At 61.6% G+C, this 54991-nt stretch carries 55 protein-coding genes, 2 tRNA genes and 1 riboswitch (1 of these 58 cut by a window edge); of the genes, 40 read left to right on the forward strand and 17 right to left on the reverse strand.

Features of this window, described 5'->3' with window-relative positions:
• Window positions 1–51: 51 nt before the first annotated feature.
• From B6S08_RS00005 to nadA, 3 genes are all read left to right on the forward strand, one after another.
• Window positions 52–127 (forward strand) — tRNA-Val (locus tag B6S08_RS00005).
• Between the two features lie 16 nt (window positions 128–143).
• Window positions 144–219: transfer RNA gene (locus B6S08_RS00010), tRNA-Lys, on the forward strand.
• A 135-nt stretch (window positions 220–354) separates the two neighbouring features.
• On the forward strand, window positions 355–1416 hold the full coding sequence (gene nadA / locus B6S08_RS00015; protein WP_094200492.1) for a quinolinate synthase NadA: 1062 nt from the start codon (window positions 355–357) through the stop codon (window positions 1414–1416).
• A 63-nt stretch (window positions 1417–1479) separates the two neighbouring features.
• Here the strand turns inward: nadA and gapA are convergent, their stop codons facing one another.
• Together gapA and B6S08_RS00025 are read right to left on the reverse strand one after the other, a co-directional pair.
• Window positions 1480–2475, reverse strand: a complete 996-nt coding sequence (gene gapA, locus B6S08_RS00020; protein WP_094198738.1) for a glyceraldehyde-3-phosphate dehydrogenase — start codon at window positions 2473–2475, stop codon at window positions 1480–1482.
• A gap of 193 nt (window positions 2476–2668) precedes the next feature.
• Entirely contained in the window at window positions 2669–3475 is an 807-nt protein-coding gene (locus tag B6S08_RS00025; RefSeq protein ID WP_094198739.1) for a DUF2989 domain-containing protein, read from the reverse strand.
• A gap of 153 nt (window positions 3476–3628) precedes the next feature.
• On the opposite strand from B6S08_RS00025, the gene B6S08_RS00030 reads away from it, so the two are divergent.
• From B6S08_RS00030 to B6S08_RS00090, 13 genes are all read left to right on the forward strand, one after another.
• A complete protein-coding gene (locus B6S08_RS00030; protein ID WP_094198740.1) occupies window positions 3629–5065 on the forward strand; it encodes a glyceraldehyde-3-phosphate dehydrogenase in 1437 nt (478 codons plus the stop codon).
• A 100-nt stretch (window positions 5066–5165) separates the two neighbouring features.
• Window positions 5166–5444: a YeaC family protein gene (locus tag B6S08_RS00035; RefSeq protein ID WP_094198741.1), complete on the forward strand. Its 279-nt coding sequence runs from the start codon at window positions 5166–5168 to the stop codon at window positions 5442–5444.
• Between the two features lie 258 nt (window positions 5445–5702).
• A complete protein-coding gene (locus B6S08_RS00040; RefSeq protein ID WP_094198742.1) occupies window positions 5703–6656 on the forward strand; it encodes a YbgA family protein in 954 nt (317 codons plus the stop codon).
• Window positions 6646–7485: a MerR family transcriptional regulator gene (locus B6S08_RS00045; RefSeq protein ID WP_094198743.1), complete on the forward strand. Its 840-nt coding sequence runs from the start codon at window positions 6646–6648 to the stop codon at window positions 7483–7485. Before B6S08_RS00040 ends, B6S08_RS00045 begins: the two co-directional genes overlap by 11 nt.
• Entirely contained in the window at window positions 7463–8872 is a 1410-nt protein-coding gene (gene phrB / locus B6S08_RS00050) for a deoxyribodipyrimidine photo-lyase (RefSeq protein WP_094198744.1), read from the forward strand. Before B6S08_RS00045 ends, phrB begins: the two co-directional genes overlap by 23 nt.
• The gene (locus B6S08_RS00055) at window positions 8869–9291 is read left to right on the forward strand and encodes a nuclear transport factor 2 family protein (RefSeq protein WP_094198745.1); all 423 of its coding nucleotides are present in this window, start codon (window positions 8869–8871) and stop codon (window positions 9289–9291) included. The genes phrB and B6S08_RS00055 overlap by 4 nt, the downstream gene beginning before the upstream one ends.
• Window positions 9288–10016 carry an SDR family NAD(P)-dependent oxidoreductase gene (locus B6S08_RS00060; RefSeq protein WP_094198746.1) on the forward strand — a complete coding sequence of 243 codons (729 nt, stop codon included), beginning with the start codon at window positions 9288–9290 and terminating at the stop codon, window positions 10014–10016. The genes B6S08_RS00055 and B6S08_RS00060 overlap by 4 nt, the downstream gene beginning before the upstream one ends.
• Window positions 10013–11260, forward strand: a complete 1248-nt coding sequence (locus B6S08_RS00065; protein ID WP_094198747.1) for an NAD(P)/FAD-dependent oxidoreductase — start codon at window positions 10013–10015, stop codon at window positions 11258–11260. The genes B6S08_RS00060 and B6S08_RS00065 overlap by 4 nt, the downstream gene beginning before the upstream one ends.
• Window positions 11257–11976, forward strand: a complete 720-nt coding sequence (locus B6S08_RS00070) for a DUF1365 domain-containing protein (RefSeq protein WP_094198748.1) — start codon at window positions 11257–11259, stop codon at window positions 11974–11976. The genes B6S08_RS00065 and B6S08_RS00070 overlap by 4 nt, the downstream gene beginning before the upstream one ends.
• Window positions 11977–11986: 10 nt before the next feature.
• Window positions 11987–13219 (forward strand): SAM-dependent methyltransferase, encoded by a 1233-nt coding sequence (locus tag B6S08_RS00075; protein ID WP_094198749.1) that lies wholly within the window; start codon window positions 11987–11989, stop codon window positions 13217–13219.
• An 11-nt stretch (window positions 13220–13230) separates the two neighbouring features.
• Window positions 13231–13713, forward strand: a complete 483-nt coding sequence (locus tag B6S08_RS00080) for a DUF2878 domain-containing protein (RefSeq protein WP_094198750.1) — start codon at window positions 13231–13233, stop codon at window positions 13711–13713.
• 2 nt (window positions 13714–13715) lie between these two features.
• Window positions 13716–14198 carry a chalcone isomerase family protein gene (locus B6S08_RS00085; RefSeq protein ID WP_094198751.1) on the forward strand — a complete coding sequence of 161 codons (483 nt, stop codon included), beginning with the start codon at window positions 13716–13718 and terminating at the stop codon, window positions 14196–14198.
• A gap of 1 nt (window position 14199) precedes the next feature.
• On the forward strand, window positions 14200–14730 hold the full coding sequence (locus B6S08_RS00090; protein ID WP_094198752.1) for a DUF3833 domain-containing protein: 531 nt from the start codon (window positions 14200–14202) through the stop codon (window positions 14728–14730).
• Between the two features lie 193 nt (window positions 14731–14923).
• Here the strand turns inward: B6S08_RS00090 and yfbR are convergent, their stop codons facing one another.
• Window positions 14924–15517: a 5'-deoxynucleotidase gene (yfbR, locus tag B6S08_RS00095; protein ID WP_094198753.1), complete on the reverse strand. Its 594-nt coding sequence runs from the start codon at window positions 15515–15517 to the stop codon at window positions 14924–14926.
• A gap of 69 nt (window positions 15518–15586) precedes the next feature.
• On the opposite strand from yfbR, the gene B6S08_RS00100 reads away from it, so the two are divergent.
• Window positions 15587–15877, forward strand: coding sequence for a DUF1244 domain-containing protein (locus tag B6S08_RS00100; RefSeq protein WP_094198754.1), 291 nt, complete (start codon window positions 15587–15589; stop codon window positions 15875–15877).
• A gap of 91 nt (window positions 15878–15968) precedes the next feature.
• Here B6S08_RS00100 and purU read toward each other — a convergent pair whose 3' ends face one another.
• From purU to B6S08_RS00115, 3 genes are all read right to left on the reverse strand, one after another.
• Window positions 15969–16805, reverse strand: a complete 837-nt coding sequence (gene purU, locus B6S08_RS00105; protein ID WP_094198755.1) for a formyltetrahydrofolate deformylase — start codon at window positions 16803–16805, stop codon at window positions 15969–15971.
• Window positions 16806–16833: 28 nt separating this feature from the next.
• On the reverse strand, window positions 16834–17295 hold the full coding sequence (locus B6S08_RS00110) for a YchJ family protein (protein ID WP_094198756.1): 462 nt from the start codon (window positions 17293–17295) through the stop codon (window positions 16834–16836).
• 108 nt (window positions 17296–17403) lie between these two features.
• Window positions 17404–18357, reverse strand: a complete 954-nt coding sequence (locus B6S08_RS00115; RefSeq protein WP_094198757.1) for an OmpA family protein — start codon at window positions 18355–18357, stop codon at window positions 17404–17406.
• Window positions 18358–18743: 386 nt separating this feature from the next.
• Between B6S08_RS00115 and B6S08_RS00120 the strand changes: the two genes are divergently transcribed.
• From B6S08_RS00120 to B6S08_RS00155, 8 genes are all read left to right on the forward strand, one after another.
• On the forward strand, window positions 18744–18998 hold the full coding sequence (locus tag B6S08_RS00120; protein WP_094198758.1) for a helix-turn-helix domain-containing protein: 255 nt from the start codon (window positions 18744–18746) through the stop codon (window positions 18996–18998).
• Between the two features lie 134 nt (window positions 18999–19132).
• Entirely contained in the window at window positions 19133–19915 is a 783-nt protein-coding gene (locus B6S08_RS00125; RefSeq protein ID WP_094198759.1) for a M48 family metallopeptidase, read from the forward strand.
• Window positions 19915–20841, forward strand: a complete 927-nt coding sequence (locus tag B6S08_RS00130; RefSeq protein ID WP_094198760.1) for an ROK family protein — start codon at window positions 19915–19917, stop codon at window positions 20839–20841. The genes B6S08_RS00125 and B6S08_RS00130 overlap by 1 nt, the downstream gene beginning before the upstream one ends.
• Before the next feature lie 42 nt (window positions 20842–20883).
• A complete protein-coding gene (gene bamJ / locus B6S08_RS00135; RefSeq protein WP_094198761.1) occupies window positions 20884–21495 on the forward strand; it encodes a BamJ family beta-barrel-assembly machinery protein in 612 nt (203 codons plus the stop codon).
• 146 nt (window positions 21496–21641) lie between these two features.
• Window positions 21642–22454, forward strand: coding sequence for a 4-hydroxy-tetrahydrodipicolinate reductase (dapB, locus tag B6S08_RS00140; RefSeq protein ID WP_094198762.1), 813 nt, complete (start codon window positions 21642–21644; stop codon window positions 22452–22454).
• 413 nt (window positions 22455–22867) lie between these two features.
• Window positions 22868–24004 carry a glutamine-hydrolyzing carbamoyl-phosphate synthase small subunit gene (carA, locus tag B6S08_RS00145; protein ID WP_094198763.1) on the forward strand — a complete coding sequence of 379 codons (1137 nt, stop codon included), beginning with the start codon at window positions 22868–22870 and terminating at the stop codon, window positions 24002–24004.
• Window positions 24005–24020: 16 nt separating this feature from the next.
• Window positions 24021–27248 carry a carbamoyl-phosphate synthase large subunit gene (gene carB / locus B6S08_RS00150; RefSeq protein ID WP_094198764.1) on the forward strand — a complete coding sequence of 1076 codons (3228 nt, stop codon included), beginning with the start codon at window positions 24021–24023 and terminating at the stop codon, window positions 27246–27248.
• 258 nt (window positions 27249–27506) lie between these two features.
• Window positions 27507–27713 (forward strand): cold-shock protein, encoded by a 207-nt coding sequence (locus B6S08_RS00155; protein WP_094198765.1) that lies wholly within the window; start codon window positions 27507–27509, stop codon window positions 27711–27713.
• A 61-nt stretch (window positions 27714–27774) separates the two neighbouring features.
• Here B6S08_RS00155 and ansA read toward each other — a convergent pair whose 3' ends face one another.
• Window positions 27775–28794, reverse strand: coding sequence for an asparaginase (gene ansA / locus B6S08_RS00160; protein ID WP_094198766.1), 1020 nt, complete (start codon window positions 28792–28794; stop codon window positions 27775–27777).
• Window positions 28794–30629 (reverse strand): signal peptide peptidase SppA, encoded by a 1836-nt coding sequence (sppA, locus tag B6S08_RS00165; protein WP_094198767.1) that lies wholly within the window; start codon window positions 30627–30629, stop codon window positions 28794–28796. Before sppA ends, ansA begins: the two co-directional genes overlap by 1 nt.
• Window positions 30630–30844: 215 nt before the next feature.
• On the opposite strand from sppA, the gene B6S08_RS00170 reads away from it, so the two are divergent.
• On the forward strand, window positions 30845–31402 hold the full coding sequence (locus tag B6S08_RS00170; RefSeq protein WP_094198768.1) for an NAD(P)H nitroreductase: 558 nt from the start codon (window positions 30845–30847) through the stop codon (window positions 31400–31402).
• 48 nt (window positions 31403–31450) lie between these two features.
• On the opposite strand, the gene mobA is transcribed toward B6S08_RS00170, so the two are convergent.
• A complete protein-coding gene (gene mobA / locus B6S08_RS00175; protein ID WP_094198769.1) occupies window positions 31451–32056 on the reverse strand; it encodes a molybdenum cofactor guanylyltransferase MobA in 606 nt (201 codons plus the stop codon).
• A 166-nt stretch (window positions 32057–32222) separates the two neighbouring features.
• Between mobA and B6S08_RS00180 the strand changes: the two genes are divergently transcribed.
• From B6S08_RS00180 to B6S08_RS00190, 3 genes are all read left to right on the forward strand, one after another.
• Complete coding sequence (locus B6S08_RS00180; protein ID WP_094198770.1) at window positions 32223–33431, forward strand: CynX/NimT family MFS transporter; 1209 nt, start codon at window positions 32223–32225, stop codon at window positions 33429–33431.
• A 52-nt stretch (window positions 33432–33483) separates the two neighbouring features.
• A complete protein-coding gene (locus B6S08_RS00185) occupies window positions 33484–34323 on the forward strand; it encodes a DNA ligase (protein WP_094198771.1) in 840 nt (279 codons plus the stop codon).
• A gap of 66 nt (window positions 34324–34389) precedes the next feature.
• Window positions 34390–35169, forward strand: a complete 780-nt coding sequence (locus B6S08_RS00190) for an NRDE family protein (protein WP_094198772.1) — start codon at window positions 34390–34392, stop codon at window positions 35167–35169.
• A gap of 47 nt (window positions 35170–35216) precedes the next feature.
• Here the strand turns inward: B6S08_RS00190 and B6S08_RS00195 are convergent, their stop codons facing one another.
• Window positions 35217–36158: a LysR family transcriptional regulator gene (locus B6S08_RS00195; RefSeq protein ID WP_094198773.1), complete on the reverse strand. Its 942-nt coding sequence runs from the start codon at window positions 36156–36158 to the stop codon at window positions 35217–35219.
• Window positions 36159–36353: 195 nt separating this feature from the next.
• On the opposite strand from B6S08_RS00195, the gene B6S08_RS00200 reads away from it, so the two are divergent.
• On the forward strand, window positions 36354–37286 hold the full coding sequence (locus B6S08_RS00200) for a sodium-dependent bicarbonate transport family permease (RefSeq protein WP_094198774.1): 933 nt from the start codon (window positions 36354–36356) through the stop codon (window positions 37284–37286).
• A gap of 260 nt (window positions 37287–37546) precedes the next feature.
• On the opposite strand, the gene B6S08_RS18445 is transcribed toward B6S08_RS00200, so the two are convergent.
• Window positions 37547–37678 carry a putative transporter small subunit gene (locus B6S08_RS18445; RefSeq protein WP_211284131.1) on the reverse strand — a complete coding sequence of 44 codons (132 nt, stop codon included), beginning with the start codon at window positions 37676–37678 and terminating at the stop codon, window positions 37547–37549.
• A 1-nt stretch (window position 37679) separates the two neighbouring features.
• The gene (locus B6S08_RS00205) at window positions 37680–39365 is read right to left on the reverse strand and encodes a sodium:solute symporter family protein (RefSeq protein ID WP_094198775.1); all 1686 of its coding nucleotides are present in this window, start codon (window positions 39363–39365) and stop codon (window positions 37680–37682) included.
• 424 nt (window positions 39366–39789) lie between these two features.
• Here B6S08_RS00205 and purE point away from each other — a divergent pair, with 424 nt between their 5' ends.
• The 4 genes from purE (at window position 39790) to B6S08_RS00225 (ending at window position 45651) form a co-directional block, all read left to right on the forward strand.
• A complete protein-coding gene (gene purE, locus B6S08_RS00210; protein ID WP_094198776.1) occupies window positions 39790–40284 on the forward strand; it encodes a 5-(carboxyamino)imidazole ribonucleotide mutase in 495 nt (164 codons plus the stop codon).
• Window positions 40281–41348 carry a 5-(carboxyamino)imidazole ribonucleotide synthase gene (purK, locus tag B6S08_RS00215; RefSeq protein WP_094198777.1) on the forward strand — a complete coding sequence of 356 codons (1068 nt, stop codon included), beginning with the start codon at window positions 40281–40283 and terminating at the stop codon, window positions 41346–41348. Before purE ends, purK begins: the two co-directional genes overlap by 4 nt.
• 155 nt (window positions 41349–41503) lie before the next feature.
• A complete protein-coding gene (locus B6S08_RS00220; RefSeq protein ID WP_094198778.1) occupies window positions 41504–42592 on the forward strand; it encodes an efflux RND transporter periplasmic adaptor subunit in 1089 nt (362 codons plus the stop codon).
• Window positions 42589–45651 (forward strand): efflux RND transporter permease subunit, encoded by a 3063-nt coding sequence (locus B6S08_RS00225; protein WP_094198779.1) that lies wholly within the window; start codon window positions 42589–42591, stop codon window positions 45649–45651. Before B6S08_RS00220 ends, B6S08_RS00225 begins: the two co-directional genes overlap by 4 nt.
• Before the next feature lie 245 nt (window positions 45652–45896).
• Here the strand turns inward: B6S08_RS00225 and B6S08_RS00230 are convergent, their stop codons facing one another.
• On the reverse strand, window positions 45897–46937 hold the full coding sequence (locus B6S08_RS00230) for a PLP-dependent cysteine synthase family protein (protein ID WP_094198780.1): 1041 nt from the start codon (window positions 46935–46937) through the stop codon (window positions 45897–45899).
• Between the two features lie 131 nt (window positions 46938–47068).
• Here B6S08_RS00230 and B6S08_RS00235 point away from each other — a divergent pair, with 131 nt between their 5' ends.
• A complete protein-coding gene (locus tag B6S08_RS00235; RefSeq protein ID WP_094198781.1) occupies window positions 47069–47536 on the forward strand; it encodes an Lrp/AsnC family transcriptional regulator in 468 nt (155 codons plus the stop codon).
• Window positions 47537–47549: 13 nt separating this feature from the next.
• Here B6S08_RS00235 and B6S08_RS00240 read toward each other — a convergent pair whose 3' ends face one another.
• Complete coding sequence (locus tag B6S08_RS00240) at window positions 47550–48170, reverse strand: trimeric intracellular cation channel family protein (RefSeq protein WP_094198782.1); 621 nt, start codon at window positions 48168–48170, stop codon at window positions 47550–47552.
• A 124-nt stretch (window positions 48171–48294) separates the two neighbouring features.
• Window positions 48295–48384, reverse strand: a riboswitch (glycine riboswitch).
• A 60-nt stretch (window positions 48385–48444) separates the two neighbouring features.
• Window positions 48445–49260 (reverse strand): AraC family transcriptional regulator, encoded by an 816-nt coding sequence (locus B6S08_RS00245; RefSeq protein ID WP_094198783.1) that lies wholly within the window; start codon window positions 49258–49260, stop codon window positions 48445–48447.
• A gap of 94 nt (window positions 49261–49354) precedes the next feature.
• On the opposite strand from B6S08_RS00245, the gene B6S08_RS00250 reads away from it, so the two are divergent.
• Window positions 49355–50338: a bile acid:sodium symporter family protein gene (locus tag B6S08_RS00250; protein WP_211284184.1), complete on the forward strand. Its 984-nt coding sequence runs from the start codon at window positions 49355–49357 to the stop codon at window positions 50336–50338.
• Here B6S08_RS00250 and B6S08_RS00255 read toward each other — a convergent pair.
• A complete protein-coding gene (locus tag B6S08_RS00255; RefSeq protein ID WP_094198785.1) occupies window positions 50310–51248 on the reverse strand; it encodes a class I SAM-dependent methyltransferase in 939 nt (312 codons plus the stop codon). The genes B6S08_RS00250 and B6S08_RS00255 overlap by 29 nt on opposite strands.
• A 118-nt stretch (window positions 51249–51366) precedes the next feature.
• Entirely contained in the window at window positions 51367–52530 is a 1164-nt protein-coding gene (locus B6S08_RS00260) for a Na/Pi symporter (protein ID WP_094198786.1), read from the reverse strand.
• 250 nt (window positions 52531–52780) lie between these two features.
• Between B6S08_RS00260 and osmY the strand changes: the two genes are divergently transcribed.
• The 4 genes from osmY to B6S08_RS00280 form a co-directional block, all read left to right on the forward strand.
• On the forward strand, window positions 52781–53449 hold the full coding sequence (gene osmY / locus B6S08_RS00265) for a molecular chaperone OsmY (protein ID WP_094198787.1): 669 nt from the start codon (window positions 52781–52783) through the stop codon (window positions 53447–53449).
• Window positions 53450–53537: 88 nt separating this feature from the next.
• Complete coding sequence (locus tag B6S08_RS00270) at window positions 53538–53699, forward strand: DUF1328 domain-containing protein (protein ID WP_094198788.1); 162 nt, start codon at window positions 53538–53540, stop codon at window positions 53697–53699.
• Window positions 53700–53786: 87 nt separating this feature from the next.
• Complete coding sequence (locus B6S08_RS00275) at window positions 53787–54602, forward strand: CLCA_X family protein (RefSeq protein ID WP_094198789.1); 816 nt, start codon at window positions 53787–53789, stop codon at window positions 54600–54602.
• A protein-coding gene (locus B6S08_RS00280; protein WP_094198790.1) for a macro domain-containing protein crosses the window boundary here: on the forward strand, window positions 54599–54991 show its 5' portion. The gene runs 147 nt beyond the window's last position; 393 of the gene's 540 nt are visible here — the first part of the coding sequence; its start codon is at window positions 54599–54601; its stop codon lies beyond the right edge, outside the window. The genes B6S08_RS00275 and B6S08_RS00280 overlap by 4 nt, the downstream gene beginning before the upstream one ends.

The raw sequence follows: 54991 nt of genomic DNA on the forward strand, positions 1-54991 counted from the left end.
CTTTTAATCAATTGGTCGCAGGTTCGAATCCTGCACGACCCACCAGTTTCCGGACGCTTAGCTCAGCCGGGAGAGCACCTCCCTTACAAGGAGGGGGTCACTGGTTCGATCCCAGTAGCGTCCACCATTCTTGCCGTTTATACGGGTCGTTAGCTCAGTTGGTAGAGCAGTTGACTTTTAATCAATTGGTCGCAGGTTCGAATCCTGCACGACCCACCATTCCCTGCCGATTATTTCTTCCCTTCGTTATATTCTGTTTCGCTTTTTCATATTGTTAACATAGATTTGGGTTGCCTTCCCTTCGGCGGTATAATGACCGCAGATTGTTATTGAATGGAGCACTGGCAAACCGCCATGACTGAAGCTGTTGATATTGTCGAGTTTGACTATCCCTTTCCTCCCAAGCCGGCCCCGCTCAGCGCGGAGCAGCAGAGTGCGCTGAAGGATGAAATCAAAACCCTGCTCAAGGCCCGCAACGCGGTACTGGTAGCCCATTATTACACCGATCCGGAAATTCAGGCCCTGGCCGAAGACACCGGCGGTTGCGTGGCCGACTCGCTGGAAATGGCGCGCTTTGGCAAGGAGCACGATGCCCAAACCCTGATCGTGGCGGGGGTGCGCTTTATGGGGGAGACCTCCAAGATCCTGAGCCCGGAGAAAACCGTGCTGATGCCCACCCTGGAAGCGGAATGTTCCCTGGACCTGGGCTGCCCGGCCGATGAGTTCACCGCCTTCTGTGACGCGCACCCGGATCATACCGTGGTGGTGTATGCCAACACCTCGGCGGCGGTCAAGGCCCGGGCCGACTGGGTGGTCACCTCCAGCATCGCCCTGGAAATTGTCGAGCATCTCGACAGTGAAGGCCACAAGATCATCTGGGCACCAGACCGACACCTGGGTGCCTATATCGAGAAACAGACCGGCTGTGAAATGCTGCGCTGGCAGGGCGCCTGTATCGTGCATGACGAGTTTCGCGCCAAGGCCCTGAAGGAGCTGAAGGCCCAGAACCCGGATGCCGCCGTGCTGGTGCACCCGGAGTCTCCCCAGTCGGTGGTGGAGCTGGCCGATGCGGTAGGCTCGACCAGCCAGCTGATCCAGGCCGCAAAGGATCTGCCCCACAAGCGCCTGATCGTGGCCACCGACAAGGGCATCTTCTACAAGATGCAGCAGGCCTGTCCCGACAAGGAAATGGTGGAAGCGCCCACCGGCGGTAACGGCGCCACCTGCCGCAGCTGTGCCCACTGCCCCTGGATGGCGATGAACGGTCTGGTGGCCATTCGTGATGCCCTGAAGGAAGGCGGCGCAACCCACGAGATTCAGGTGGACGAAGACACTCGAATCAAGGCCATGATCCCCCTGGAGCGCATGCTCAATTTCGCCAAAGAGCTGAAAATGAAGGTCAAGGGCAACGCCTGATCATGACGCAATAAAAAGGCCGGCGCAGTGCGCCGGCCTTTTTTATCTCGAGGGGCGGGAGAATTATCTGGAGATATGAGCGATCAGCTCCAGCACCTTGTGGGAGTAGCCGATCTCGTTGTCATACCAGGACACCAGCTTGACGAAGTTGTCGTTCAGTGCAATGCCGGCACTGGCGTCAAACACGCTGGTGCAGGTCTCGCCCAGAAAGTCGGTGGATACCACGTCGTCTTCGGTGTAACCGATGATGCCCTTGAGCTCACCCTCGGACGCGGCCTTGATCACCGCGCAGATTTCCTCGTAGGAAGCCGCTTTTTCCAGGCGTACGGTCAGGTCTACCACGGATACATCCGGGGTCGGTACGCGAAACGCCATGCCGGTCAACCTGCCGTTGAGTGCGGGAATCACTTTGCCCACGGCCTTGGCGGCACCGGTGGAGGACGGAATGATGTTCTGACCGGCACCCCGGCCGCCACGCCAGTCCTTGGCGGAAGGACCGTCCACGGTTTTTTGGGTCGCGGTGGTGGCATGCACCGTGGTCATCAGGCCTTCAACAATGCCAAAATTGTCGTTGATGACCTTGGCCAGGGGCGCCAGGCAGTTGGTGGTGCAGGACGCGTTGGAGACGATGTCCTGGCCGGCATATTCCAGATGGTTGACGCCCATTACGAACATGGGGGTGTCGTCCTTGGACGGACCCGTCATGACCACCTTTTTGGCGCCGGCCTGAATATGCTTGCGGGCGGTATCGTCGGTGAGGAACAGGCCGGTGCCTTCTGCCACCACGTCCACACCCGCCTCGTCCCATTTCAGGTTGGCCGGATCCCGTTCGGCGGTAACACGAATGGCCTTGCCATTCACGATAAGTTGACCGCCCTCGACCTGCACATCGCCACGAAAGCGGCCGTGAGTGGAGTCGTACTTCAGCATGTAGGCCATGTAGTCCACATCAAGCAGATCGTTGATGGCGACCACCTCAATGTCGTTACGCTCGCAGGCGAGGCGAAACACGAAACGACCGATGCGACCGAAGCCGTTGATACCTACCTTGATAGTCATACGTTCACCTGAAAAAAGTTGTGGGAAAGATAAGGCTAAAATCTCATTGGTTGTAAAATTACAAAAAAATCGCCTATCGTCAATCAGGAAATCCCGTTTACTCTTGCTTTAGATCATTATTTTTGAAATTTTATTTCACAAATGATACCTGGCTTTCAAAGCAGGACCGCCACAGGTGAAGTCTAACCAGGCATCAGTAGGCGGCTCCCCCGTGCTGATAGCGGCCCTGTTGCAGTTGCCGAACAATGGCATCGGCCTGCTGGCGCAGCCTGGCCTGCTGGTCTTCATCGAAACGGACATGGGACGCCATTTGCCCCCAGTCCACCTGCTGGCTGTCCTTCAGTTCTTTCATGATAGTGGTCCATATCCAGGCTTCCTGGTAGCGCTGCTGACTGACATAAAGCTCAACCAGTGTGCCCATCAAATCCGCAGGTGGTTGTTCCCCGGCGGGCAGCAGAACCAGCGCCCGGTGCAGGGCTTGCTCGGTGGCTTCTGGATCCCGGTGGCGCACCAGTCGGGCCAGGGCCAGCTGCAGATCGGCCTGCTGCATGGCCGGGCGCTCGGCCTGAGCGATAAAGGCGTTACGTGCGGCCCGGTCGCCGTGGCGTTGCCAGCGCCACAGTTGCAGGTAGGGGTAGTCCGAGTCGGCGGTCTGCGCTTCCAGTCGCTCCAGTTCCTCGGTGATGTCGACAAGGGTTTCCACCTTGTCGTTCTTCCGCTCATGGCGCTTGGTGTATTCGATATCCAGCAGCGGATCCAGGCACTGGCGGTAGTCTTCCAGGCTGCTCATCAGCCGGTAGCGACCGGCATCGCCGGCGGCACCGGCCCGCTCGTAGCGGGCCTGCACCAGGGCATCTCGTTCTGCGTTGCACCAGCTGTCGCCGTGTAAATCGGCGCAGAACTGGGGAAAGCGAGTGCACAGGCCGCTGGTGCGATCCCGGTCACAGCCTGTCAATAAAAGTGCGCCCGCCAGCAGCAATAACGGGGGATTGATACTCATATGAAGCTTTATGTGGTCGGCCTTGGTCTGGTAATCATACCCCCTATCCACTAAAATGGGCGCGCCTGAAAGTCCAAAAACGGCAACTTAAATGCCTGCCTGTTTTTGCTGTGAATACCAATAACGGTTACGTGAATTAAAAGGATCCGGTCGATGACCCATGAGAGTTACCTGTCCGCCTGGCAACAGAGCCAGGAACTGGCAGAGTCCATGCAGCCCCTGATTGGCAAACTGTATCGCAACCAGGGTGTGGAAACCTGCGTTTATGCCCGCCCCCTGCTGAATGCCTCTACCATCGATATTCTCAAGGCTCACCGTGTGGTGCGTCGTCACGAAGGCCAGCCGTTGCCGGTCAGCCAGAGCTACCCGGTGCTCAAGGCGCTGAGCGAGATGGAACTGGCTCCGGCCAGCATCGACCTGGGCAAGCTGGCGGTTCGCTACTGGAAGGAGCACCAGGACGAGTCCGGCCTGGCCGAGTTCCTCAAGGCCGAACTGGCCCCGGCCCTGAACAGCAATGCCGACGCCAAGCCCACCGATGTGGTGCTGTATGGCTTTGGCCGTATCGGCCGCCTGCTGGCCCGTCTGCTGATCGAGCGTGCCGGCAGCAATAACGGCATGCGCCTGCGTGGCATCGTGGTGCGTGGCAGTGGTGACGATCTGGAAAAGCGCGCCAGCCTGCTGCGTCGTGACTCCGTACACGGTCCTTTTAACGGCTCCATTGAAGTGGACGCCGAAAACAACGCCATTATCGCCAACGGCACCTACATTCAGGTGATCTACGCCAACAGTCCGGAAGAGATCGACTACACCCAGTACGGCATTCACGATGCCCTGGTGGTCGACAACACCGGTAAATGGCGCGACGAAGCCGGCCTGGGCCTGCACCTCAAGGCCAAGGGGGCCGCCAAGGTGCTGCTGACCGCACCGGGCAAGGGCGACATCAAGAACATCGTATTTGGCGTGAACGATCACATGATCGATGCCGAAGACCGCATCATGTCTGCCGCGTCCTGCACCACCAACGCCATCACCCCGGTGCTGAAGGCAGTCAGTGACACCTATGGCGTGAAGAACGGTCATGTGGAAACCGTGCACTCCTACACCAACGATCAGAACCTGATCGACAACTACCACAAGGGCGATCGCCGTGGCCGCAGTGCCGCGCTGAACATGGTACTGACCAGCACCGGCGCCGCTTCTGCCGTGGCCAAGGCACTGCCCGAGCTGAAGGGCAAGCTGACCGGCAACGCCATTCGCGTTCCCACGCCGAACGTGTCCATGGCCGTGCTTAACCTGAACCTGGAAAAGGCCACCACCGCCGAAGAGCTGAACGACTACCTGCTGCAGGTGTCCCTGGACTCCCCGCTGCACAACCAGATCGACTTCAGCACCAGCAGCGAGCTGGTGTCTACCGACATGGTCGGCTCCCGCTTTGCCGGTATCGTTGACTCCCTGGCCACTATCGTCGACGGTGATCGCGCCGTACTGTACGTGTGGTACGACAACGAATTCGGTTACAGCTGCCAGGTGGTACGCGTAATGCAGAAAATGGCCGGCATCGAGCTGATGGATCTGCCCGCACGAGGCTGATCGCATTTTTGCAAACCGGCAGTCAAAAAGGGGAGGCGCAAGCCGCCCCTTTTTTCGTTGGTGATGGTAAATTGGCATCATCTTTACAGGAGGAATTGTCATGTCATCGTTTCAGCAAGCCATTGCCGCCATGCCCAAAGAAGTATATGAGCGGCTGAAAACCGCCGTGGAGCTGGGCAAGTGGCCCGATGGCTCTGTCCTGACCCCGGAGCAGAAGGAAAACAGCATGCAGGCGGTGCTGGCCTGGCAGGCCATGCACAACGACAACCCCGAGCACATGACCATTGGCAAGGGTGGCGAGCTGATCATGAAGTCCAAGTCCGAGCTGCGCCGCCAGTTTCGTGATGAAGAAGAGATCATGCGCAGCAAGCTGAACTGAACCTTGTATGCCCGGGCCCGTCCCGGGCAACCTTTCCCAATCCCCAATCCCCAATCCCCAATCCCCAATCCCCAATCCCCAATCCCCAATCCCCAATCCCCAATCCCCAATCCCCAATCCCCAATCCCCAATCCCCAGTCCCGATATTCAAACGTCTTGCCTTTACGTGTCACCGGCTGAAATTTTTCTTGTACAACCTTGATCAAATTGTACAACCAGCGCTAGAGTGAACTCAGTGGTTGTACAAAAGGGCTAAAAATGTACAAGTTTGATCCCCGCGTGATTAAAGTCGGTATCAGTGGCTGCCTGATGGGGCAGAAGGTCCGTTTCGACGGCGGTCACAAGCGTTCCAACTTCTGCACCGACGAGCTGGCCAAGTTTGTGGAGTTCGTGCCGGTGTGTCCGGAAATGGCCATCGGCCTGGGCACTCCCCGGCCCAGCATTCGCCTGATTGGCGGGGAAGGGGGAGTCATTGCCCAGACCGCCAAGGGGCAGGACGTGACCGAGGCACTGCGGGACTACGGTCGCCATATGGCGGCCCAGTTCGAGGGCCTGAGCGGTTATGTGCTGTGTGCCAAATCGCCCAGCTGCGGCATGGAGCGGGTGCGGGTCTACCACGAGAGCGGCAAGGGCAATGAGAAGGAAGGGGTCGGTCTCTATGCCGCCGAAATCATGCAGGCGCTGCCCCTGCTGCCCTGCGAGGAAGACGGCCGGCTCAACGATCCGATCTTGCGGGAAAACTTTGTCACCCGACTATATACCCTGCACGACTGGCAGTGCCTGCTGCACAGGGGGATGACCCCGTCCCGGCTGATCGCCTTTCACAGCCGCTACAAGTACCTGCTGATGGCCCACCACAGAGACGGTTACCAGGAGCTGGGCCGGCTGGTGGCGGACTTGTCGAGCGACCCGGAACAACGGGCGCAGGAATATATTTCCCGGTTGATGCAAACCCTGACCCGGCGGGCCAGCCGCAAGGGGCACACCAATGTGTTGCAGCACCTGCAGGGCTATTTCAAACGTCAGCTGAATGCTCGGCAGCGCCAGGAGCTGGCCGGCACCATTCACCAGTACCGGGAAGGCATTCTGCCGCTGCTGGCACCCATTACCCTGCTGCGTCACTACCTGGAGGAGTACCCCAACGATTACCTGCGTCAGCAGGTGTACCTCAATCCGCATCCGGAGGCATTGCGACTGCGTTATGGCATCTGAGCCCCAGTACCCGATTCGGGAAGTGTCCCGTTTAACCGGTATCAACCCGGTTACCCTGCGGGCCTGGCAGCGCCGCTACGGCCTGCTCAAGCCGGCGCGTACCGACAAGGGCCACCGGCTCTATTCCGACGATGATATTGCCCTGATCCGGCAAATTCTGCACTGGGTCGAGCAGGGGGTCAGCATCGGCCAGGTCAAGGGCCTGCTGAGCGATCCGCAGCCGGTGAAAGCCGGCTCCAACTGGGAGCAGGCGCTGCACCGGTTACTGACCGCAGCCTGTGAGCTGAACCTGGGCCGGCTGGAAGTGGAGCTGAACGAGCTGGCCAGCCTGTATCCGGCCGAGCTGCTGCTGCGTCATGTCATTGAACCCTGGCTGGCGGAGCTGGGCCGGCTGAATCGTCCCGATGACCAGCTGATTGAGCAAAGTGCGACCGCCCTGCTGGCCCGAGTATTCAGTCAGTTGCTGACCATCAAGTCCGGTCCGCGCATTGCCGTGGCCCGAGTGGGGGAAAGCCATGCCCTGAGCGGACTGCTGACCTGTTTTGAGTTGCAGGGGCTGGAATGCCGCAGCCTGGAACTGGGCCGCCTCGAGCCATTGCAACTGCCGCTGGCGGCCCAGCGGCTGAAATGCGACGCGCTGGTGGTGCAACTGGGCGGCGGCCTCACGCAAAGTTGGTTTGCGGAGCGGGCCCAATGCTGGCCCGAGCACAGCTTTTTTATCGGAGAGCTGGGGCGAATGTACGCCGATCAGGGCTGCCTCAGCCGGCCTCATGGCATCACCGTCAGTGAAATCGCGAGGAAGTACGATGCGACATTTGGTGTGGTTTAGAAACGACCTGCGCCTGGCCGACAATCCGGCCCTGCATGCGGCCATGGACGAGGGTGAGCAGGTGCAGGCGCTCTATATCGACTGTCCGGGGCAGTGGCGGCAGCACGGCAACAGCCCCCTGCAGCGAGACTTTCTGCGCCGAAACCTGCAGGCCCTGAGTGAAGGCCTGGCCAGGCTGGGCGTCCCCCTTGAGCTGCTGGTGTGTGAACACTTTGACGACGTGCCCGAGCGGCTTTCCGGCTGGATAAAAGAGCACGACATCGACGCCCTCTATGCCAACCGGGATATCGGCATTAACGAGCGCCGCCGCGACAAGGCGGTGCAGCAGGCCCTGAACATTCCCTGCCGGGTCTTTAACGGCGACTGCGTGATGAACCATGGCAGCATCACTACCCAGAGCGGTGACATGTACAAGGTGTTTACGCCCTTTTCCAAGGCCTGGCTGAGCGCGCTCAAGGCCCAGGGCTACCGGTTGTTGCCGGTGCCTGAGGCGCGGAACGACGCCTGTGATCCGGCCGATATTGCCCTTGCCGGGGACCTGCAAGACAGCGGCGCCTGGGACGCCGGCGAGCAGGCGGCAGGGCAGGCGCTGGCGCGGTTTTGCGCCGAGTATTTGCTCGATTACGGCGAGCAGCGTGATTTTCCGGCGGTGGAAGGCACCAGCCGGTTGTCACCTTATCTGGCCCTGGGGGTACTGTCCCCCAATCAGTGCCTGGCGGCCATCGAGAACGAGCTCGGCAGCTTGCCCCTGGGGCGGGGAGAGCGCGGCTTTGCCTGGCTGAACGAGATCATCTGGCGGGAGTTCTACCGCCACCTGCTGGTGGCCTTTCCCCATTTGTCGATGAACCGGGCCTTTAAGGAAGAAACCGAGGCTCTGCAGTGGAGCCATGACGAAGATGGTTTTGCCGCCTGGTGTGATGGTCGAACCGGTTATCCCCTGGTGGATGCCGCCATGCGCTGCCTAAAGGACACCGGCTGGATGCACAACCGGCTGCGCATGATAGTAGCCAGCTTTCTCACCAAGGATTTGCATATCGACTGGCGTCGGGGAGAAGCCTGGTTTATGGCCCGGCTTATCGACGGCGAGCTGGCCGCCAACAATGGCGGCTGGCAGTGGGCGGCGGGCACAGGTGCCGACGCGGCGCCTTATTTCCGCGTGTTTAACCCGGTGACCCAGAGCGAGCGCTTTGACCCGGACGGCGAGTTTATTCGCCGCTGGGTGCCGGAGCTGAAAAACGTGCCGGCCAAACACATTCACGCCCCCCACGACTGGCTGCGCAAGCAAGGGCGCGAGAGCGATTACGTGCCGCCCCTGGTGGATCACGCCCGCGCCCGTCAGCATGCCATTGCCATGTTTGACGCCCTAAAGGACGAGGAGGAGGCATGAGTCCCGCCCTGAGCGCCTTTTGTCGCCTGTACCGGCGCCTTTCCCCCGCTGAGCTGCAGGGTTTGCGTCATGTGTATTCAAAGGATGTGTTGTTTGCCGACCCGGCCCACGACATTCGTGGCATCGAGTCGCTGGTGGCCTATTTCGAAGGGCTGTTTACCCGGGTGCAGCAGTGCCGGTTCGACATTATTCAGGTGATGGAGCAGGACGGTGAAGCCTATGTGCGCTGGGAAATGCACTTTGTTCACCCCCGGCTCAATGGCGGCCGGCCGGTGACCGTGCCCGGGGTCAGCCATTTGTGTTTTGCCGACAGCATTTATTACCACAGAGACTTCTTTGATCTTGGCGCCATGCTTTATGAGCAGCTGCCGCTGCTGGGCAAGGGCATACGGGCATTGAAACGGAGGCTGAATTCATGAAACGGGTATTGATCACCGGTGCCAACTCCGGCATCGGCCTGCAACTGGCGCAGGATTATTTATCCGAGGGCTGGCTGGTGGTGGCCTGCGGCCGCAACCACGACAAGCTGGCCGAGGCCCTGTCCGGTGAGCGGGTGGAGTACGGCGTGTTTGACATCAACGACCGGGACGCCGTGCGCGATGCGTTGAGTGCCGTGGCGCCGGTGGATCTGGCCATTCTTAACGCCGGCACCTGCGAATATGTGGACGATGCCCATGCCTTTGACGCCGCCCTGTTTGAGCGGGTGGTACAGGCCAACCTGATCGGCACCGGCAACTGTGTGGCGGCGGTATTGCCGCGCATCAAGACCGGCGGCCGACTGGCGCTGGTGAGCTCGTCGGTGACCTTTGTGCCCCTGACTCGGGCCGAGGCCTATGGCGCCTCCAAGGCTGGCGTCGACTACCTGGCCCGTACCCTGGCGGTGGATCTGAATGCCGCCAACGTCGCCGTCAGCCTGATTCGGCCGGGGTTTGTGGACACCCCCCTGACCCAAAAAAACGACTTTCCCATGCCCGGCCGGGTCAGTGTGCAGCAGGCCAGCCAGGCCATACGCCGGGGGCTTTCGCGCGGTAAACGTGAAATCACCTTTCCCTTCGGGTTTATCTCTACCCTGCGGGTCCTGTCCTCGCTGCCCCAGGGATTGTGGCTGAGTCTGGCCCGGCGTATGAAAAAGGAGCAGGCATGAGCAGCATTGCGGTCATCGGCAGTGGCATCGCCGGTCTTACCTCGGCCTGGCTGCTGAGCCGGCGGCACAGGGTGACCCTGTTCGAGGCCAACGATTATCTGGGCGGGCACACCGCCACCGTGGACGTGACCCTGAACGGCCGCCGTCACGCGGTTGACACCGGTTTTATCGTGTTCAACGATCGCACCTACCCGCGGTTTCAGCGGCTGCTGGCCCGGGCCGGGGTGGAGGCCCGGCCCACCGAAATGAGCTTCAGCGTGCAGCAGGGAACCACCGGGCTGGAATATAACGGCCATACCCTCAATACCCTGTTTGCCCAGCGCAGTAATCTGGTGAACGGGCGTTTTTACGGTTTTCTGCTGGAAATCGTGCGTTTTAACCTGCTGTGCAAGCGGGCGCTGAAGGACAACACCCTGACCGAGCAGGACACTCTGGGCGGGTTCCTGGCGCGGCAAGGCTTTTCCGACTTTTTTGCCGGCCATTATGTGCTGCCCATGGTGGCGGCCATCTGGTCATCGTCCCTGGCCGACAGCCGGGATTTTCCGTTGGCCTTCTTTTTGCGCTTTTTCAACCATCACGGCCTGCTCAATCTGGTGGACCGGCCCCAGTGGTACGTGGTGCAGGGCGGCTCGCGCAGCTATATACCGGCGTTGGTGCAGGGCGTGCAGGAGGTGCGGCTGAACAGCCCGGTACAGTCGGTGCGGCGGCTGGAGAAGGGGGCAGCGATCACCACGGCGGCGGGAACCGAGACCTTTGACGAGGTGATTATGGCCTGCCACTCGGATCAGGCACTGGCCATGCTGGACGATGCCACCGCGGCCGAGCGTGAGGTGCTGGGCGGGCTGGCCTACCGCGACAACGAGGTGGTGCTGCATACCGACACCCGATTGCTGCCCGCCGAGCGCCGGGCCTGGGCCAGCTGGAACTATTACCTTGAGGGGGGCGAGCAGGCGCTGCCGGCGGTGACCTATAACATGAATATACTGCAGGGAATTGAGTCAGATGACACCCTGTGCGTGACCCTGAACCGCACCGATGCCATCGATCCGGCCCGCATTCTGCGCCGTTTTCGCTATGCCCATCCGGTGTACAACCACGCCGCCATCGCGTCTCAGGCCCGACGGGGTGAGATTTGCGGCCGGAACCACACCCATTTCTGCGGCGCCTACTGGTACAACGGTTTTCACGAAGACGGGGTACGCAGCAGCCTGGACGTGTGCGAACGCTTTGGAGCCGGCCTATGAGCCTGAACAGCGCCATTTATACCGGCGTGGTGCGCCATCGTCGTTACCAGCCCAGGGCCCATGCCTTCAGTTATGGCCTGTACATGCTGGCGCTGGATCTGGACGAGCTGCCCCGGCTTGACGCCACCAGTCGTTGCTTTGCCCTTGAAGGCTTTGCGCCGCTGAGCTTTCGCCGCCGCGACTACCTGGGGGACGCGCACACGCCGCTCAAGCAGGCAGTGCTGGAAGAAGTGGCCCGTCTCGGCGGAGACTCCCTCGGCCTGGAGCGGGTGGTGATGCTGGGTCAGGTGCGCTGTTTCGGTATCTATTTCAGCCCGGTAAACCTGTTTTTCTGTTACCGGGGCAAGGAAGCCCGCTACCTGCTGGCGGAGGTGCGCAACACCCCCTGGCGGGAGCGCCACTGCTATCTGGTGGATCTGGCCCGGCCCGCACCCACCGACAAGGCCTTTCACGTGTCGCCCTTTATGGGCATGGCCATGCAGTATCACTGGCGCATTGCCCCGCCGGCGGCCCGCGCCCTGGTGCACATCGAAAACCGCACCCCCGAGCTGCTGTTTGACGCCACCCTGGCCCTGCGCCGGCGACCGTTCAGCGGTCATGCCCTGCGGGCGGCGCTGTGCCAGTGGCCAATGATGACGCTCACCGTGGTGCGTGGCATCTACTGGCAGGCGCTGAAACTGTTTTTTAAACGCATTCCCTATCATTCACATCCTTAAGGACGCCACGATGGAGACGACACTGACCCCCGCCGCCCCCCGCCGCCTGGATCGCTGGGCCCGCCGTCTGGCTTTTTCATTGCTGTCGGGCCTGAAGGACGCCGGGCTAACCATAGAAGATGGCGACGACACCTTCTTTTTCGGTGATGCCAGGGCGGATCTGCAGGCCCGGGTACGGGTGCTGGATCCCCGCAGCTACCGCCGGCTGCTGGCGGGAGGCAGCATCGGGGCCGCCGAAAGCTGGGTGGAAACCGGCTGGCACAGTCCGGATCTGACCGCCCTGACCCGGCTGTTTGCCCGCAACCTGGCGGTGCTGGATCGCATGGAGCGGCGCCTGGGCTGGCTTACCTGGCCCTTGCACCGGCTGGTGCACCGACGCAACCGCAATTCTACCCGCGGCAGCCGGGCCAACATTGCCGCCCACTACGATCTGGGCAACGACATGTACGCCCTGTTTCTCGACCCGTTGATGCAGTATTCCTCGGCGGTGTTTCCGGAAGCCGGGGTCAGCCTGGAGCAGGCCCAGCAGCACAAACTTCGGCTTATCTGTTCACGGCTGGAACTGGGGCCCGATGATCACCTGCTGGAAATCGGCACCGGCTGGGGTGGATTGGCCTGCTACGCCGCCCGTCATTATGGCTGCCGGGTGACCACCACCACGCTGTCCCGGGAGCAGTTTGAGCATGCTCAGGCGCGGGTGAAACGGGAAGGGCTGGAAGAGCGGGTGACCCTGTTGCTGAAGGACTACCGAGAGCTGACCGGTCAGTATGACAAGCTGGTGTCGGTGGAGATGATAGAGGCGGTGGGCCACGAGTATCTGCCAGCCTATTTCCGAGCCCTCAACCGCCTGCTTAAACCCCACGGCCGGCTGCTGATCCAGGCCATTACCATGGTGGATCAGCGCTACGATCAATACCGCAAGGGGGTGGACTTTATTCAGCGCTACATTTTTCCCGGCGGTTGCCTGCCCTCGGTCAGCGAAATGACCCGGCACCTGCGCGAGCAGACCGACATGACCCTGGTGCGGCTGCACGATTATGGCTGGCACTATGCCGAGACCCTGCGCATCTGGGCCGAGCGCTTTCAGCAGGCCGGCCCCGATCTGGCCCGTCTGGGTTACGGCGCCGACTTTCAGCGGCTGTGGGCCTATTACTTTGCCTACTGCGAGGGCGGCTTTCGGGAAGGCACCATTGGCCTGGCGCATTTCGAGGCTACCCGGCCGGCGGCCCGGGCACGAAGCTGACGGAGCGAGCCATGTCGAAATGGCAATGGACCCAGCTGCTCGCCTTTGAAGGTTTCTGGCTGCTGGCGGTGGCCGGGCAGAATGCCTGGGCCTGGCTCACCGCCGGGCTGCTGCTGGTACATTTCGCCTTTACCCCCAGCCGTCGGGCCGATGTGCGGGTGTTGTGGCTAGCGGCCCTGGGGATGGCGGTGGACGGCCTGCTCACCCTGACCGGAGTGTTTGCCTTCAGCCACTGGCCGCTGTGGCTGGGACTGCTGTGGGTGGGTTTTGTGTTGACCTTGGGGCACAGCCTGGTGTGGCTGCGGCGCTTTTCCTGGCCCTGGCTGGCGCTGACCGGAGCCGGGGCGGGAGTGTCTTCATACCTGGCGGGCTGGAAGCTGGAGGCGGTGGTGCTGCCCCTGGGGCCCTGGACGACGGCCTTTATTCTGGCGTTGATCTGGTCGGCGCTGCTGCCCCTGCTGGTGATATTTGATCAACGATTGCGGAGGACGTGATCATGAAGAAGTTCTGTTGCCTGTTGTTGTTACTGGTGTCCCAGGCCTGGGCCAGCCCGGTGTCCGATCTCACCCTGGTGGGGCAGGGCAAGATGAGCTGGCTGTTCTGGGATCTGTACCATGCCCGTTTCTACAGTGAAGACGGCCGTTATCAGGCCAACCGCTTTCCGCAGGCCCTGTCGCTGCGCTATCAGCGCAATATCGACAAGGAAGACCTGCTTACCGCTACGGTAAAGGAGTGGCAGCGACTGGGGGTGAGCTGGAAGCCGGAATGGCCCGAGCAGCTGGAGCGATTGTGGCCTTCGGTGCGGACCAATGACGAATTGGTGCTTCGCGTGGATGAAAACGGTACCAGCCGGTTTTACTTCAACTGGCGGCTGCTGGGCAGCATCGAAGACCCGGCCTTTGCTCCCGCCTTTCTGGCGATCTGGCTTTCCACCGACAGCCGGGATCCGGCCCTGACCCGACAGCTGAAAGGAGGCTGACATGAAAGTATTACTGGCGGCGATGATGGCATTGTTGCTGAGTTCCTGCAGCAGCCAGATTGCCGACTATGAAAATACCACGCCGGCGCTGGAGTTGGACCGGTTCTTTACCGGCGAGTTGGTGGCCTATGGCATGGTGCAGGACAGATCCGGCCGTGTGCTGAGGCGCTTCAAGGTGGACATGGTGGCCAGCTGGGAAGGCAACCAGGGCGTGCTGGAAGAAGACTTTGTGTACGATGACGGTGAGCAGCAGCGCCGGGTCTGGTATCTGGAAAAACACCCCGACGGACGCTATACCGGCACCGCCGATGACGTGGTCACGCCGGCCGAAGGCCGGACTCGGGGCTATGCCCTGAACTGGCGTTATACCCTGGCGGTGCCGGTGAATGGCAAGGTCTGGAACATCGACTTTAACGACTGGATGTACCTGCTCGATGAGAACCGCCTGATCAACCGGGCCGAGATGACCAAGTGGGGCTTCAGGGTCGGGGAAGTCACCCTGTGGATGGAGCGTAAAACCGATGAGAGCTGAAGCCGTATGCGGGGAGTGGGCAAAGAAGCGGCAGCAGGTTTACCAACGCCGACACGCTTCGAGCCCTTCCCTGGGACGCTCGGCACATGCCCTCCCTGGCATGTGACGGTCGGCTAAGGTAATCCCTGCTGCCGCTTCATTCAGATACTGAGCTGAATGCCGCAGTGCGCTTTGAGCAACGGTTTGGCACGCTTTAAAACCCCGGGGTGGAGATCTCATCCAGCGACAGGGAAAAGCTGGGCACGAACACCTCCAGAAAATACCGAATTTCGTCGCTCATGCGTTCGTCCAGCATGGTGGTGAGGCGCTCTCGGGCCTTGGCGAATTCCCGGTTGCCTGCCGACAGCTCTTCCTGGCACTTGAGGTAGGCACAGAGAATGTCGGCGGACTTCACCAGGTGGCTGTATTCGTCATCCTGATGGCCGCACAGCAGCGTCTCAAAGGCCGGTTGCAGCTTGGTGGGCAGCATGGCCAGCAGGCTTTGCTCGGCGTTTTGTTCGATGGCCTTGTAGGCGGTGGCCATCTCTCGATTGAAATATTTCACCGGCGTGGGCAGATCGCCGGTGAGCACTTCGCTGGCGTCATGATAGAGCGCGCGCATGGCGGCGGTGCCCGGGTCCAGCTTGCCGTTAAACAGGGTGTTTTTAATCACCGCCAGGGCGTGGGCCACCATGGCCACCTGCAGGCTGTGCTCGGCGACGTTTTCCGACGCCGTGTTGCGCATCAGCGGCCAGCGCTGGATCAGCTTCATGCGTGCCATCTGGGCAAAAAAGTGACTGCGGTTCATGATGTTGCCTCATGAGGTTTGCGGGGCTTGCCGTTATAATGGCATCACCGTCACCAATGGAGAAGATTCATGGACAAGCAAACTCAGACCGAACTGGAAGCCGCCGCCTTTCGCACCCTGCTGGCGCACCTGGACAAGCGCAAGGACGTGCAGAACATCGATTTGATGAACCTGGCCGGTTTTTGCCGCAACTGCCTGAGCAAGTGGTATCTGGCCGCTGCCGAAGAACGCGGTGTGGCAATGGACTACGATCAGGCCCGGGAGCGGGTCTACGGCATGCCTTACGGCGAATGGAAAGAGAAATACCAGCAGGAAGCCACCCCGGAACAAAAGGCGGCCTTTGAGAAAAGCCAGAAATAACGGCTAACGCCGGCAGGAGTAGTGGACAGGGAAGTTATTAAGGCCCCGCAAAAGCGGGGCCTTACACGCCTCACATGTTACGTCTTACATCTCACTTAAACACTACCGTGCGGTTGCCATACACAAACACCTTTTCTTCCAGCACCAGGTTGAGTGCCCGGCTCAGCACCGACTTTTCCACATCCCGGCCGGCCTTGGCCATGTCCTGAGCGGAGAAGGCATGGTTCACGTGGGTCACATCCTGCTCGATAATGGGACCTTCATCCAGGTCGTCGGTCACGAAGTGGGCGGTGGCACCAATCATTTTCACGCCGCGTTCATAGGCCTGGCGATAGGGACTGGCACCGATAAAGGCGGGCAGAAAGGAGTGGTGAATATTGATAATGCGCTTTTCGTAGCGGGCCACAAAGGTCGGGCTGAGAATGCGCATGTATTTGGCCAGCACTACATAGTCGGGCTCATAGCGATCGATCACCTCGGCCAGCAGCTGCTCGTGTTCGGGGCGGTTCAGGCCCTCGTGAGACACGGTGTGGTAGGGAAGGTCGAATTTTTCGGTCAGCCCCTGCAGGGTCTCGTAGTTGCCTATCACGGCGGCAATGTCGATGTTCATGGCGCCACTGAAGTGCTTCATCAGAATGTCGCCCAGGCAGTGGGCTTCCTTGGTCACCAGGATCACCACTCGCTTGCTGCCCGCCGGTACCAGGCGGTTATGCCCGCCTTCCGGCAGGGCGTCGTTCAGATCCGTCAGCAGGCCGTTATCATCAAACTGGCCTTCCAGTTCGGTGCGCATAAAGAAGTGGCCGTTGTCATGATCAACAAATTCGTCGTTGCGCACGATGTTGAGCTGATGCCGGCAGCAAATGTTGGTGATGTTGGCGATCAGCCCCTTGGCATCGGGGCAGTGGGTCAGCAGTATTTTTCGTTCCATTTGTTTCTTCTTGTCGGTATCAAGGATGTCAGCGACGGCCGCAGCAGTGCTTGTATTTTTTGCCGTTGCCACAAGGGCAGGGCTGGTTGGGGCCGATTTTGGGCGGATTGTGTATTCCCGAGTGATAGACCCAACGGCCTTCAAGGCGCACAAAACGGGAGCGTTCGTGCAGCAGCACGACTCTGCCATTTTCGCGGTAACGCACTTTGAACTCCACTTCCCCCTCGTCGTCTGCGGCGGAGCCCCTGGCAAAGACGATGGCGAGATCCAGCCACTCGGTATGAAGGCCGGACTCGCCGAGGGTGGCGGCGTCCAGTTCCCCCAGGGTGTCCGGGTGCCAGGTTTTCACCAAATACTCGCCCAGTCCAAGCCGGTAGGCACTGTAACGGGAGCGCATCAGCGCCAGTGGGGTAGGGGCGTCGAGGCCGCCTTCCAGAAAGGGTTGGCAGCAGCCGGCATAGGGCTGCTTGCTGTCACAATGGCATTGCATGGGATTACATCAAAAAAAGCAAAAAGGCAGTATGCCAGATGCGAACGTGAAAGTGAGAAAAACAAAACGGCCCCGCAGGGCCGTTTGTGACGGGTTTGGCAAAGGGCCTTACTCGATGATTTCCACCTGAATGCTGGCCTGGGCCTTGGCATCCACGCGGCGATCGCGCTGGCGCTCTTCCTCGCTCACGCCCTGGGCCAGCTCTTCACCGTACCAGGCGGTCTGAATGTTCTCGGCGGCCACACCACGCTGCACCAGGTACTCCTTGGCGGCCATGGCGCGACGCTCGGACAGCTTGCGGTTGTATTCGGCGCTGCCCAGGCGGTCGGCGTAACCGGCCAGTTCAACCTGGTAGTCGGGGTTTTGCTCGGAGAAGCGGGCTACTTCGTCCAGGGTGGCACGGGCCTCGGGGGCCAGAGACGAGCTGTCAAAGGCAAAGTAGATGGAGCCGTCAGCGGTCACGGTACGGGTTTCATAGGTGACTTCCGGCTCGGGCTGGGGAGCGACCGGGGCCGGTACGGGGGCCGGAGCCACACGGCGATTGGGGTGCAGCACCAGCTCCAACATGACGTTGTTGACGTCGGTCTCAAAGCCGTTTCGGCCTTCGTCACCCATGTCTTCTACACGGCGGTAGCGCAGCTGCACGTCTACCAGATCGCTGGCGCGGTAGGCCACGCCCAGGCCGGCGAGGGGAGACACGCCTTCGTCGCCGTTGGCCACGTCGGTATCCCAGCCCAGGGCACCCACTTCGCCAAACAGGGAGAAGGACTCACCCAGCGGCAGGCGGCCGATGGCGGACAGGTTCAAAGCGCGGGTGTCGGCATCGCCACCAAAGTTGGTGAAGCCCAGCTCGGTACCGAAGTACTGGTTGAAGTTGTAGCCGCCAAACAGGCTCACGGCTTCGGAGTCGTTGTCCAGGCCGGAGTTGTTGCGATCGATGTCTTCATAATCGGCATAACCGGCGCCGGCACCCAGGTACCAGTCGTTGGCCTGTGCGCCGACGGAGACACCGGCGGCAGCCAGTGCGATTGCGATAAGAGAAGGAGCCACTGTCTTTTTCATGTTTTTATTCCTCACTTCAGATGAGTGTTTAAGCGTGCTCTGGGGCAGCGTGCCCAGATTACTGGGTGCTGTCAAATCATGAAATGTGTCTCGAATCTTGCCTTGAATCGCCATTTCACTGATATTCGCACGAAGCCAGACTAACGTGTTTTGTGGCGGCTAACAAGACAACGATGAGACCGACGAGACCAAAGTATTCGCATGGGAAATGTCCTGTGGCAGGTTCGAAATGCGTCAAAATGGTTTCCAAATGGGGCGCGTTTGTCCGTTTGGAAACATTTTTTCAACAATAAAGGGGCGTGGCCACAACGAGTCTGTTGAGGGGTGTTAAACTAAAAAGTGTACAAATGCCATTGTCGTAATCTGCAAATAGGAGTAGCAAGATTATGAATCCTGATACCAGCCTGGTCGGCAAGAAGATCCGGCAAATACGTGAGGCTATGGGGCTCAGCCGGCCCAAGTTTGCCGAGTTGCTTCAGGTGCCCCCCACCACCCTCAAAAACTATGAGCTGGGTTATCGGGAGGTCGGCGGTGCCTTTCTGGTGGCCCTGTCCCAGCACCCGGATCTGCACAAATATACCCTCTGGCTGCTGGCCGACACCACTGTCCCCGAAGCGGGCCAGGTCAGCCCTGAGTCGTGAGGCCCCGCGGTCCAGGGCGAGGCGTTGACATCGCCCTGCGTCCGTTTTTGTGTCGTTTCCTTCCCGCATGCGTTTGTGCTCACCCTTTTGTATGCTAATAAGGTCGTCCATTTCATAAGTGCGAGGCCATTCCCGTGCGTGCCATTCTACTTGCCCTGATCGTGGGTTCGCTGGTTGCCTGTACCCAGTCGCCTACCGGGCGCAGCCAGGTGCTGCTGTTTTCCGAAAACGACATGCAGCGCCTGGGAGAGCAATCCTTTGCCCAGATAAAGGAGCAGGAAAACATCAGCAACGACCGTGAGCTCAATCGTTATGTGCAGTGCATCACCGACAGCCTGGTGGCGGAACTGTCCGGTACCAGCCAGTGGGAGGTGGTGCTGTTCAATTCGGATCAGGCCAATGCCTTTGCCCTGCCCGGGGGCAAGGTGGGGGTCTACACCGGCCTGCTCAAGATCGCCGATACACAGGATCAGTTGGCCGCCGTGATTGGGCACGAGATAGCCCATGTGCTGGCCCGCCACAGCAACGAACGGGTGTCCCGCACCCAGCTCACCAATATCGGCCTGAGTGCCGCCGACGCGGCCCTGGGTCAGTCCGGCGTTCGTCAGCCGGCCATGGCGGCACTGGGCCTGGGGGTACAGGTGGGCTATTTGCTGCCCTATGGCCGCGAGCAGGAGGCCGAAGCCGATCGGCTGGGCCTGCAACTGATGGCCCAGGCCGGTTTTGACCCCCAGCAGGCGGTGACCCTGTGGCGTGACATGGCGGCGGCTGAAGCCGGCAACCAGCCGCCGGAACTGCTGTCAACCCACCCTTCTCACGGCACCCGTATTCAGGGGTTGTCGGCCCTGGTGCCGGATGCCAATAACCTCTATATGCAGGCGCGGGCCCAGGGCAGGCGCCCGGCCTGCGGCCGCTGATGGTGTACGGCCTGGATATCGGCGGCACCAAGACCGCCTTTGGCGTCTTTGACGAGCAGTTTCGGCCGGTGGAAACCACGCAGCATCCCACGCCCGACAGTTACGACGCCTTTGTCGGGCTGGTTTGTGCCCTGGTGCTGAAGGCCGATCAACGGGTTGGCACGCGCGGCCGAGTGGGGCTGGGCTTTCCCGGGGTGCTTAATGCCGAGGGACGCCTGCTGGCGCCCAATGTGCCGGCCATTCACGAGCGGGATCTGCTGACGGATCTGCAGGCGCGGCTCGAGCGGCCCCTGACGGGGGACAACGACGCCAACTGCTTTTTGCTGTCGGAATACCATGGCGGCGCCGTGGCCGGCAGCCGGCTGGCGCTGGGACTGACCCTGGGCACCGGCGTGGGGGGAGCCCTGATCCAGGATGGCCGCCTGGTCAACAGCCGGCGCGGCGGCAGTGGTGAATTCGGCCATGGCCCTATCGGCGCGGCCCTGCTGGCCCGCCACTCGAATTTGCCGCTGTTTGACTGTGGCTGTGGCCTCAGCGGCTGCCTCGAGACCTATGTGTCCGGCACCGGCCTGGCCCGGCTGTATCGTCACTGCGGCGGCCGCGAGCAAACTGGCCAGGCTATTATTACCGCCTGGCGGCGGGGGGAAGCCGAAGCGGTGCAGGCCATGACACTGTATCTGGAGGTGCTGGCGGCGGGACTGGGGGCATTAATGACCCAGCTTGACCCCGATGCCGTGGTGCTGGGCGGCGGGCTGGGAGAAGCGGCCTGGCTTTATGACGAGCTGGCCACGCGCCTGCCAGCCCATATGATGCGGGGCATTGCCCCCGCGCCCTTGCGGCCACCGGTGTTTGGTGGCGCCGGGGGGGTACGGGGAGCGGCATTATTGACCAGCCGGCCGGATTCGCCATTCAGCTCACCGGCGTAATTTGTTAGCATGCATTTTTTACACCCAAACAAAGGGAATCTCATGTCGTCATACGAGACAGTAGAACAGAAAGCCAGCTATGGCATTGGCCGTCAGATTGGTGACCAACTGGCCCAACAGCCGTTTGAAGGTATGGACATTGCTGCGGTACAGCAGGGTCTGGCCGACTCCCTTAACGGTGAAGAGTTCGCCGTGTCCCGGGAAGACATCAATGCCGCCTTTGGCGTGATCACCGAGCGCATGAAGGCTGAACAGGCTTCTCAGTCTGCCAAGGCCAAGGAAGAAGAAGCCGCCTTTCTGAGCGCCAACGGCGAGCGCGCCGAAGTGCAGCAGACCGAATCCGGCCTGCAGTACGAAGTGCTGACCGTGGGCGAAGGTGCCAAGCCGGCCGCTACCGACACCGTGCGCGTACACTACCACGGCACCTTTGTGGACGGCTCCGTGTTCGACAGCTCCGTGCTGCGTGGCGAGCCGGCCCAGTTCCCGGTGAACGGCGTGATCAAGGGCTGGGTTGAAGCCCTGCAACTGATGCCGGTTGGCTCCAAGTGGAAGCTGTACGTACCCCATCACCTGGCCTATGGTGAGCAGGGCGCCGGCTCCATTCCGCCGTGCTCTACCCTGGTCTTTGAAGTCGAACTGCTCGAGATCGCCTGATCCTCGTTCGGTCAGACCCTTGAAAAAAACCGGCAGCCGCCGGTTTTTTTACGGCCGCTTTGGAGACCGCGCAATTTGCAAGCGAAGCGCATTCTGGCAAACTGCGCAACATTCGCATGAACATCCATGAATAAAGGAAAGACGACATGAGCAATCCGGTTCGCATCGCCATTGCCGGCTGTAATGGCCGCATGGGCAAGGTACTGGTTGAATCCGTTACCAACACCGACGGGGTGGTGCTGACTGCCGCCATCGAGCATGCCGGCTCCAGCGTGCTGGGCGCCGATGCCGGCGAGCTGGCCAATGTCGGCCGGTTGAATGTGCCGGTGACCGCCAGTCTGGCCGAGGTAATCGATCAGGTCGACGTGATCATTGACTTCACCCGTCCGGAAGCCACCCTGGCCAATATTGCCCTGGCGCGGCAGCACGGCAAGCGCCTGGTGATCGGTACCACCGGCTTCAGCGAGGAGCAAAAGGCCGACATTCAGGCCGCCACCGCCGACACCGCCATGGTGATGGCGTCCAACTACAGTGTGGGCGTTAACCTGGTGTTCAAGCTGCTGGAGCAGGCGGCAAAAGTGATGGGGGATTACACCGATATCGAGATTGTGGAAGCCCATCACCGCCACAAGGTGGATGCGCCCTCGGGCACCGCGCTCAGCATGGGTGAGGTGATCGCCAACACCCTGGGACGGGATCTGAAGACGTGCGCCGTTTATGGTCGTGAAGGTATCACCGGTGAGCGGGATTCAAACACCATCGGCTTTGCTACCATTCGCGCCGGCGATGTGGTGGGAGAGCACACCGCGCTGTTTGCCGATATCGGCGAGCGGGTAGAGATCACCCACAAGGCATCCAACCGGCTGACGTTTGCCAATGGTGCCGTGCGTGCCGCGGCCTGGATTGCCGGCCAGCCGGCGGGGCTGTTTGATATGCAGGATGTACTGGGGCTGAAATAACCACAGAATAATTTATATGAAGCCCGGCTGGCCGCAACATGGCCGGTCGGGTTTGTTATTTTTGGTTTTTATATTATTTATCTTTATGATTATAAAGGTTTTTTAGATCCTTTTTGGGTTTTTGAGATATCTTTTTATGAAGGTACTTCCAAGCTCGCATTTCCTACTTTGTCCTGCCGAGCTCCATGTTGACCGCTGATTTTTATGTTGTTTTTATGAATGCCTATGCTTGGTGTGCCGTAGTTTTCGTCAGCCACCGTCTGCTATCGTAAAAAAGTTTGTCGAAAACGACGCTTCCAGATAAAATACACAGAATTTGCCCAGTATTAGCCGAGATGCAGTAAATTTTTTTGTCTGTAACTCGGGACAGCCAGGTAAATTGTTGATTTATAAGAATTAACTTGGAGGTTGTCTTGAATCACTCAGCGCTGCTCGTATTGGAAGATGGCTCGGTCTTCCGCGGTACAGCCATTGGCGCCGACGGTTGTTCCGTTGGTGAGGTGGTATTCAACACGTCGATGACGGGATACCAGGAAATCCTTACCGATCCATCCTATGCCCGCCAGATCGTCACGCTCACTTATCCTCATATAGGCAATACCGGCACTAACGCCGAAGATGAAGAATCCGACCGGGTTCACGCTCAGGGGCTGATCATTCGCGATCTTCCGCTGATTGCCTCCAACTTCCGCAATCAGCGTACCCTGTCCGACTATCTCAAGGCTCACAACATAGTGGGTATTGCCGATATCGATACCCGCAAGCTGACCCGCGTTTTGCGCGAAAAGGGCTCCCTGGCCGGCTGCATTCTGGCTGGAGTCGACCTGGATGAGGCCAAAGCTTTGGCCGAGGCCAAAGGGTTCCCCGGCCTCAAGGGCATGGATCTGGCCAAGGTGGTGTCTACCGCCAGCCAGTATCAATGGCGCGAAGGCAGCTGGCAGCTGGGCCAAGGCCACAGCCAGCCCACCGACGCCGAGCTGCCCTACCACGTGGTGGCCTATGACTTCGGCGCCAAGCGCAACATTCTGCGCATGCTGGTGGATCGCGGCTGCCGCCTGACCGTGGTGCCGGCTCAGACTCCGGCCGCCGAGGTGCTGGCGATGAACCCGGACGGCATCTTCCTGTCCAATGGCCCCGGCGACCCCGAGCCCTGTGATTACGCCATCGAGGCCATCAAGACCTTCCTGGAAACCGACATTCCGGTGTTCGGCATTTGTCTGGGCCATCAGCTGCTGGGCCTGGCCAGCGGTGCCAAGACCGTGAAAATGGGCCATGGTCACCACGGCGCCAACCACCCGGTGAAGGATCTGGACCGCAACGTGGTGATGATCACCTCCCAGAACCACGGCTTCGCCGTTGACGGCGACACCCTGCCCGAGACGCTGCGCACCACCCATGTGTCGCTGTTCGACGGCACCCTGCAGGGTATTCATCGCACCGACAAGCCGGCGTTCTCCTTCCAGGGGCACCCCGAGGCGAGCCCGGGTCCGCACGATGCGGCGCCGCTGTTTGACCATTTCATCGAACTGATCAAGAAATACCGCGCATAAGGAGCAGGGTAGAGTCATGCCAAAACGTACAGACATACAGAGCATTCTGATCCTGGGCGCCGGTCCCATCGTGATCGGTCAGGCCTGTGAATTCGACTACTCCGGCGCCCAGGCCTGCAAGGCCCTGCGCGAAGAAGGCTACCGCGTCATTCTGGTGAACTCCAACCCGGCCACCATCATGACCGATCCGGAGATGGCCGACGCCACCTACATCGAGCCCATCGACTGGCAGGTGGTGCGCAAAATCATCGAGAAAGAGCGCCCGGATGCGGTGCTGCCCACCATGGGTGGTCAGACCGCGCTGAACTGCGCCCTGGAGCTGGAAAAGCACGGCGTGCTGGCAGAGTTCGGTGTGGAAATGATCGGCGCCACCGCCGATGCCATCGACAAGGCCGAAGACCGCCACCGTTTCGACCAGGCCATGAAAAGCATCGGCCTGGAGTGCCCCCGCGCCGGCATCGCCCACAACATGGACGAAGCCTACGGCGTGCTGGATCAAGTGGGTTTCCCCTGCATCATTCGCCCCAGCTTCACCATGGGCGGCACCGGTGGCGGCATCGCCTACAACCGGGAAGAATTTGAAGAAATTTGTACCCGTGGCCTGGATCTGTCGCCCACCAACGAGCTGCTCATCGACGAGTCCCTGATCGGCTGGAAAGAGTACGAGATGGAAGTGGTGCGGGATCGCAACGACAACTGCATCATCGTCTGCGCCATCGAAAACTTCGACGCCATGGGCGTGCACACCGGTGACTCCATTACCGTGGCGCCGGCCCAGACCCTGACCGACAAGGAATACCAGCTGATGCGCAACGCCTCCATGGCGGTGCTGCGTGAAATCGGCGTGGAAACCGGCGGCTCCAACGTGCAGTTCGGTGTCAATCCGAAAGACGGCCGCATGGTCATCATCGAGATGAACCCCCGAGTGTCCCGCTCGTCCGCCCTGGCGTCCAAGGCCACCGGCTTTCCCATCGCCAAGGTGGCGGCCAAGCTGGCCATCGGTTACACCCTGGATGAGCTGCAGAACGACATCACCGGCGGCCTGACTCCGGCGTCCTTTGAGCCGGCCATCGACTACGTCGTGACCAAGATTCCGCGCTTCAACTTTGAGAAGTTCGCCGGCGCCAACGACCGCCTGACCACCCAGATGAAGTCCGTGGGTGAAGTCATGGCCATCGGCCGTAACTTCCAGGAGTCGGTGCAGAAGGCCCTGCGCGGCCTGGAAACCGGCATGAACGGTTTCGATCCCGTGGTTGACCTGAACGACACCGAAAGCCTGTCCCGCATTCGCCACGAACTGCAGGACCCGGGTGCCGAGCGTATCTGGTACATCGCCGATGCCTTCCGCGCCGGCATGTCCGTGGACGGCGTGTTCAAGCTGACCAACGTCGACCGCTGGTTCCTGGTGCAGATCGAAGAGCTGGTGAAGCTGGAAGAGCAGGTGAAGGAAGCCGGCATGGCCGGGCTGACCCCCGAGCTGCTGCGCGCGCTCAAGCGCAAGGGCTTTGCCGATGCCCGCCTGGGCAAGCTGCTGGGCGTGAGCGAAGGCGAAGTGCGCAAGCTGCGTCACCGCCACGAAATCTTCCCGGTGTACAAGCGGGTGGATACCTGTGCCGCCGAGTTCGCCACCAACACCGCCTACATGTACTCCAGCTACGACGAAGAGTGCGAGGCCAACCCGACCGATAAAGACAAGATCATCGTATTGGGTGGCGGCCCCAACCGTATCGGTCAGGGTATCGAATTCGACTACTGCTGCGTGCATGCTTCCCTGGCGCTGCGTGAAGACGGTTTTGAAACCATCATGGTCAACTGTAACCCCGAGACCGTGTCCACCGATTACGACACCTCCGACCGTCTCTATTTTGAGCCGGTCACCCTGGAAGACGTGTTGGAAATCGTGCGGGTCGAGCAGCCCAAGGGCGTGATCGTGCAGTACGGCGGTCAGACTCCGCTGAAACTGGCCCGTGCCCTGGAAGCGGCCGGTGTGCCCATTATCGGCACCAGCCCCGACGCCATCGACCGCGCCGAAGACCGCGAGCGTTTCCAGCAGGCGGTAGACCGTCTGGGCCTGAAGCAGCCCCAGAACGCCACCGTGACCGCCCTGGATCAGGCCGTAAACCTGGCCGTGGACATCGGTTACCCGCTAGTGGTGCGTCCGTCCTATGTACTGGGCGGCCGGGCCATGGAAATCGTCTATGACGAGCAGGATCTGCGCCGTTACTTCAACGAAGCGGTGAGTGTGTCCAACGAGTCTCCGGTGCTGCTGGATCGCTTCCTGGACGACGCCACCGAGGTGGACATCGACGCCATCTGCGACGGCAAGGACGTGGTCATCGGCGGCATCATGGAGCATATCGAGCAGGCCGGCGTTCACTCCGGCGACTCCGGTTGCTCGTTGCCGCCCTACACCCTGAGTCAGTCCATTCAGGATCAGATGCGTGAACAGGTGCGCAAGCTGGCCCTGGAGCTGGGCGTGGTTGGCCTGATGAACGTGCAGTTCGCGGTCAAGGACAACGAGATTTACCTGATCGAGGTCAACCCCCGTGCCGCCCGTACCGTGCCGTTTGTGTCCAAGGCCACCGGTGTGCCCCTGGCCAAGGTGGCTGCCCGGGCCATGGCCGGCAAGTCCCTGGCCGAGCAGGGTGTGACCGAGGAAATCATTCCGCCTTACTACTCCGTCAAGGAAGTGGTACTGCCGTTCAACAAGTTCCCCGGCGTTGACCCGCTGCTGGGCCCGGAAATGCGCAGCACCGGTGAGGTGATGGGCGTGGGTGAAACCTTTGCCGAAGCCTTTGGCAAAGCCCACCTGGGCGCCGGCAAGGCGGTACCGAAGGAAGGCCGTGCCCTGCTGTCGGTGCGTCACAGCGACAAGCAACGAGTGGTTGACCTGGCCGCCAGCCTGATTGAGGCCGGTTACCAGATTGACGCCACTCACGGCACCGCCGTGGTACTGGGTGAAGCCAACATCAACCCGCGTCTGGTGAACAAGGTACACGAAGGTCGTCCGCACATTCTTGATCGCATCAAGAACAACGAATACACCTATATCGTGAACACCGCCGAGGGCCGTCAGGCCATCGAGGACTCCCGTCAGCTGCGCCGTGGCGCCCTGGCGCAGAAGCTGTCGTACACCACGACCCTGAACGGTGCCTTTGCCACCGTGATGGCCATGGCTCACGACGCCACCGAGTCGGTGATTTCCGTGCAGGAAATGCACGCCCGAGTGGCCAACGGCAAGTAAGCCGAAGCCACTTAGAGTCAAAAGGCGCCTCAGGGCGCCTTTTTTTGTGCTGTACAAAAAATGTTCAGTTATTTACCGATAATGTTTGACGGCCATCTCCTACTGCCGTAGAGTGCACCTCAGCAAACTTCTCAAGTCAGCGCAGCATCAGTATCTTGTTGGTCCCTTACGGCTCTACAGTCACCACGCTTCCCTTATTTGATATTTATTGCGGTTCCGGGCATTTGCCCATTCATATGTTTAAAAAGGTAAGTATACATGGCTACTGGCACTGTAAAATGGTTCAACGAGTCCAAAGGTTTTGGTTTTATCACTCCCGCTGACGGCGGCAAGGATCTGTTTGCCCACTTCTCCGAAATCGTCGGCTCCGGCTTCAAAACCCTGGCCGAAGGTCAGCAGGTATCCTACACCCCGGCCGAGGGTGCCAAGGGTCCTCAGGCTTCCCAGATTCAGGTTATTTCTTAATTCTTCGAGTTTTGAAAAACCATAAAAAAACCCGCTTCGGCGGGTTTTTTGCGTTTGGGGCTCAGCCGGCGGGGAGCGTCAGCTCGCCCCGCAGGCTGTGGCCCATCAGTTCCCGCACCTCGTCCACCGGCAGATTCTTGCTCAGCAGGTAGTGCAGTTTGGTCAGGGCCGCTTCCGTGGTCATGTCATAGCCCGACAGCACACCGGCGTCGGCCAGGGCCTTGCCGGTGGCGTAGCCTTCCATGTTGACCGAGCCGCGCCGGCACTGGGTGAGGTTGACGATCACCACGCCCCGGGCCGAGGCCTCGGCCAGCAGGGTCAGCATGGCCTCATTCTGGGGCGCGTTGCCCACGCCGTAAGACAGCAGCAACAGGGCCTTGACCGGCTGGCGCAGCAGATTGGCGATCACCTCCGGGCTGATGCCCGGATACAGCATGACCACACCCACCGGTTGGGGCGTGATGGGGCTGACGTTCAGGGGTTTACCGCTGGCCCGGCTGAGCCGGCCGGCCTCCAGGCTGATATGAATGCCGGCGTTGAGCAGGGGGGGGAAGTTGGGGGAGTCAAAGGCGTGAAAGCCGTCGGCGTGCACCTTGCTGGCCCGGTTGCCTCGATACAACCGGTTGTTGAAAAACAGACCCACCTCGTGAATGGGGTATTCGGCGGCAATATAGAGGGCATTGAGCAGGTTGTTACGGCCGTCGGAGCGCAGCTCCACCAGCGGGATCTGGGAGCCGGTGACGATCACCGGCTTGTCCAAGTCTTCCAGCATGAACGACAGCGCCGAGGCGGTAAAGGCCATGGTGTCGGTGCCGTGCAGCACCACAAAGCCGTCGTAGTCGTCGTAGTGGTCGCGAATGTCGTCGGCGATGCGCTGCCAGTCGGCCGGGGTCATGTCGGACGAGTCGATCAGCGGATCATATTCGTGAATATGATAGGCGGGCATTTCCGGCCGGTGCAGCTCGGGGGTGTCGGCCAGGCTGTCGGTCATAAAGCCCGCCAGGGGCACATAGCCCTTGGCGGATTTCTGCATGCCGATGGTGCCGCCGGTGTAGGCGATATAGATTTTCTTTCGGTGCATTAAAACTCCTGGCATTCCACACACAGCACATAGCGGCCGCGAATGTCGTTAAAGCGGGACAGTGCATTCAGCTCCCGGCCCAGCTGGTCACCGGCCGGACGCAATACCTCGGGCAGGGCCGACTGCAGCAGGGCCTGGGCGTCGAGGTTGGAACTCATCAGCTGCTCCATCAGCAGCTCTTTGGGTGAGCGGGGCAGACGCACCCGTTTGACCCGGTATTCGGGCAGGCCGGCCAGCTCGGCGGCGCCGGCCAGGGCATCGTCCAGGTAACCGAGTTCGTCCACCAGCCCCAGCCCCTGAGCGTCGGTGCCGGTCCACACATGCCCTTGAGCGGCGGCTTCCACTTCCGCGGGGTTGAGTTTGCGGCCTTCGGCCACCAGGGTCACAAACTGCTGGTAGGTATGCTCCACACCCAGCTGGATCAGTTCCTGGGCATGGTCGGGCAGGCCGGTGGTCAGGCCGGCGCCGACAAAGTCGGTGGTGCCCACGCCGTCGGTGTTGAGGCCGAGCTTGGCCAGGGCATCCTCAAAGGTGAGAAACAGCCCGAACACGCCGATAGAGCCGGTGAGGGTGGTGGGCGCGGCATAGATTTTGTCGGCGTCGGCGGCAATCCAGTAGCCGCCGGAGGCGGCGGTGCTGCCCATGGACACCACTAGCGGTTTGCCGCTTTGCTTGAAGCGCAGCAGGGCGGCACGGATCTGCTCGGCGGCAAAGGCGCTGCCGCCGGGGCTGTCAATGCGCAGCACCAGGGCGTTGAGATCGTTGTCACGACGGGCCTGGTCAATCAGCCGGGCGAGGCGTTCGTCACTGATGGTGTTGGGGGCCGGCTCGCCGCTCATGATGGCGCCGCTGGCGGTGATCAGGCCCACCGCCGGGGCGGTGCTGTCGGTGGGGCCCCTGTGGGCCAGGTAACGGGGCACGCTCAGGCTTTGGTAGGCGTTGGCCTGATGATCCCAGCCCGCCAGTTTGGCCACATGGCGCAACATGTCATGGCGGCTGGCCAGCCGGTCTACCAGGCCCTGCTCCAGGGCATAGCGGGCCGGGTCGCCGCCCACGGCACGAAAGCGGCTGAGCAGCAGCTCCTTGCCCGGGCTGATGTGATCGGCGGGAATATCGCGCAAGGTGCTGACGTTGTCCTGATAGTGCTGCCACAGCTGGTTCAGCCAGCGCAGGGTATCTTCCCGGCTTTCCGCCGACATGTCGTCACGCAGGTAGGGCTCCACGAAGGATTTGTAGGTACCCACACGGAACACGTGGGGCGTGATGTCAAAGCGCTCAAAGGCCGACTTGTAATGCAGCCGGTACACTCCCATGCCCTGAATGGTGACGGCACCGGCCGGGTTCAGCCAGATTTCGTCGGCATGGGCGGCCAGGTAATACTGCCCCTGAGTGTAATAGTCGCCCAGGGCATACACCGGTTTGCCCGAAGTCTTGAAGCCCTCCAGGGCCGCGCCGACCTCGTCCAGCCGAGTGAGGCTGGACTCGGTCATGTTCTGCAGCCTGAGCACCACCACCTTGATGCGCTCATCGTGGCGGGCGGCGGCCAGGGCGTCCTTGATCTGCTCCAGGGTCAGCGGCGGTGGCGCGTCGTCGCCGGACAACCACTTGCTGAACAGGCGACGAGGGCCGGGTTGATCTTCCTGCTCCAGCACCGGGCCGTTAATTTCCAGGGTCAGGGCGGCGCTGGCGGGTAGGGTGGGGGCTTCCTTTTCGCCAAAGAACAGAATGAACAGGGAAACCAGGGCCAGCAGGAAAAACAGGTTGATAAACAATGCACGCAGCGCACTCAGCACTCGGCCAAGGGTGCGAAACAGCCATTTGATGGCAGACCACATAACAACGCCTTGAAAAATGAGGGTCGAATTGCTCCATTATGGCGTGAGCGCCGGCGCAATGCCACGGCCGGGCCCGGGATTCGACGCCGTCCTCACGAAAAACGGCAACCACGCGCAGGTTTGCTAACGCGAGGAAGCCGTCATGAAAATGCGTGAGGCTTTATGCCGCCTGCCCGGGCTGGTAAGGTAGCGCGGTCTCAAAACAGGAGTAAATAATGGACGCACTGGAACTGTTACTGAACCGTCACTCCAATCCCCGTCTGGTGGATCCGGCCCCTGCCGGCGAGCAGCTGGACATCCTGCTCCGCGCCGCCCTGCGCGCCCCGGATCATGCCGCCCTCACACCCTGGGAATTTATCGTGTTTGAGGGCGAGCAGCGCCGGGCACTGGGTGAGGTGCTGGCCGCCGCCGCCCAGGCACAGGGTGAAAGTGAAGACGCCATCAACAAGGCCCGCAATGCGCCACTGCGCGCGCCCATGGTCATTACCGTGGTGGCCAAGGTAAAAGAACACGACAAGGTGCCGCGACTGGAGCAGGAGCTGTCTGCCGGCTGTGCCCTGATGGCCATGCAGATGGCGGCCCAGAGCCAGGGCTTTAGCGGTATCTGGCGCACCGGTTGGTTTGCCTTTGACCGGGGCGTGCACCGGGATCTGGGCCTTGAGCCGCAGGATCAGATCGTCGGCTTTCTCTATCTGGGCACGCCGGAAGTGGAAGTACGTAAGCTGCCCGAGCGGGATCCGGCCCAGTTTGTGCGTCACTTCGGCCGCTCCTAAAGAAAATGCCGGGTTGTCCCGGCATTTTCTGTTTATAGGGGCAGTCCTTCACTTGCCGCCTTCTCGGCCCTCGCCCCTTGCCTCCAGATCCATCAGGGCTTCGGGCGTATTGAGGTTGTAAAAGGCCTCGGCCTGATCGCGAAAGTCTACCGTCACCAGTTGGTGGCGTTCATACCACAGCTGCAGCTTGCGATCGCCGCCATCCAGGTAATTGCACAGGGATGGCAGCAGCGACTGGTGCATCAGCGCGGTGGCGGCATGCAGCTGGGTGCCGTCGTCGACCACGGCGATCTGGTCGTGGCGGTGCACCGCGGCACACAGCCGGGCAGCCAGATCGGCGGGCACCAGGGGGCTGTCGCAGGGCACAAACAGCACCCATTCGCTGGGGGCGTGGGTCAGCCCGGCCTCAAAGCCCGCCAGGGGGCCGGCAAAGTGGTATTCGTCATCGGTGATCACCGGGGCCAGCGCCCGGTAGTGTTCCAGGTTGCGGTTGGCATTGATCAGCACGCGACCCACCTGGGGGGCGAGCCGCTCCAGTACATGGCTGACCAGGGGGCGTCCCCACAGCGGCAACAGGCCCTTGTCGGCTCCCTGCATGCGCAGGCCCCGGCCTCCGGCCAGAATGACCGCGGTAATGTCTTTCGGATCCAGCATGGCCCCTTCCGTTTGAATGATTTCCTTATGAATTTTAACCCGTTATAGCATGCCCCGAGTGGGGAGTGGTCACACAACGCGGGTTTTTAATTGCTTGAGCCGTACCGGCATCGCTTCTAACATGGCGGTTCCGTACGCCCTTTAAGAACAATAAGGTATAACAATAATGAGCACTCATGCTGCCGGTGACGATCCCTTTCTCGGCCGTCCCCTGATCGCCGGCCTGGCCGTGGTGGCCCTGTTGCTGACCGCCGCCAACCTGCGCGGCGGCATTGTGGTGGTGGGCCCCCTGGTGGAGCAGATCCGTTCCAGCCTGGCCATCAGTGCCAGCGCCTTCAGCCTGCTGACCACATTGCCGCTGCTCTGCTTTGGGGTGATTTCCCTCTGTGTGCCGGCGCTGTCCCGGCGCTGGTCGCCTCAGGTGCTGGCCATCGCCGGCCTGCTGGTTATCGGCCTGGGTGTCCTGCTGCGACTGGTGAACGACTATGCGGTAGTGCTGCTGGGCACCCTGCTGCTGGGGGCGGCCATTGCCCTGCTCAATGTACTGATCCCCGGCCTGGTCAAGGCGTTCTTTCCCCGCAAGGTGGGGCTGATGACCGGGCTTTACTCGGTGACCCTGAGTGTCGGCGCCGGCATGGGCGTTTATCTGGCGGTGCCGCTGCTGGAGCGGTTCGGCCACTGGCATTATCCGGTGGCGCTGTGGGCGGTGCTGCCGCTGCTGTGCACCCTGTTCTGGCTGCCCATGCTCAGGGTCGAGGGCGTGGGGCGGCCGGCCAATCCGGTGAGGGTGAGCCTGTGGCGTGACAAGCTGGCCTGGGCCATTACCTGTTACATGGGATTGCAGTCGTTCTACTTCTATTCCATGGCCACCTGGATGCCCAAAATGCTGCTGGAAAGCGGCCTGGACGCCCATGATGCCGGTACCGCCACCGCGCTTATCAACCTGGTCAGCATTCCGTTCAACTTTCTGGTGCCCATCATGGCGGCGCGCCTGGCCAGTCAGCGGCGGCTGGTGCTGGGCATTTTTCTCGCGTCCTTTACCGGCCTGATAGGGCTGTGGTGGCAACCGGCCATGGCGCCGCTGCTGTGGGCTTCGCTGGTGGGCGTGGGCTGCGGCGGTGCATTAAGCCTGGCGCTGTCGCTCTTCGTGCTGCGCGCCGCCAATACCGCCCAGGCCACGGCGCTGTCGGCCATGGCCCAGAGCATCGGCTACCTGCTGGCGGCCTCGGGGCCGGTGGTGTTGGGCATGATGCGGGATGTGGAAGGCGCCTGGCAGGGCGCCCTGCTGCTGATGATGGCGTTGCAATGCCTGCAGCTGGGCTGTGGCTGGTATGCCGCCCGCCCCGCCAAGGTGGTGCCCGATCAGCAAAAATAGCGCCTTGTTGCCAACCGGCTAGACTTTGCCGGACAACAACAAGGAGCACCTCATGAAACCCTTTCCCGTGTTGCTGCCCCTGCTTTGGCTGGGGCAGCCGGTTTCGGCCTCGGCCGAGGCACCCCCATTGCAACTGGCGGCGGAGCATGCCCCCCATCACAACCCCGCCGATTACCTGGTGAGCGAAAAGCTCGACGGGGTACGGGCATACTGGAACGGCCACCGGCTGATATCCCGGGGCGGCCATGTTTTTGCGGCTCCCGACTGGTTTGTGGCGGGTTTTCCCGCCACGCCCCTGGACGGTGAACTCTGGCTCGGTCGGGGTCGCTTTGACGCCTTGTCGGCGGCGGTGCGCCGCCTTGAGCCGGTTGCGCGGGAGTGGCGGGCCATTCGCTTTATGGTGTTTGACCTGCCCGCCAGCACCTTGCCCTTTGAAGGACGGCTGGCGGCCCTGCAGTCCCTGTTCAGGGAGGTCAACACCCCTTATCTGCACCTGCTTGAGCAACATCGGGTGGCCGATGCGGCCGCCCTGGCGGCCAGGCTCGACAAGGTCACCGCCGAGGGGGGCGAAGGCCTGATGCTGCGCCACCGCCGAGGCCGCTATGTTCCCGGCCGCAACCAGGAATTGCTCAAGCTCAAACATTTTCAGGACGCCGAGGCCACCGTGCTGGCGGTGCTGCCGGGGCAGGGAAAATATGCCGGCATGATGGGGGCCCTGCTGGTGGAGACCCCCGATGGTCGGCGCTTTAAACTGGGCACCGGCTTCAGTGATGACGAGCGCAGCCATCCGCCGCTCCCCGGTGTGGTGGTGACCTACCGTTACCGGGGCGAAACCACCACCGGCCTGCCGCGCTTTGCCAGCTTCTGGCGAATACGCGATGACATGCCCTGATACTGGTGTCTGCATTCCTGCCGCAGTAAAGTGAAGCGGATACGGATTACGGTAAGGAAACGACCTTTGTGTTTAATCGCCTTTGACTGGCAGCCGGCCAGTCCCCGGTTGTTGTTGCTGGCCAACCGGGACGAGTTTTATGCCCGACCCACGGCTCCCGCCGGCTGGTGGCCGGAGCAGCCGGCGCTCTGGGCCGGGCGGGATCTGCAGGCCGGTGGCACCTGGCTGGGGCTGACCGCCGCCGGGCGCTTTGCGGCCCTCACCAACTATCGTGAAGGCGAGCCCCGGGCGGGCCGGCGCAGCCGGGGAGAACTGGTCAGCGGTTTTCTCACCGGTGAGCAGACGCCCGCCGGCTACCTAAGGCGGGTACTGGCTCAGGGTGAAGAGTATGCCGGTTTTAACCTGCTGGTCGGTGATCTGCGGGCCGGAGAGCTGCACTATGGCGGCAATCGGCCGGGGGGCGAGCCGCGCGCACTGCAGGCCGGGCGTTATGGCTTGTCCAACGGACTGCTGAATACTCCCTGGCCCAAGACCGAGCGACTGAAATGCGGCCTGAGCGGCCTGAGTGCGGGCGATGAAGAGGGCGCGCTGGCGCTGCTGAGCGACACCACCACGGCTCCCGATGCCGCCCTGCCCATGACCGGCGTGCCCCTGGAGCTGGAACGCCGCTTGTCTTCGGTATTTATTGGCGGTGAAGATTACGGCACCCGGGCCCAGACGGTGCTGAGCCTGGAGAACGGCCAAGTGCGCATTCTGGAGCAGGGGCGGGGGCCTCATGGCCGCCTGCTGGAAACGCGGCGGGCCGAATGGCGGCTGGCGTCCGTCGAGCGAATGCGCCATGCCTGAGGTTGAAGCGCGCCCTGACGCCACCATTACGGCGGCGCGTGATTCCGTTACCCTATGTGTGCCAGCAGGGCGTCCAGATCATTGTGAATATGTCGCTCGTCCACACAGCGGGCGAGGTGTTCATTGACAAAGCGCACAAAGTTGGCGGCGGGGTAGGGCAGGCGGCGGTTGCCGTGGCACACCAGATACCAGTAACTGCCCAGGGGAAATCCGGGCACCGCCGGGCGGCCCAGCCGGTGTTGGCCTTCCATCAGGGTATGCTCCGACAGCACCGCCAGCCCCAGGCCCTGCTCCACACTCATGCGAATGACCTCATTGCTCTCTATCTGCATCACCCGCTTCAGCTGCAGGTTGCGGCTGCGCAGCCACTCTTCAAACACCAGCCGGGTAGCACTGCCCGGTTCCCGCAATAGAAAGCGTTCGTTCAGCAGCGCCGCAAAGTCGGTTGGCGGCCGTTGCAGCGCCCAGTGGTCCGGCGGGGTCAGCAGCACCAGCGGGTTGTGAATAAAGCGCGCGCTCAGGGTGTGCTCGCCAGCAGGCGGATGGCTGAACAGGTAGAGATCATCCTGCTGGTGACGGTGGCGCTCCAGAATGTAGCCCCGGTTGCCCACGCTGATGGACACCTCCACTCCCGGAAACTGACGGTTAAAGGGGCCCAGCAGGCGCGGCAATATGTATTTGGCGGTGGTGACCACGCCAATGCTGAAGCCGCCGCGGGTACCCTGACGGGCATCCTGCAGAAAGCCGCCAAAATCCTCAAAGCGGGACAGGGCGTCAAGGGCGGCGTGGTAGAGCTCGGTGCCGATAAAGGTGGGTTTCATGTGCGTATCGAGCAACGGCTCGCCCACCGCCTCGGCCAGGCGTTTGAGCTGTTGCGAGACCGTGGGCTGGGTCAGGTGCAGCTGGGCCGCGGCCCGGGACACCGAGCCCAGCCGCACCACGGCCACATACACCTGCAGCAGGCGAAAGGTCAGGTGGCGAACATTCATGGATAATTATCTATGTAGGACTTAATTAACATTTATTGGTAACTATAGCGCCGGCGACGCACAATGTCCCGACTTGTCAAACTCGGCTTCGGCCGGCACTCGTTTACAGCCCGTTTTCTTCCATGCCGGCAGGCCGTTGGTCCTGTCGCGGGCACGGCTGTGCGTGTTGCCTGCAACAACAAAAGAGGAATGAGAATGCCGGATATAGTAGTGGCGTTTTTTGCGCTGGGCGTGGTGGCGGGGCTGGCCCGCTCGGATTTGCAGGTGCCCAAGGCGGCTTACGATACGCTGGGGATTCTGCTGATGCTGACCATCGGCTTTAAAGGTGGACTGGCGCTGCATGGCAACCTGCATTGGCAACTGGTGCCGGAGTTGCTGGCGGTGGCGTCGCTGGGGGTGGTGATTCCGCTGTTGTGTTATCCGCTGGCACGCCGGCTGCTGCGCCTGGATCAGGCCAACAGCGCCAGCCTGGCGGCCCACTACGGCTCGGTGAGTGCCGGCACCTTTGCGGTGGCGCTGGCCTATGCCCAGACCCTGCAGCTGGAAATCGCCCCGGAAACCACCCTCTACCTGGTGTTGCTGGAATTGCCCGCCATCATAGTGGCCATTTCCCTGTATAAACGGTTGGCGGGGCAGAGTGATGGCGCAAGTCACGGCAGCGTATGGCACGAGGCTCTCACCAGCCGGGGCGTGGTGTTGCTGACCGGTGGCGTGCTTATCGGTTATTTTTATGGCCCCGAGCGGGCGGCACCGGTGAGTGAGCTGTTTATTCATGCCTTCAAGGCGCTGCTGGCGCTGTTTTTGCTGGAAATGGGCCTGTGTGCCGCCAAGGCGCTCACGCCCATCCCCTGGCGGCGCTGGCCGGTGATGCTGTTTGCCCTGGTCGCCCCCCTGGTGCTGGCCAGCCTGGGCGCCTTTGCCGCCACGGCCCTGGAGCTGCCGGCGGGCAGTGCGCTGATCCTGGTGGCGCTGGTGGCCAGTGCGTCCTATATCGCCGCCCCGGCGGCCATCGGCGCCGCCATTGAAAAGGCCGACATCGGCCTCGCCATGCTGGCGTCGCTGGCGGTGACCTTTCCCTTTAACGTGCTGGTGGGCATACCCCTCTATGCCCGCTGGCTGGCGGCCTGATACACACAGCATGCGAAGCAACAGCGCGGTTGCACTTCACGACACGCTCCAAGCCCATCCGTGGGACGCTCGTCAAATGCATCTGACCGCCATGGATGGCGGGAATGCCGAAAATGCAGGAGCAACTTTTCGGCTCTGGAATTTGACGGTCGGCTACGGCAATCCCCGCTGCTGCTTCGTGAAGCTAATGAATCGTTTGCCTTCGTTTGATTACAAAAAAAGCGGACCTCAAGGGTCCGCTTTTTGCTCTCTGCGGTGGCTCACACCAGCTCGCGGTTTTCCTTCCTGGCGGCGACGATGTCTTTCCATACGCCGCGGCAGATCATGATCAATACCCAGAGGGTGAGGGCGGGCCAGATCAGAATATAGGCCCCCAGGGTCAGTTCGCTCATATCAGGACTCCTTGGCAAGGCGGGTGGGTTTAACCGCCGCCGGGCTGGCGGCCTCGAAACGGTCGTCGTAGTTGCCCACGCGCTTTTTGATAAGCTCAAAGTCGAATTTCTGGTTGTCCAGCAGGCTCACCAGCACACACACCAGGGTGCTGACGCCGTAGGCCACCAGGGAAGACAGCAGTACCGTGTATTCCCGCAGGAAACCGGTGGCGAACACCATCAGCGCCAGGCCGGCGATAATGCCGGCGATAAAGCCGACGTGGCGGCCGAAAAAGCCGAACGCCATCAGTCCGATCACCACGCCGCCGCCGATGCTGGCCAGCAGCTCGAACAGCATGGCCACCACGCCGGTCATGGGCAGCAGCTCAAAGCGAGCCGCGCAGAACATGATCAGGGCGACAATCACCGAGGAGGTAAAGGCGCGGTTGGTGACCCGGCTCCAGAAACAGCTGGCGATCACCGGGAATACGATGGCGCCCCAGAGCGCGCCCACGAACACCAGCATCACCAGAATGTCGAGGGAGAAGCTGGCAAACACAATGCCCAGCATGGTGGCCACCACCATGGTCAGCCGGCCGATAAACAGCATGCGTCTGGGATCGGCCTTGCCCCTGGCAATGTTCTTGCCGTACACGTCGGCCATCACAATGGCAGACAGGGCGGACAGATCCGAGTCGGCGGTGGAAGACAGCGAGCCGATAACCAGAATAAAGAACAGGCCAATAAACACCGGCGGCAGGTAGCTGGACACCATCTGTGGAATCAGGTTGTTCATGTCGCCGTTCAGGGGCTCAACACCCGTGGTCAGGGCCATCAGGCCAATCATGCCCAGGCCGATGACGATGGCGCCATACCCCAGCGTCGCGGTGAGGAAGGTGGGCTTGATGTGCTTTTCATTCACCGCAAACAGCCGTTGGGAAATGGTCTGGTTACCAATGGCATAGGCCAGCACCGCAACAAAATAGGGGGCGCCCTGGTGCAGAATGGCGTCGGTGGAGAACAGGTTGGCCTGCTCGGAGGTGAGGTGATCAAAACCGTTCATCACCTCGGCCGGGCCGCCCATGGCGAACAGCACTGCAGGAATGATTACCACGGCAATGGCCATCAGTGCGATCAACTGGGCAAAGTCGGTGAGCACGGAGGCGCGAAAGCCCGACCACAGGGTATAGCTGAGCACGCCCACCCCGGCGATGATCACCCCGGTCTGGAATGACAGCGGTGACAGCACCGACACCAGGGCGCCGGCGGCAGTGAAATTCACCATCAGGCTGATGATGCTGCCGAGCAGGTTGGAAAAGGCCAGGATCAGCTGGCTGGAGGAGCCATGACGGGCGTGGATCACTTCCCCCAGGGTATGGGCGTTGGGCGCCAGGGCACGAAAGCGGCGGCCAAAGGGATAGATGAACAGTATCATCAGCGCGCCCCACAGGCCGTAGTGCAGCGGGCCCGACACCCCGTAGGTGTAGCCCGAGGTGGCGGCGGCATAGAATGACGCGGCCCAGATCCAGGTGGCGGTCATGCTGGCCGCGCCCATGCCAAAGCCTACGCTGTGGTTGGACACCATAAAGGCGTCGGTGTCTTCCTGTTCCTTCTTGATGAAGGTCGTGATTAAGTAGGTGCCGCCGTAAAAGGCGGCCAGCAGCAGCAACACTGTGGTGCTGGAAAATTGGTAGAGTTCCAAGATCATCTCCCTGTCTTGCGAGTAAAACACGGACTCGCGCAGGCGATATCGTCGCGGGAACGATATACCTGACGCAGTTCAGGACGACCTGGCTGACGGCAACGGACGTGTAGAACCGGAAAACACGGTTCGGCAAACAATGCAGGAATGACTTGCTATGTGAAGCGATGCGCTTTTAAGACGTTGGCGTTAGCCTGGTATTGTGCGGTCGACGGCACAGGGCCGTGAGCTAGGGTAATGCTTCAATGGCGCCCATCATAAGGCGTAGACCTCCTCAAAATTACATGCTCAGCCTTTGAACGGCCCCTACCTTAACGACTGCCTCGGGGGATGTCCACCCTTTCACTGGCCGCAAAACCGCGGTTTCGCTATAATCCGCGCTCCCCCAGATCCACCAGAATATGCTGAACGTTGTTGAACAGGAGTAGTCATGCAAGCAAAAGTTGCCGTCATCATGGGCTCGAAAAGCGACTGGCCCACCATGCAGGGCGCTGCAGAGATCATGGACAAGCTGCAGGTTTCCTACACAGTGGAAGTGGTGTCGGCGCACCGCACCCCCGACAAGCTGATGGAGTTCGGTGAAAAGGCCGTCGAACGCGGTTATCAGGTGATCATCGCCGGTGCCGGCGGCGCCGCCCACCTGCCGGGCATGGTGGCGGCCAAAACCCGCCTGCCGGTGCTGGGTGTGCCGGTGCAGAGCAAGGCCCTGAGCGGCCTCGACAGCCTGCTGTCCATCGTGCAGATGCCCAAGGGCGTGGCCGTGGGCACCCTGGCCATCGGCACCGCCGGTGCCTTTAACGCCGGCCTGCTGGCCTCTCAGATGCTGGCCAACAACGACGCCGAGCTGGCCGAGCGGCTGGAAGCGTTCCGCCTCGAGCAGACCAGCACCGTGCTGGGCAGCCCGGATCCGCGGGAGGACGCATGAGCCGTATCTGGGTACTGGGAGCCGGCCAGCTGGGCCAGATGCTGAAGCATGCGGGCATGCCGCTCAACCTGGACGTGCGCCCCATCGACATTGAGTCGGAAGAGACCTTTCCGCTGCAGGCCCATGAAAAAGTGACCGCCGAGCGCGAGCAGTGGCCCGAAACCGCCGCCACTCGCCAGCTGGCGGCCCACCCGGCCTTTGTGAACCTCAATACCTTTCCCATTCTGGCCGACCGTTACACTCAGAAGTCACTGATCGACAAGCTGGGGCTGGCCACTGCGCCCTGGCAGTTGGTGCAAAGCGACACCAGCGCCGAGGATCTGCACAACGTTCTTGGTGAGCGGGTGCTGCTCAAGCGCCGCACCGGTGGCTACGACGGCCGGGGTCAGCACTGGCTGCGTGAACCGGGCCGGGACGCCATTCCCGACGACTGGCACGAGCAGGCCATCGCCGAGCAGGCCATCGACTTTGACGAGGAAGCCTCCATCGTCGGCATGCGCGGTGCCGATGGTCAGTGTTACTTCTATCCGCTGACCCTCAACCTGCACGTCAATGGCATTCTGCTGGGGTCGGTATCACCGCTGGCGCGGCTGGCACACCTGCAGCAGGAAGCCGAGCGCATGCTGGGTACCCTGATGAACGACCTCGATTACGTCGGTGTCATGGCCATGGAATGCTTTCGAGTGGGCGATCACCTGCTCATCAACGAGCTGGCTCCCCGCGTGCACAACAGCGGCCACTGGACCCAGTCCGGCGCCAACGTCAGCCAGTTTGAAGCACACCTGCGTGCCGTGGCCGGCCTGCCACTGGTTGAGCCGACCGTCAAGAATACCAGCGTCATGGTCAACCTGGTGGGTACCGAGCGCAATGACGACTGGCTGTCGGTGCCCGGCGCCGAGTTGTACTGGTACGGCAAGGAAGTTCGCCCGGGCCGCAAGGTGGGCCATATCAACTTCTGCCTGAGCAACCTCGCCGATACCAAAGCCTCCCTCGACCGGCTGGAGCCCATGCTGCCCGCCAGCTACGGCATCGTGCTGGACTGGCTGCGCAGTCAGCTGAACTAAGCCGGCACCTGGCACCAAAAAGCCCCGCATGCTGCGGGGCTTTTTATTTTGGCGCTCACAAGAAAAACAGCCTTGTCGTCCGACTTTCGTCGGGACTGTCTGCCGTTATGTCAAATTGATATGCTGAGTCATCACTCTAAATGCACGGATAAAACATGGCGGCAAATGGTTGGCGTGAACGACTGGGCAGGCACAAGGCGTTGACATGGGCACTGGGCCTGCTACTGGTGGTGTTCTGGCTGTGGCGGGGCCAGGTGTATCAGGCGGCGAACGAGGCACCAGTGCCCGGGCCGGCCCATCCCGAGCACGAGTTTCAGCTGCAGGTGCAGGCCATGGCCGCCGAGCCCTACCAGCCCCGTGTGGTGCTGCAGGGGCAATTGCAGGCGGTACGGCAACTGGTGGTGCGTGCCCGGGTGGAAGGCACGGTTGAAAACCTGCCCGAGCTTGGTGACGCAGTGCATGCCGGCGATGAAATGCTCAGGCTCAGCATTGATGATCGCAAGGCCAACCTGGCCAGGGCCGAGGCCGAACGGGCGTTACGGATGGCCGAACTGGCCGCCGCCGAACGACTCAAACGCAAGGGACTGCTGGCCGAAACCGATTACCTGATGCGCAAGTCTGCCGCCGCCGAGGCAGAAGCGGCATTGACTCAGGCCCGGCTGGCCCTGGAGCACAGCCGGCCTGCCGCGCCCTTTGCCGGCACCGTGGATGCCCGCCATGTGGAAGCGGGGGATTACGTCAAGGCCGGCGATGAGTTGCTGCACCTGGTGGATACCAGCGAGCTGAAACTCATGGCTTACGTGCCCCAGCAGCAGGTGTTTGGCCTGGCGCCGGGGTTGCCGGTGACCGCCGTGCTGCTGGATGGCCGGGAGCTTGCGGGCTCGCTCACCTTTGTTGCCAGCGCCGCCGATGAAAACACCCGCAGCTTTGCGGTGGAAGCCCGTTTTGCCAATCCCGAGAACGCACGCCTCGTCGGCGCCAGTGCCGAGCTGCGTATCAGCCTGCCGCCACGCCCGGCCCACCGGTTGTCGCCGGCGCTGCTGGCGCTGGACGAAAGTGGCCGGCCCGGTGTGCATCTGGTGGATGCGCAAAACCGGCTGCAATTGATGCCGGTTACCCTGCTGGCCATCACACCGGAGCAAGCCTGGGTCGATGGCCTGCCCGAGCACGCCCGTGTGGTGGTTCGTGGTGCCGGCTTTGTGGCCGAAGGCAATACCGTCGCGGTGCGGGAGCTCAGCCAATGAGGGCGCTGATTGAGGCTGCCGTATACCGCAGCCGGGCGACGCTGCTGGCCTTTGTGCTGCTGCTGCTGGGGGGCGTGGGGGCCTATCAGGCGATTCCCAAGGAAGCCAACCCCGACGTCACCATTCCCATGATGTATGTCTCCATGACACTGGAAGGCATCAGCCCGGAAGATGGCGAGCGCCTGCTGGTGCGGCCCATGGAGCAGGAACTGCGTACCCTGGAAGGCATCAAGAAAATGACGTCCACCGCCAGCGAAGGGCATGCCTCCGTGATGCTGGAATTTGATGCCGGCTTTGATCCCAAACAAGCGCTGCAGGAGGTGCGTGAGAAGGTCGATTCGGCGCGCAGCGAACTGCCCCAGGAGGCCGATGAGCCGGTGGTGCACGAGATCAACGTGGCCCTGTTTCCGGTGTTGTCGGTGGCGCTGTCGGGACCGCTGGCGGAAAGCGAACTGGTGATGATTGCCCGCCGCCTCAAGGACGAAATAGAAGGCATTGCCGAGGTGCTGGAAGTGGACATCGGCGGGGATCGGGAGGATGTGCTGGAGATTTTGGTCGATCCCCAGGTGCTGGATGGTTACGGCATTGATTACACCCAGTTGTTTAACCTGGTGTCCCGCAATAACCGCCTGGTGGCTGCCGGCAGCCTGGATACCGGCGCCGGCCGGCTGGCCATCAAGGTGCCCGGGGTGATAGAAGGGCTGGATGATGTGCTGAGCCTGCCACTCAAGGTCAGCGGCGATCGCGTGGTGACCTTTGGCGATGTGGCAACCATTCGGCGTACCTTCAAGGATCCCGCCGGCTTTGCCCGTATCAACGGGCAGCCCGGCCTGGTGCTGGAGGTGAGCAAACGCGCCGGCGCCAACATTATTGAGACCATAGAGCGAGTCAAGGCATTGCTGGATCAGGCCAGGCCGCTGCTGCCCGAGGGGGTGGCAATCGACTACATCATGGATCAGTCCACCCAGGTTGAAACCATGCTGGCGGATTTGCTCAACAACGTGCTCACCGCCGTGGTGCTGGTACTGATTTTGATCCTCGCCACCATGGGCGCGCGCCTGGCGGTGATGGTGGGGTTCACCATTCCCGGCGCCTTTTTTGCCGGCATTCTGATCATCTGGGGTATCGGCTTTACCATGAACATCATTGTGCTGTTTGCCCTGATCCTGGTGGCGGGCATGCTGGTGGACGGCGCCATTGTGGTGAGCGAGCTGGCCGACCGCCACCTGCATGAGGGGCAGACGCCCAAGGAAGCCTGGATCAATGCCGCCCACCGCATGAGCTGGCCGGTGATCGCCTCCACCATTACCACCCTGGCGGTGTTTATGCCGCTGCTGTTCTGGCCCGGGGTGGTGGGCCAGTTCATGCAGTACCTTCCCGCCACCGTGATCATCTGCCTGCTGGCATCGCTGTTTATGGCGCTGGTGTTTTTGCCCACCATGGGCGGCCTGGGACGGGTCGAACATCAGCCCAGAAAGCCGGTGGTGGTGCCCGGACTACGGCACTACCGCGGCCTGCTGGCCAGACTGCTGCGCCGCCCCGGCCTGACTCTGCTCGGCACCCTCGGGTTGATTGCGCTGATGTATGCCGGCTACGCCCGCTTTAACCACGGTGTGGAGTTTTTCCCCGATATCGAGCCCGACAGCGCCCAGCTGCAGGTGCGGGCCCGGGGCGATCTGTCGGTGTATGAAAAGGACGCGTTGTTGCGTCGCGTAGAAGCCCCGCTGGCCGGGCTCACCGAGGTCAAGGCCCTGTATGCACGCAGCTTTGCCATGGCCGACAGCCAGATGGGCAGTGATGTCATCGGTGTGCTGCAGTTTCAGTTTACCGACTGGTATTTGCGTCGCCCCGCCAGCGCCATTCGGGAAACCATGCTGGCCCGCACCGCCGACATACCCGGGGTGGTGCTGGAGTTTCGTGAACAGCAAATGGGGCCGGGAACGGGCAAGCCGGTGGAGATCCGCCTCTCGGGCTCCGACGACAGTACCCTGAGTGCCGCCACCGACCGACTGCGGCATGCCATGAACGAACTGGGCGGTTTTGCCGATATCGAAGACGACCGCAGCCTGCCGGGCATTGAATGGCGGCTGCAGGTGGATCGGGAAGCCGCTGCCCGCATGGGGGCCGATGTGCTCAGTGTGGGCAATGCGGTGCAGCTGGTGACCAACGGCCTGCTGCTGGCCAGTTACCGGCCGGAAGATGCCACCGACGAGGTGGATATTCGTGTGCGTCTGCCCCGGCACTGGCGCTCGGTGGATCAGCTCTCCCGCCTGACCCTGAATACTCCGCGGGGGCAGGTGTCACTGAGCCAGTTTGTGACCCTGACTCCGGCCCCCAAGGTGGGCACCTTGCACCGGGTGGATGGCCGGCGCACCGTGACCGTCAAGGCCGACATCGCCGAGGGATTTCGCCTTGACGAGCGGCTGCAGGCCCTGCAGCAGGCCGGAGTGGAATTGCCGAAAGGCGTGGCACTCACCGTGGCCGGCGAAGACGCGGATCAACGGGAAGCCGGGCAGTTTCTGGGCACCGCCTTCGTGGTGGCGCTGTTGCTGATGACGCTGATCCTGGTGACCCAGTTCAACAGCCTGTACCAGACCGCCCTGGTGCTGTCGGCCATCGTGTTTTCCACCGCCGGCGTGCTGATGGGGCTGCTGCTTAATGGCCAGTCCTTTGGCATTGTGATGGTGGGCATGGGCATCATTGCCCTGGCGGGCATAGTGGTGAACAACAATATCGTGCTGATCGATACCTTTAACCAGTTGCGGGCCGAGGGCCTGAGTCCGGTGGAGGCGGCGCTGGAAACCGGTTGCCTGCGGTTGCGCCCGGTGCTGCTGACCGCCATCACCACCGTGCTGGGGCTGATGCCCATGGTACTGGGAGTGAACGTGGATCTGCTGACCCCGTCGCTCGGTCTGGGGGCGCCTTCCACCCAATGGTGGACCCAGCTGTCCAGCGCCATTGCCGGCGGCCTGGCCTTTGCCACCCTGCTTACCCTGCTGCTCACCCCCTGCATGCTGGTGCTGGGCGCAGGACGTTCCGCGGTGAGGAGTAAGGAGTGAGGGGAAACACCATGAACTTGTACCCATTCTGAATGTGACCCCAGGGTAGGTTGGCAATGAGCGAAGCGAATTCCAACACGAAAGCGGCTGTGATCTGTTAACTCGTTCCCACGCTTCGTGTGGGAACGCATACCGGGGCGTATTCGGGCTTACGCCGAAGAGTGTGAAAAGTGGTAGGCCCGGCTTTAGCCGGGCAATGTATTCATCGGCTGAGGCTGTTGCCCGAATAAATTCGGGCCTACAAGTTACCCCAGCAGTGCCAGCTGCTCGCTCCAGGGGGTGATATCGCCGATATGCTCGGCGACCCAGTCGGCATTGTAGTAGGTGTCCAGGTAGCGCTCGCCGCCGTCGCACATCAGGGTTACCAGGGAGCCGGTTTTGCCGGCTTTTTGCATGTCCTGCGCCAGCTGCAGCACGCCCCACAGGTTGGTGCCGGTAGAGCCGCCGGCCTTGCGCCCCAGCATGCGTTCGAGCCAGTGTATGGTGGCGATGCTGGCGGCGTCGGGCACCTTGATCATGCCGTCGATTACCTCGGGCAGAAAGGAGGCTTCGACCCTGGGGCGGCCAATGCCCTCAATGCGGCCGCAGGCCTGGCTGGTAAGGGTATTGTCCCGCTGCTGAAAGCTGTCGAAAAACACCGAGTTTTCCGGATCCACCACCACCAGCCGGGTGTTCAGGCCGGCATAGCGAATATAGCGCCCAAGAGTGGCCGAGGTGCCGCCGGTGCCGGCGCTCATTACGATGGCCTCGGGCTCCGGGTGGGGCTCTTCTGCCAGCTGGCGGAAAATGCTTTCGGCAATGTTGTTGTTGCCGCGCCAGTCGGTGGCCCGCTCGGCGTAGGTGAACTGATCCATATAGTGGCCGCCGGTTTCCCGCGCCAGCTGCTCGGCGGCGTCATACACCTGGGAAGCATGACCCACAAAGTGGCAGTGGCCGCCCAAGCGCTCCACCTGCACGATTTTGCTGCGGGTGGTGGAGGCCGGCATCACGGCGGTAAAGGGCAGTCCCAGCAGTTTGGCGAAATAGGCTTCCGACACCGCCGTACTGCCGGATGATGCCTCCACTACATGGGTACCTTCACGAATTTGCCCGCTGCAGATGGCGTGCAGAAACAGCGAGCGGGCCAGCCGGTGCTTGAGGCTGCCGGTGGGGTGGGTGCTTTCGTCCTTGAGGTAGATATCAATGCCGGTGAGGGCGGGAATGTCCAGCCGGTAGAGATGCGTATCCGAGGTACGCAGCTGATCGCTGGAGAGGATTTTCAGGGCGTTGCGGGTCCACTGGCTCATGAGTACGGCTTCCATGAAAAACGGAGGTGATAAGCAGAATTGTATTCTCAAAAGCCGAAAAAAGTTTTCTCTTGTTCCCGGTATGGCGCATAATTTTTGGAATAATTTTCTCTTACCTGACGGTTTTTCAAATGGATAATTTCGATCGTCACATTCTGGCCCTGTTGCAGCAGGACGCCACCCTGGCGCTCAAGGATCTGGCCGAAGTGGTCAACCTGTCCACCACGCCCTGCTGGAAGCGGGTCAAGCGACTGGAAGAGGCCGGCTATATTCGTGGCAGGGTGGCGTTGCTGGATGCCGAACGGCTCGGACTGGGTCTGTCGGTGTTTGTGCAAATCAAGACCCAGCACCACGACAGCCGCTGGCTGACCCGCTTTGCCGACACGGTGACCGCCTTTGACGAAGTGGTGGAGTTCTATCGCATGTCCGGCGAATGGGACTACATGCTGCGTGTGGTGGTGGCCGACATCGCCGCCTTTGACCGCTTCTACAAAAAGCTGATCACCAGCACCGAAGGCCTGTCCAACATCACCTCCAGCTTTGCCATGGAACAAATCAAATACACCACGGCCCTGCCCCTGGGGGATGCCGTGGTGTAGCCGCGATGGCGGTTCAGCCGTGCCAGCGTCCCGGTGCATAGGAAAATACCGGCAAGGACCAGCCCCAGCGAATGGCGCTCAGTCTCAGGGCCAGGCCGACGGCGAACGAGGCCAGTATGTTGATGTCTTCCTCCACCCCCAGATGGCGCAGCAGCAGATGGAGCAGGGCCACCAGCAGCGACACGCTGGCGTAGAGCTCGTGGCGCAGCACCTGGGGCGTCCTGTTGCACAACACATCCCGCAATATGCCACCAAAGATGCCCGTGGTGATGCCGGCCATCACCACAACCGGTATTGAATAACCCAGCTCCAGAGCGACGTTGCAGCCGATAATGGTAAAGGCGATGAGGCCGGCGGCGTCGAGCAGCAGAAACAGCCGGTGCAGCCGGTGCATGACCCGGGCAATGGGCATGGTGATCAGGCCGGCACCAATGGTGAGGTAGATGTAGCTTGGATGCTGGGTCCAGCTGATGGGAAAGTTGCCCAGCATGATATCGCGGACCGTGCCGCCCCCCAGGGCGGTAAGAAAGGCAACCAGGCTGACGCCAAACAGATCCATATTGCGGCGCCCCGCGGCCAGGGCGCCGGACATGGCTTCAGCGGTGATGGCGATAAGGTAGACAGAGACGAGCATCGAGCATTCCTGTGAGATAACAAACTGCCTCTCCCCCTGTCCCTTGAACCTGAGAGTTTATACGGTGAATGCCGCTTGCTCCTTCGGTGGGCTGCCGCCGGCAACCGCTCTCCAGTAGGCTTGTTGATGAACAGCAGTACCTTTGCCTGAGCGTTTATGGGAGTTTGCGCCTTCGGCGGAAGCCTGTTCGGCTTCTCTCTCCTGCTGTACGCGGATTCTACCAACTAACCATGAAAGTCTGGAATGTTATAAAGTCTTTTGGCGTGCTGATTGGTTATTTATTGTGTTCCTTTCGTTTGTCTGTTTGCCTAAAGGCACCCGGGGGGCAGCCCAGCAGCTCGCCAAAGGCGGCGATAAAGGCCGAAAGGCTGTCGTAACCGCATTCCAGGGCTACGTCGGTAATACGCAGGTTCCGCTCCAGCAGGGGCAGGGCGGCCAAAAGGCGGGCACGCTGGCGCCACTGGCGAAAGCTCATGCCGGTGTGGCGCACAAAATAGCGGCTCAGGGTCTTGTCGCTGATCCCCAGTCCGGCACTGAAATGCGCCATGGGCCGGCGGCAGTCCGGGTGCGAGGCCAGGTAGTGGCACAAACCGGCAAGGGGCTCGTTATCGGGCCAGGGCAGCCACAGCTCGCGGGAAGGGGCGTCGGCCAGCCGATCCAGCAATACCGCCACCAGCCGGCCTTCGGCGCCGGCCTCATCGTATTCCACGTCGAGGGCGCTGAAGGCCAGGATCAGCTCCCGCAGCAGCGGGCTGATCTCCAGCACGTGGCAGGGGCGTGCCGGTACCACATCGGGAGAGATATACAGGCTGCGGATTTGCGTGCCCGGGGGGCACTGCACGCCATGGCCGAGTCCGGGGGGAATCCACACCGCCAGCCGGGGCGGCACCACAAAGCGGGCCCTGTCGGTGTTCACGGTGAGCACACCCTCGGCGGCATAAGACAGCTGTACCCAGGGGTGATGATGGCGGGCTTCAATGGCCTGGTTGGCCAGCGACCGCCGCTGCCCGAGCACCGGCCGGGGCAGTTGCTCAAGCAAGGCGAGCCGGTCGAGCAGTGACTGCTGATTGTCTGTTTCGCGACACTTCATCTCTTTTTGCCGACAAGGTCCTGTTTGGGCTCAGGCTATAGTAGCCCGCTGTTTGTCTCAATCGGGAAAGTTCAAAATGCTCAGGTATTTACGTTTGCTGTTCGATAATTTCACCCTGGTGCTGCTGGCGGTGGTGGCCACGGCCAGCCTGTTGCCGGCCCATGGCCAGGGGGCGGAGGTGTTCAACCGGCTTACCGCGGTGGCCATTGCCCTGCTGTTTTTTATGCACGGTGCCAAGCTCTCGCGCCAGGCCATTGTGGCCGGCGCCACTCACTGGCGACTGCATTTGCTGGTGTTTGGCTGCACCTTTGTGCTGTTTCCGCTGATTGGCCTGGCACTGAAACCCCTGCTGCTGCCGTTGCTGGGTGAGGCGCTGTACGTGGGGGTGCTGTTCCTGTGTGTGCTGCCGGGCACGGTGCAGTCGGCCATTGCCTTTACCTCCCTGGCCGGCGGCAATGTGCCGGCGGCGGTATGCAGTGCCTCGGCTTCAAGCATTCTCGGCATTGTGCTCACTCCGCTGCTGGTGGCGGCACTGTTGCAGATGCAGGCGGGGAGTGCGGTATCGCCGCTGGACTCCATGGTGTTGATCAGTGCTCAGCTGTTGCTGCCCTTTGTCGCCGGGCATTTGCTGCGGCCGCTGATCGGCGGCCTGGTGGAGCGCCACCGCGTGTGGCTGGGACGGGTGGATCAGGGCTCCATCCTGCTGGTGGTGTATACGGCGCTGAGCGCGTCCGTGGTGGAAGGGCTATGGCAATCGGTGTCGGGGGCGCGGCTGGCGTTGCTGACCCTGGTATGTTGCGGGTTGCTGGCGCTGGTGCTGTCGCTGACCGCCTGGCTGGGGCGGATACTCGGCTTTAACCGGGAAGATCGCATCACCATTATTTTTGGCGGCTCCAAAAAGAGCATGGCCACGGGTGTACCCATGGCCAAGGTGCTGTTCGCCGGCGCCCTGCTGGGGCCGGCGTTGCTGCCGCTGATGATTTTTCACCAGATCCAGCTGATGGTATGCGCCGTGCTGGCCCAGCACTACGCGCGAAAAGGCAAGGGGCTCAGCCCAAAGCAAACACCAGTGCCTTGAGACCGGCCTCGGGATCGATGTCGGCAAACTCGGGCGGGTTGTCGAGGCGCTCCACAAAGCGCAGTGCCGGCGCCTGCTCGGCCATGCCGTCAATCAAAAAGCGGCTGTCGAGGTCGGGATCGTTGACGCAAGCCAGCACCGTGCCCTGGGGGGTGAGCAGTTCCGGCAGGCGTCGCAGTATTTTGGCGTAGTCCCGGGTCAGGGCAAAGCTGCCCTTCTGAAACGAGGGCGGGTCGATAATGATGAGCTCATAGGGCCCGAGCTTGCGCACCTTGCCCCAGGACTTGAACAGTTCATGGCCGAGAAAGCCGACCCTGTCCAGATCATGGTGATTCAGCCGGTGGTTGTCCCGGCCCCGGGCCAGTGACGACTTGGCCATGTCCAGGTTCACCACGCGCTCGGCGCCGCCGGCGATGGCGGCCACGGAAAACCCGCAAGTGTAGGCAAAGAGGTTCAGCACCCGCTTGCCCTCGGCCTGCGCCCGCACCCACTGCCGGCCCAGGCGCATGTCCAGAAACAGGCCGTGATTCTGGTTGCGGCCAAGGGTCAGCTGATAGTTCAGTTCGTGCTCGCGCACGACCGGCCTGGCGTCAAACTCTCCCCAGAGCACTTCCAGCGGAGAGCCTTCGCGGCTGCGGTGCTGCAACAGCAGGGAGCGGGCGCCGCTGTGCCGCCAGACGGGGGAGGCAATCAGCTCGGTTAACAGCTGCTGCAGCTCGTTCAGAAATTCGGGCGATGGCTCCCGGAACAGGCTCACCAGCAGCTGGCCGTCGAGCCAGTCGGCGGTGAGCTGCTCCAGCCCGGGCCAGCGACGGCCCCGGCCGTGAAACAGCCGGCGCGTCTCGGCGGGCTGGGCATCAAGGGCGGCGTGCAGGTGGGCCTTGAAAGTGAGCAGGGCGGTGGCGTCCATTTGAGTGTTATCCGGCAAGAAAAAAGCAGGCGCCATTCTAGCCGCCTGCTTTTGAGAACACCACTTACCCCTTTGGGAAGCCGCTGCTTCGCTTACGGGCGTTTCGGCGCGGAGTGAGTTACAGCCATTGGCTGAGGCCCACCAGCCCCAGGGGCAGGGCAAAGAAGACGCCGCCGATATAGGCCGCCACATAGCCCTTGTTGCGCTGGGCCAGTTCGGCCAGGCCTTCGGCCATGTACATGGGTAACGTGCGCAGCATGGGCAGCACATAAATCAGCGCAATGGCCATGATGTTGAACAGCAGATGCACCAGGGCGATTTGCAGCGCCACCATGGCCGAGGCACCGGTGATGGCGGTGGCCGCCAGCAGGGCGGTGATGGTGGTGCCGATGTTGCTGCCCAGAATAAAGGGGTAGACCTGCTTCAGGCTGAACATGCCGGAGCCGGCCAGGGGCACGATCAGTGAGGTGGTGGTGGACGACGACTGCACCAGCACGGTCACCAGGGTGCCCGAGGCCATGCCCGACACCGGGCCACGACCCACGGCGGTGCGCAGAATGCCCATGGCGCGGCCTTCCATCAGGGTGCGCAGCACGCGACCAATCTGGGTGACCACCATCAGGATAATGCCGATACCCAGCAGGATCAGCGCCACACCGGACCAGATACCGGGCAGCCAGGCCACGCTTTCCTTCAATATGCCGGTGCCGGGGGCCAGCATGGCCTTCATGAAGTTCATGTTGCTCATGCTCATGCTGGCGTCGCTCACCAGCAGGCCGGACAGCCACTCGGAGGTGCGGGCCAGGGGCTGAAACAGCAGCTCCAGCGGCAGTACGATGGCCACCGCCAGCAGGTTGAAACTGTCGTGCACGGTGGCGGCGGAAAAGGCGCGGCGGAATTCCTCGCCATTGCGTACGTGGCCCAGGCTCACCAGGGTGCTGGTCAGGGAGGTGCCGATATTGGCGCCCATCACCATGGGAATGGCAATGGCCACCGGCAGGCCGCCGGCCACCATGCCGACGATGATGGATGTGACAGTACTGGAGCTCTGGATCAGCGCCGTGGCCACCACGCCGATAATCAGCGCGATAATGGGGTTGGAAGCAAACTCAAACAACACCTTGGCGTCTTCGCCGGCGGCGGCCTTGAAGCCGGCGCCAATGGCGCTCACGGCGGCCAGCAGCAGATAAACCAGGGCGGCCACCAGCAGCCAGGACAACCAGCGAGGGGCACTTTGGCTATGGGGGGTGGCGGTGGACAGGGCGGAGGTTTCAGGGCTCATGGTACATCCTCATCGTCATGATGCGCGCACTATGCCGGCCGAATATGACGGTTTTATTACAATGTGACACTGGTATGACGGTACGATGAAATTACCGGCTCCGACAGCCTCGTTCGCACCCGATTTCCATCGACTTGCCCTTGCTCCGGCCAGACGCAATAGTGAAACACCCTGGATGTAACGCGAACGCGTTTGCATTCTGGTTAATGTCATCAATCAGTACATCAGGTCACAACCGGAGGAAGAGAGCATGAAAAAGCACGTATTTTCCCGTTCCGCACTGGCTGTTGCATTGAGTTCCGTTCTGGTGGCGGGCGGCGCCCTGGCCGCGGAGTCCACCGCCCTGTCCGGCAAGGCGGAGGTTTCCGCCGAAACCCGCTCCCTGAGCGGCAAGCTTGAGGCCACCGCCGAGCAGGCCGGTGATAAGGTGGGGCAGGCCGCCAGGCAGGCCGGCGCCCTGATGAATGACAGCGTGATCACCGGCAAGGTGAAATCGGCGCTGCTCAATGACGAGGGCGTATCCAGTGTCGATATTTCGGTGGAAACCGATAACGGCAGGGTGGTGCTGAGCGGCTTTGTGCCCGAACAACGGCAGGCCGAGCGGGCCGTAGCGGTCGCTCAGGGAGTGAAGGGAGTCACCGCCGTGGACGATCAATTGCATGTTCAGGCCAGGGGCGAGGCCGAAGGCGGCTCCCTGGCCGGCCTGGCGGGTGACGCCCTGGTGACCGGCAAGATCAAGGCCATGCTGCTGGCGGATGAAATGGTCGCCGGCACCGCGGTCAGCGTGGAAACCGACAACGGTGTGGTGCACCTGAGCGGTGAGGTGGACAGCCAGGCGCAGGCGGAGCAGGCCGCGCGCCTGGCCCGCAAGGTGGACGGCGTGGCCACGGTGAAAAATGATATCAGGGTGGTGAACTGATAACGCCTAAGCTTGAGTTTAAGCCATTGGCCACTCGCCGCCCGGTGGGTGGCCGGTTGAGTTTAACATCGATGAGGGAGGGCAAGTCATGTTTCGCTGGGGCATCATTTTTCTGGTTATCGCCATTATCGCCGCCCTGCTGGGGTTCAGTGGCGTGGCGGGTACCGCCGCCGGCGCCGCCAAGCTGGTGTTTGTGGTGGGCATAGTGCTCTTTATTATCAGCCTGTTTACCGGGCGCAGAAGGCCCTGAAGTCCGCTTCGCCGCCGTTAATGGTTTTTGCACCGGCATCAGTTGCGGTAAGCTGAAGCGGTAACAGTGACAACAGGCGGCATGCGAATGGGTGACTGGGCCCTCAACAACAGGTTTTATCGTAACGGGCCCGACCACCTTTCAAATGAGCCGGTGGATTTTGTGCATGTTCGCCGGCGCTTTGATTTTCGCAGCATTGAAATCGGCCGCTGGGTGACGCGACCCGAGCGCGAGGCTGTGGCCGGCCACTTTTATAATGCCCTGTGTGATCTCATGCTGATCCTGCAGGGCCCCGAGTCACTCATTTCCCTGCGCGGCACCCTGTCGCTGCAATACGGCACCGGTGGCCGGCCGGGCGTATCCGCCCATTACAGCCCCGCCACCCGTTGTTTTTCCCTGGCCAAAAATGCCGGCCCCGGCAGCATTGCCCATGAGTGGTTTCACGCCTTTGATCACTATATGGCCGGCAAGGCCCTGGCCGGGGTTACCGGCCATACCCTGGCATCCCAGGCCTGGCTCAACAATGCCGCCACCCTGGCGCACCCGCTTAACGACATGCTTTTTGCCTGCTTTGCCGCCGTGCTGCTGAGTGAAGACGGCACCGGGCCCAGCCCGCTGTTTTATGCCTCGGCACGGGTGGACGAGCAGCAGGGTATGGTATATTTCAGTCGACCCGAGGAGTTGTGCGCCCGCGCCTTTGAGGCTTTTATACAGGATGCCGCCATCAAGAACGGCTTTCTGGTCAAGGGCACCAAAGCCACTCGGGAGGCGGAGCTGGGCTTGTATCCTCAAGGCGAGCAGCGCGCCCGCTGCAACGCCGCCTTTGGTCGTTACTTTCATACCCTGGGACGAGCCCTGCGGCGTCAACATCGTGGCCCGGCGGATGAGGGAGGTGAGTCATGACATTGTGGCACCTTGGCGTCGCCATCGAGTGCGTACAGGGCGATATCACGCAGCAGGCCGACATGGCCGCCATCGTCAATGCCGCCAACGGCGCCCTGTTGCCGGGCGGTGGCGTAGCCGGGGCCATTCACCGGGCCGCCGGCCCCGGGCTGGCACAGGAATGCCGGCCACTGGCGCCGATTCGGCCGGGAGAAGCGGTGCTCACCGGCGGCCACCGTCTGCCCAATGCACATGTCATTCACTGCCTGGGGCCCGTCTACGGCGTGGACGAGCCGGCCCCTGCGTTACTGGCTTCCTGCTATCGCAAGGCACTGATCCTGTGCGAGCGCCATGGCGCCGAGTCGGTGGCCTTTCCGGCCATTTCTACCGGCATTTTCGGGTATCCGCTG

The organism is Oceanimonas doudoroffii (assembly GCF_002242685.1).
Taxonomy (GTDB): Bacteria; Pseudomonadota; Gammaproteobacteria; order Enterobacterales; family Aeromonadaceae; genus Oceanimonas; species Oceanimonas doudoroffii.

Excerpts from the sequence above, each read along its gene's own strand:
- B6S08_RS00195 (WP_094198773.1), bottom strand. The coding sequence starts at position 36,158 with ATGAATGTTCGCCACCTGACCTTTCGCCTGCTGCAGGTGTATGTGGCC.
- B6S08_RS00230 (WP_094198780.1), bottom strand. The coding sequence starts at position 46,937 with ATGAGCCAGTGGACCCGCAACGCCCTGAAAATCCTCTCCAGCGATCAG.
- B6S08_RS00110 (WP_094198756.1), bottom strand. The coding sequence starts at position 17,295 with ATGCAATGCCATTGTGACAGCAAGCAGCCCTATGCCGGCTGCTGCCAA.
- B6S08_RS00235 (WP_094198781.1), top strand. The coding sequence starts at position 47,069 with ATGGATAATTTCGATCGTCACATTCTGGCCCTGTTGCAGCAGGACGCC.
- B6S08_RS00030 (WP_094198740.1), top strand. The coding sequence starts at position 3,629 with ATGACCCATGAGAGTTACCTGTCCGCCTGGCAACAGAGCCAGGAACTG.
- B6S08_RS00180 (WP_094198770.1), top strand. The coding sequence starts at position 32,223 with ATGAGCACTCATGCTGCCGGTGACGATCCCTTTCTCGGCCGTCCCCTG.
- purK (WP_094198777.1), top strand. The coding sequence starts at position 40,281 with ATGAGCCGTATCTGGGTACTGGGAGCCGGCCAGCTGGGCCAGATGCTG.
- gapA (WP_094198738.1), bottom strand. The coding sequence starts at position 2,475 with ATGACTATCAAGGTAGGTATCAACGGCTTCGGTCGCATCGGTCGTTTC.
- B6S08_RS00185 (WP_094198771.1), top strand. The coding sequence starts at position 33,484 with ATGAAACCCTTTCCCGTGTTGCTGCCCCTGCTTTGGCTGGGGCAGCCG.
- B6S08_RS00070 (WP_094198748.1), top strand. The coding sequence starts at position 11,257 with ATGAGCCTGAACAGCGCCATTTATACCGGCGTGGTGCGCCATCGTCGT.
- B6S08_RS00270 (WP_094198788.1), top strand. The coding sequence starts at position 53,538 with ATGTTTCGCTGGGGCATCATTTTTCTGGTTATCGCCATTATCGCCGCC.
- dapB (WP_094198762.1), top strand. The coding sequence starts at position 21,642 with ATGAGCAATCCGGTTCGCATCGCCATTGCCGGCTGTAATGGCCGCATG.
- B6S08_RS00065 (WP_094198747.1), top strand. The coding sequence starts at position 10,013 with ATGAGCAGCATTGCGGTCATCGGCAGTGGCATCGCCGGTCTTACCTCG.
- B6S08_RS00225 (WP_094198779.1), top strand. The coding sequence starts at position 42,589 with ATGAGGGCGCTGATTGAGGCTGCCGTATACCGCAGCCGGGCGACGCTG.
- B6S08_RS00205 (WP_094198775.1), bottom strand. The coding sequence starts at position 39,365 with ATGATCTTGGAACTCTACCAATTTTCCAGCACCACAGTGTTGCTGCTG.
- B6S08_RS00115 (WP_094198757.1), bottom strand. The coding sequence starts at position 18,357 with ATGAAAAAGACAGTGGCTCCTTCTCTTATCGCAATCGCACTGGCTGCC.
- B6S08_RS00090 (WP_094198752.1), top strand. The coding sequence starts at position 14,200 with ATGAAAGTATTACTGGCGGCGATGATGGCATTGTTGCTGAGTTCCTGC.
- B6S08_RS00255 (WP_094198785.1), bottom strand. The coding sequence starts at position 51,248 with ATGGACGCCACCGCCCTGCTCACTTTCAAGGCCCACCTGCACGCCGCC.
- ansA (WP_094198766.1), bottom strand. The coding sequence starts at position 28,794 with ATGCACCGAAAGAAAATCTATATCGCCTACACCGGCGGCACCATCGGC.
- B6S08_RS00130 (WP_094198760.1), top strand. The coding sequence starts at position 19,915 with ATGGTGTACGGCCTGGATATCGGCGGCACCAAGACCGCCTTTGGCGTC.
- purU (WP_094198755.1), bottom strand. The coding sequence starts at position 16,805 with ATGGAACGAAAAATACTGCTGACCCACTGCCCCGATGCCAAGGGGCTG.
- B6S08_RS00100 (WP_094198754.1), top strand. The coding sequence starts at position 15,587 with ATGGACAAGCAAACTCAGACCGAACTGGAAGCCGCCGCCTTTCGCACC.
- B6S08_RS00085 (WP_094198751.1), top strand. The coding sequence starts at position 13,716 with ATGAAGAAGTTCTGTTGCCTGTTGTTGTTACTGGTGTCCCAGGCCTGG.
- sppA (WP_094198767.1), bottom strand. The coding sequence starts at position 30,629 with ATGTGGTCTGCCATCAAATGGCTGTTTCGCACCCTTGGCCGAGTGCTG.
- B6S08_RS00075 (WP_094198749.1), top strand. The coding sequence starts at position 11,987 with ATGGAGACGACACTGACCCCCGCCGCCCCCCGCCGCCTGGATCGCTGG.
- nadA (WP_094200492.1), top strand. The coding sequence starts at position 355 with ATGACTGAAGCTGTTGATATTGTCGAGTTTGACTATCCCTTTCCTCCC.
- B6S08_RS00035 (WP_094198741.1), top strand. The coding sequence starts at position 5,166 with ATGTCATCGTTTCAGCAAGCCATTGCCGCCATGCCCAAAGAAGTATAT.
- B6S08_RS00060 (WP_094198746.1), top strand. The coding sequence starts at position 9,288 with ATGAAACGGGTATTGATCACCGGTGCCAACTCCGGCATCGGCCTGCAA.
- B6S08_RS00240 (WP_094198782.1), bottom strand. The coding sequence starts at position 48,170 with ATGCTCGTCTCTGTCTACCTTATCGCCATCACCGCTGAAGCCATGTCC.
- B6S08_RS00040 (WP_094198742.1), top strand. The coding sequence starts at position 5,703 with ATGTACAAGTTTGATCCCCGCGTGATTAAAGTCGGTATCAGTGGCTGC.
- mobA (WP_094198769.1), bottom strand. The coding sequence starts at position 32,056 with ATGCTGGATCCGAAAGACATTACCGCGGTCATTCTGGCCGGAGGCCGG.
- B6S08_RS18445 (WP_211284131.1), bottom strand. The coding sequence starts at position 37,678 with ATGAGCGAACTGACCCTGGGGGCCTATATTCTGATCTGGCCCGCCCTC.
- yfbR (WP_094198753.1), bottom strand. The coding sequence starts at position 15,517 with ATGAACCGCAGTCACTTTTTTGCCCAGATGGCACGCATGAAGCTGATC.
- B6S08_RS00245 (WP_094198783.1), bottom strand. The coding sequence starts at position 49,260 with ATGAAGTGTCGCGAAACAGACAATCAGCAGTCACTGCTCGACCGGCTC.
- B6S08_RS00045 (WP_094198743.1), top strand. The coding sequence starts at position 6,646 with ATGGCATCTGAGCCCCAGTACCCGATTCGGGAAGTGTCCCGTTTAACC.
- B6S08_RS00155 (WP_094198765.1), top strand. The coding sequence starts at position 27,507 with ATGGCTACTGGCACTGTAAAATGGTTCAACGAGTCCAAAGGTTTTGGT.
- B6S08_RS00260 (WP_094198786.1), bottom strand. The coding sequence starts at position 52,530 with ATGAGCCCTGAAACCTCCGCCCTGTCCACCGCCACCCCCCATAGCCAA.
- B6S08_RS00025 (WP_094198739.1), bottom strand. The coding sequence starts at position 3,475 with ATGAGTATCAATCCCCCGTTATTGCTGCTGGCGGGCGCACTTTTATTG.
- B6S08_RS00055 (WP_094198745.1), top strand. The coding sequence starts at position 8,869 with ATGAGTCCCGCCCTGAGCGCCTTTTGTCGCCTGTACCGGCGCCTTTCC.
- carB (WP_094198764.1), top strand. The coding sequence starts at position 24,021 with ATGCCAAAACGTACAGACATACAGAGCATTCTGATCCTGGGCGCCGGT.
- B6S08_RS00275 (WP_094198789.1), top strand. The coding sequence starts at position 53,787 with ATGGGTGACTGGGCCCTCAACAACAGGTTTTATCGTAACGGGCCCGAC.
- phrB (WP_094198744.1), top strand. The coding sequence starts at position 7,463 with ATGCGACATTTGGTGTGGTTTAGAAACGACCTGCGCCTGGCCGACAAT.
- bamJ (WP_094198761.1), top strand. The coding sequence starts at position 20,884 with ATGTCGTCATACGAGACAGTAGAACAGAAAGCCAGCTATGGCATTGGC.
- B6S08_RS00200 (WP_094198774.1), top strand. The coding sequence starts at position 36,354 with ATGCCGGATATAGTAGTGGCGTTTTTTGCGCTGGGCGTGGTGGCGGGG.
- B6S08_RS00080 (WP_094198750.1), top strand. The coding sequence starts at position 13,231 with ATGTCGAAATGGCAATGGACCCAGCTGCTCGCCTTTGAAGGTTTCTGG.
- B6S08_RS00170 (WP_094198768.1), top strand. The coding sequence starts at position 30,845 with ATGGACGCACTGGAACTGTTACTGAACCGTCACTCCAATCCCCGTCTG.
- B6S08_RS00120 (WP_094198758.1), top strand. The coding sequence starts at position 18,744 with ATGAATCCTGATACCAGCCTGGTCGGCAAGAAGATCCGGCAAATACGT.
- B6S08_RS00220 (WP_094198778.1), top strand. The coding sequence starts at position 41,504 with ATGGCGGCAAATGGTTGGCGTGAACGACTGGGCAGGCACAAGGCGTTG.
- osmY (WP_094198787.1), top strand. The coding sequence starts at position 52,781 with ATGAAAAAGCACGTATTTTCCCGTTCCGCACTGGCTGTTGCATTGAGT.
- purE (WP_094198776.1), top strand. The coding sequence starts at position 39,790 with ATGCAAGCAAAAGTTGCCGTCATCATGGGCTCGAAAAGCGACTGGCCC.